The 40,655-nt window shown below is 38.8% G+C and carries 38 protein-coding genes and 2 pseudogenes; 23 read left to right on the top strand and 17 right to left on the bottom strand.

The window, feature by feature from the left end:
- The first annotated feature begins 68 nt into the window (after positions 1-68).
- From I6F48_RS18965 to I6F48_RS18900, 12 genes are all read left to right on the top strand, one after another.
- On the top strand, positions 69-413 hold the full coding sequence (locus I6F48_RS18965; protein WP_165729447.1) for an immunity protein YezG family protein: 345 nt from the start codon (positions 69-71) through the stop codon (positions 411-413).
- Positions 414-614: 201 nt separating this feature from the next.
- Positions 615-2,381: an HNH endonuclease gene (locus tag I6F48_RS21515; RefSeq protein ID WP_331460706.1), complete on the top strand. Its 1,767-nt coding sequence runs from the start codon at positions 615-617 to the stop codon at positions 2,379-2,381.
- 26 nt (positions 2,382-2,407) lie between these two features.
- Positions 2,408-2,875: an SMI1/KNR4 family protein gene (locus I6F48_RS18955; protein ID WP_165729444.1), complete on the top strand. Its 468-nt coding sequence runs from the start codon at positions 2,408-2,410 to the stop codon at positions 2,873-2,875.
- Between the two features lie 2,054 nt (positions 2,876-4,929).
- Positions 4,930-5,673, top strand: coding sequence for an Imm49 family immunity protein (locus tag I6F48_RS18940; protein ID WP_197120073.1), 744 nt, complete (start codon positions 4,930-4,932; stop codon positions 5,671-5,673).
- A gap of 34 nt (positions 5,674-5,707) precedes the next feature.
- The gene (locus tag I6F48_RS18935; RefSeq protein WP_197120072.1) at positions 5,708-6,208 is read left to right on the top strand and encodes a hypothetical protein; all 501 of its coding nucleotides are present in this window, start codon (positions 5,708-5,710) and stop codon (positions 6,206-6,208) included.
- A 32-nt stretch (positions 6,209-6,240) separates the two neighbouring features.
- Positions 6,241-6,588, top strand: a complete 348-nt coding sequence (locus I6F48_RS18930; RefSeq protein ID WP_197120071.1) for an immunity protein YezG family protein — start codon at positions 6,241-6,243, stop codon at positions 6,586-6,588.
- A gap of 292 nt (positions 6,589-6,880) precedes the next feature.
- A complete protein-coding gene (locus tag I6F48_RS18925; protein WP_231615267.1) occupies positions 6,881-7,552 on the top strand; it encodes a hypothetical protein in 672 nt (223 codons plus the stop codon).
- Between the two features lie 12 nt (positions 7,553-7,564).
- Complete coding sequence (locus I6F48_RS18920) at positions 7,565-8,425, top strand: immunity 49 family protein (protein ID WP_197120070.1); 861 nt, start codon at positions 7,565-7,567, stop codon at positions 8,423-8,425.
- A 363-nt stretch (positions 8,426-8,788) separates the two neighbouring features.
- Positions 8,789-10,192: an HNH/ENDO VII family nuclease gene (locus I6F48_RS18915; RefSeq protein WP_331460705.1), complete on the top strand. Its 1,404-nt coding sequence runs from the start codon at positions 8,789-8,791 to the stop codon at positions 10,190-10,192.
- A 10-nt stretch (positions 10,193-10,202) separates the two neighbouring features.
- The gene (locus tag I6F48_RS18910) at positions 10,203-10,655 is read left to right on the top strand and encodes an SMI1/KNR4 family protein (protein ID WP_197120069.1); all 453 of its coding nucleotides are present in this window, start codon (positions 10,203-10,205) and stop codon (positions 10,653-10,655) included.
- 38 nt (positions 10,656-10,693) lie between these two features.
- Positions 10,694-11,026, top strand: coding sequence for a DUF600 domain-containing protein (locus I6F48_RS18905; RefSeq protein ID WP_197120068.1), 333 nt, complete (start codon positions 10,694-10,696; stop codon positions 11,024-11,026).
- A gap of 219 nt (positions 11,027-11,245) precedes the next feature.
- On the top strand, positions 11,246-11,590 hold the full coding sequence (locus I6F48_RS18900; protein ID WP_007586203.1) for a PEGA domain-containing protein: 345 nt from the start codon (positions 11,246-11,248) through the stop codon (positions 11,588-11,590).
- Between the two features lie 55 nt (positions 11,591-11,645).
- On the opposite strand, the gene I6F48_RS18895 is transcribed toward I6F48_RS18900, so the two are convergent.
- Positions 11,646-12,038, bottom strand: coding sequence for a DUF1294 domain-containing protein (locus tag I6F48_RS18895; protein WP_165729441.1), 393 nt, complete (start codon positions 12,036-12,038; stop codon positions 11,646-11,648).
- Between the two features lie 52 nt (positions 12,039-12,090).
- Between I6F48_RS18895 and I6F48_RS18890 the strand changes: the two genes are divergently transcribed.
- Complete coding sequence (locus I6F48_RS18890; protein ID WP_165729440.1) at positions 12,091-12,621, top strand: hypothetical protein; 531 nt, start codon at positions 12,091-12,093, stop codon at positions 12,619-12,621.
- 61 nt (positions 12,622-12,682) lie between these two features.
- Here I6F48_RS18890 and I6F48_RS18885 read toward each other — a convergent pair whose 3' ends face one another.
- Complete coding sequence (locus I6F48_RS18885) at positions 12,683-13,225, bottom strand: carboxymuconolactone decarboxylase family protein (protein WP_007586212.1); 543 nt, start codon at positions 13,223-13,225, stop codon at positions 12,683-12,685.
- Positions 13,226-13,337: 112 nt separating this feature from the next.
- On the opposite strand from I6F48_RS18885, the gene I6F48_RS18880 reads away from it, so the two are divergent.
- Positions 13,338-13,925 (top strand): TetR/AcrR family transcriptional regulator, encoded by a 588-nt coding sequence (locus I6F48_RS18880; protein ID WP_010553549.1) that lies wholly within the window; start codon positions 13,338-13,340, stop codon positions 13,923-13,925.
- 103 nt (positions 13,926-14,028) lie between these two features.
- Here the strand turns inward: I6F48_RS18880 and I6F48_RS18875 are convergent, their stop codons facing one another.
- The 5 genes from I6F48_RS18875 to I6F48_RS18855 all read right to left on the bottom strand — a co-directional run bounded on the left by I6F48_RS18875 (position 14,029) and on the right by I6F48_RS18855 (position 19,498).
- Positions 14,029-16,149, bottom strand: a complete 2,121-nt coding sequence (locus I6F48_RS18875; protein WP_197120067.1) for a methyl-accepting chemotaxis protein — start codon at positions 16,147-16,149, stop codon at positions 14,029-14,031.
- Positions 16,150-16,256: 107 nt separating this feature from the next.
- Positions 16,257-17,474, bottom strand: coding sequence for an organoarsenical effux MFS transporter ArsJ (gene arsJ / locus I6F48_RS18870; protein ID WP_101163124.1), 1,218 nt, complete (start codon positions 17,472-17,474; stop codon positions 16,257-16,259).
- 24 nt (positions 17,475-17,498) lie between these two features.
- Positions 17,499-18,509, bottom strand: coding sequence for an ArsJ-associated glyceraldehyde-3-phosphate dehydrogenase (locus tag I6F48_RS18865; protein ID WP_197120066.1), 1,011 nt, complete (start codon positions 18,507-18,509; stop codon positions 17,499-17,501).
- A gap of 40 nt (positions 18,510-18,549) precedes the next feature.
- Positions 18,550-18,903, bottom strand: coding sequence for a metalloregulator ArsR/SmtB family transcription factor (locus I6F48_RS18860; RefSeq protein WP_165729438.1), 354 nt, complete (start codon positions 18,901-18,903; stop codon positions 18,550-18,552).
- A gap of 166 nt (positions 18,904-19,069) precedes the next feature.
- On the bottom strand, positions 19,070-19,498 hold the full coding sequence (locus I6F48_RS18855; RefSeq protein ID WP_165729437.1) for an organic hydroperoxide resistance protein: 429 nt from the start codon (positions 19,496-19,498) through the stop codon (positions 19,070-19,072).
- Positions 19,499-19,627: 129 nt separating this feature from the next.
- On the opposite strand from I6F48_RS18855, the gene I6F48_RS18850 reads away from it, so the two are divergent.
- The 3 genes from I6F48_RS18850 to astB all read left to right on the top strand — a co-directional run bounded on the left by I6F48_RS18850 (position 19,628) and on the right by astB (position 23,199).
- On the top strand, positions 19,628-20,062 hold the full coding sequence (locus tag I6F48_RS18850) for a MarR family winged helix-turn-helix transcriptional regulator (RefSeq protein WP_197120074.1): 435 nt from the start codon (positions 19,628-19,630) through the stop codon (positions 20,060-20,062).
- Between the two features lie 47 nt (positions 20,063-20,109).
- Complete coding sequence (locus tag I6F48_RS18845) at positions 20,110-21,216, top strand: L-dopachrome tautomerase-related protein (protein ID WP_197120065.1); 1,107 nt, start codon at positions 20,110-20,112, stop codon at positions 21,214-21,216.
- A 636-nt stretch (positions 21,217-21,852) separates the two neighbouring features.
- Complete coding sequence (astB, locus tag I6F48_RS18840; protein WP_197120064.1) at positions 21,853-23,199, top strand: N-succinylarginine dihydrolase; 1,347 nt, start codon at positions 21,853-21,855, stop codon at positions 23,197-23,199.
- An 81-nt stretch (positions 23,200-23,280) separates the two neighbouring features.
- On the opposite strand, the gene I6F48_RS18835 is transcribed toward astB, so the two are convergent.
- Positions 23,281-24,135: a mechanosensitive ion channel family protein gene (locus I6F48_RS18835; protein WP_197120063.1), complete on the bottom strand. Its 855-nt coding sequence runs from the start codon at positions 24,133-24,135 to the stop codon at positions 23,281-23,283.
- Between the two features lie 276 nt (positions 24,136-24,411).
- On the opposite strand from I6F48_RS18835, the gene I6F48_RS18830 reads away from it, so the two are divergent.
- Positions 24,412-25,092: an SDR family oxidoreductase gene (locus I6F48_RS18830; protein WP_165741038.1), complete on the top strand. Its 681-nt coding sequence runs from the start codon at positions 24,412-24,414 to the stop codon at positions 25,090-25,092.
- A 131-nt stretch (positions 25,093-25,223) separates the two neighbouring features.
- Here I6F48_RS18830 and I6F48_RS18825 read toward each other — a convergent pair whose 3' ends face one another.
- Positions 25,224-25,562, bottom strand: coding sequence for a carbon starvation protein CstA (locus I6F48_RS18825; protein WP_166377497.1), 339 nt, complete (start codon positions 25,560-25,562; stop codon positions 25,224-25,226).
- A 133-nt stretch (positions 25,563-25,695) separates the two neighbouring features.
- On the opposite strand from I6F48_RS18825, the pseudogene I6F48_RS18820 reads away from it, so the two are divergent.
- A pseudogene (locus I6F48_RS18820) lies at positions 25,696-25,833 on the top strand (short-chain dehydrogenase); the annotation flags it as partial.
- Positions 25,834-25,988: 155 nt separating this feature from the next.
- On the opposite strand, the gene I6F48_RS18815 reads toward I6F48_RS18820, so the two are convergent.
- On the bottom strand, positions 25,989-26,225 hold the full coding sequence (locus I6F48_RS18815; protein WP_197120062.1) for a hypothetical protein: 237 nt from the start codon (positions 26,223-26,225) through the stop codon (positions 25,989-25,991).
- 93 nt (positions 26,226-26,318) lie between these two features.
- The gene (locus tag I6F48_RS18810) at positions 26,319-27,164 is read right to left on the bottom strand and encodes a hypothetical protein (protein ID WP_197120061.1); all 846 of its coding nucleotides are present in this window, start codon (positions 27,162-27,164) and stop codon (positions 26,319-26,321) included.
- A gap of 403 nt (positions 27,165-27,567) precedes the next feature.
- Between I6F48_RS18810 and I6F48_RS18805 the strand changes: the two genes are divergently transcribed.
- Positions 27,568-28,887 carry a M20/M25/M40 family metallo-hydrolase gene (locus I6F48_RS18805; RefSeq protein ID WP_197120060.1) on the top strand — a complete coding sequence of 440 codons (1,320 nt, stop codon included), beginning with the start codon at positions 27,568-27,570 and terminating at the stop codon, positions 28,885-28,887.
- A gap of 61 nt (positions 28,888-28,948) precedes the next feature.
- Here I6F48_RS18805 and I6F48_RS18800 read toward each other — a convergent pair whose 3' ends face one another.
- The 5 genes and pseudogenes from I6F48_RS18800 to I6F48_RS18785 all read right to left on the bottom strand — a co-directional run bounded on the left by I6F48_RS18800 (position 28,949) and on the right by I6F48_RS18785 (position 32,952).
- Positions 28,949-29,746 carry a response regulator gene (locus tag I6F48_RS18800; protein WP_197120059.1) on the bottom strand — a complete coding sequence of 266 codons (798 nt, stop codon included), beginning with the start codon at positions 29,744-29,746 and terminating at the stop codon, positions 28,949-28,951.
- A 152-nt stretch (positions 29,747-29,898) separates the two neighbouring features.
- A complete protein-coding gene (locus I6F48_RS18795; RefSeq protein ID WP_197120058.1) occupies positions 29,899-30,615 on the bottom strand; it encodes an SIR2 family NAD-dependent protein deacylase in 717 nt (238 codons plus the stop codon).
- On the bottom strand, positions 30,612-31,628 hold the full coding sequence (locus I6F48_RS18790) for a Kelch repeat-containing protein (RefSeq protein ID WP_197120057.1): 1,017 nt from the start codon (positions 31,626-31,628) through the stop codon (positions 30,612-30,614). The genes I6F48_RS18795 and I6F48_RS18790 overlap by 4 nt, the downstream gene beginning before the upstream one ends.
- A 108-nt stretch (positions 31,629-31,736) precedes the next feature.
- Positions 31,737-31,895: pseudogene (locus I6F48_RS21565) on the bottom strand (epimerase); the annotation flags it as partial.
- Positions 31,896-31,965: 70 nt separating this feature from the next.
- Positions 31,966-32,952 carry a sensor domain-containing diguanylate cyclase gene (locus I6F48_RS18785; RefSeq protein ID WP_231615266.1) on the bottom strand — a complete coding sequence of 329 codons (987 nt, stop codon included), beginning with the start codon at positions 32,950-32,952 and terminating at the stop codon, positions 31,966-31,968.
- A 475-nt stretch (positions 32,953-33,427) separates the two neighbouring features.
- On the opposite strand from I6F48_RS18785, the gene I6F48_RS18780 reads away from it, so the two are divergent.
- From I6F48_RS18780 to I6F48_RS18770, 3 genes are read left to right on the top strand one after another with little or no spacing between them, the layout of a single operon-like run.
- Positions 33,428-35,488, top strand: coding sequence for a TonB-dependent receptor plug domain-containing protein (locus tag I6F48_RS18780; protein WP_197120056.1), 2,061 nt, complete (start codon positions 33,428-33,430; stop codon positions 35,486-35,488).
- Between the two features lie 9 nt (positions 35,489-35,497).
- Positions 35,498-36,025, top strand: a complete 528-nt coding sequence (locus tag I6F48_RS18775; RefSeq protein WP_166421902.1) for a YfiR family protein — start codon at positions 35,498-35,500, stop codon at positions 36,023-36,025.
- A gap of 4 nt (positions 36,026-36,029) precedes the next feature.
- Complete coding sequence (locus tag I6F48_RS18770) at positions 36,030-38,048, top strand: EAL domain-containing protein (RefSeq protein ID WP_197120055.1); 2,019 nt, start codon at positions 36,030-36,032, stop codon at positions 38,046-38,048.
- Between the two features lie 94 nt (positions 38,049-38,142).
- Here the strand turns inward: I6F48_RS18770 and I6F48_RS18765 are convergent, their stop codons facing one another.
- Positions 38,143-38,778: a methyltransferase family protein gene (locus I6F48_RS18765; protein ID WP_197120054.1), complete on the bottom strand. Its 636-nt coding sequence runs from the start codon at positions 38,776-38,778 to the stop codon at positions 38,143-38,145.
- Positions 38,779-40,655 lie beyond the last annotated feature (1,877 nt).

Below are 40,655 nucleotides of genomic sequence, written 5' to 3'. Positions count from 1 at the left end.
TCATCTCGTTATTTTAAAAATGTCGCTGAGCGAGTCGTTGTTCAATAACTAAACGCTAAGGAAAGCCAATGCAACCTAATATTAAAAACATCCCGCAACACCTAGGTCAGTACCTTTATCAGCAAATAGATGCGCCATGGCATGAAGCTCAGCTTATTTTAGATTGCGAAAACAACAATATACTTAAATGCAAAGCACTCTTTATTAAACCAGATGACGATACACAGCATGCAATTGCTGTATATGAAAATATCACTGCGTTGTTTAAAACGTTATTTGACCACGCCATTAAAAATGAAGTGGAAGATTGGCAACGCGCTATTTTTACAATTACGCGTAAAGGCCAATTTAACTTAAACTTTGAACGCGATAATAATGACGAAGAATTAATATCCGCTGTTAAAACATATTAAGTATTAATGTAACCCGCTCATTAACAACATGGATGTTGTAAAGCTAGGCGCTGCAGCCTTTTAATATTAGCACCTTAGCCTGTATTTCAAATTGAGCCCCTCATTTACTTCTCATTCTTTCCTCTTGGTGCAAAAAATATTTTAAGTGAATTATTCACAAAGAGGTTAAGAGGCGCTGCGCTTAAAGAGTAAAAGCTTAATGTGCCTACTGGCTCTACGTTTTTACAAACAAACAATAATATAAGCATTACGGGCTCAGGTAATGGCGATTTAATTATTCACAACGCAGGCGGCGAGATAAAACTCGACAGCCAAGGTAATGTTGATATTACCGCCACTAACGTACTCACACTCGATGGCACATTTATAACCTTTGATGGCCCGGTTGATTACGACATAACTAGCCCACAAACAGCGCGGGCACCAAGCACCGCAAGCCCTGTCGATATTAGCCAAGTGACTGCGTTTGATTTGGGTGACAATACGCTATCCGCAGGTTCACTCGCTCAGCTTGAACTTGAATATCTTTATGATGATGGTTCGCCCGTTGATGGTATTGACTATATTGTTATCGATAATGAGGGCATTGAACATACCGGCTCACTGGCAAACGGTGTAGCCACCTTGGCTAATTTACCGCAAGGTAAAAGTGATGTTTTGCTGCGCGCAACCACTCAAGCTGATGAGCAACAACTCATCCAACTGCGTAACGACTTTAAACAACACCTCACCTCCATGCTTAATGAAATACGCAAACAAGCAGCTATTGGCGATGCTATTTTTGAGCAAGAGGACTTTTTTACCCAATGGATGATTGAAACCGGTGCACGCGCAACGGGCCTATATCAAGGCGCAAAATCCCTTGTAACGGGTATCGCTGATTTAATCGTATTGGGTATAGATATCAATATCAGTGTGTATTCTGCCTGCTTTAGGATGATTGATGCTGTTGCCAGTGGTGATAAGCACGCAGTTAAGCACGAACTTGAAACAATTTTAGCCTTTAGCCAAAAAACAACCAGTGCATTATCAGATGCCTTTGAATTATTACTCGCCTTAATGGACGATGAAGACACCCGCGATACACTCGCGCGCTTCCCGTATGACTATATTGAAGCCCACTCGTACGTAGATAAACAGCGCATAACTGGTGTAATGGCCTTTGAAATATTATTAGCGATATTAACCGGCGGGGTTGGTGTGGCCGCTTCTGCAGCAAGTAAATCAAAACACCTTGCCAGCGCCAATCGCGCACTGGTTAATATCGCCGATATACTTAAGCGCAAACAGCTAGATAAAACAATATCGCACACAGTATCGCCTGAGCAGCCTAAGTTAATTGAGCGCATTGACAAACCTGATGCGAGATTACAAGAGAATCAAAAACATGCTCACAGCTTTGTAAATGCAAAACCAATTGAGTTAAATACTAAAGGGCAGTTCAGGGATATAAATGGCTTATTAAGAACAAATGCAGGACCAAACGCTCCTGAGTTTAAAAAATGGCTCGAAAATGGGGGAACGGTTCGATACGATGAACTCACTGATACCATCCTTTATGGTAGGCCAAATATGGAAACATCTTCTTTAGGGCAAGTTGATATTGAAATACCCTATATATCAGGCCCACCTGACGGCGCTCGTTATCCTGATTTTAATGAATATTCAATTGCTAATGTAAAAATCGAAAATATGACAGGTGTCAAAGAAAGGTATATTGAATTACCTGAAGTTGGTGATTTTTCAAAAGCATGGGAGAAGATGTCAGGCCAAAAAGGTGATCTGTATTTGACGGAAAGGTTTGGAATAAAAAGACGAATAAAGGGGGACAGAGTTGGGCAATGGCCAGATAAATCCCCATTAGATTTCACATGGCATCATCATGGAGATCAATCATCGATGTTATTAATTGATCAAGAGATACATGATATTTTTACACATAAAGGTGGGGCATCGGCTTCACGATAGAAGGGCTATTTATAATGAGCTTAATTATGACGCTATCAGAGAAAAACATTTCAGTGGAAGATGTAAATAATGCTGAGGAAAAGCTCGCTCTCAAGCTACCTGAACTCTATAAACTTTTTCTACTGCAAAATAATGGAGGAGTTCCAGAAAAGTATGCAATAGACTTTCAAGCAAAAAAACTAAGACTCCAAGGTGATGACATTAAAATTTTTTTTAGTATAGGAGGAAAAGTTACAAATGATATTACATTTAAAAATAAGCCAATAAATAACTCATTGCCACAAGGTTTAATTTATATTGCTAATACGCATTCGAGTAACTTTATTATACTCTCAACTAGAGAAGATTCTTATGGGCAAGTATTTTATAAAGATCACGAATTTGAAGACAAATCTCCTTTTGATCCAATAAATAATCAATTACCTGAAAGCATCGTAAAAATTGCTGATGATTTCGATGAATTTATTGCAAAGCTTTACGACCCAGATGAATAACTCTATTTACTAAAATTAACTACTTCAGTATATACCGCTCTTTAACAACATGGATGTTGTGAGGTTAGGCGCTAAAAATTAGCGCCCTAACCTTTCATATAATGGCTGCTTTTTATGGTTAACGCCCTCATTTACTTCTCATTCTTTTCTCTATGTGCGAACAATATTTAAGTGAATTATTTACAAAGAGATTAAGAGGCGCAGCGCTTAAAGAGTAAAAGTTTAATGTGCCTAATGGCTCTACGTTTTTACAAACAATAATATAAGTATTACGGGCTCAGGTAATGGCGATTTAATTATTCACAATGCGGGCGGCGAGATAAAACTTGACAGCCAAGGTAATGTTGATATTACCGCCACTAACGTACTCACACTCGATGGCACATTTATAACCTTTGATGGCCCGGTAGATTACGACATAACCAGCCCACAAACAGCCAGTAGCCCAAGCACCGCAAGCCCTGTCGATATTAGCCAAGTGACTGCGTTTGATTTGGGTGACAATACGCTATCCGCAGGTTCACTCGCTCAGCTTGAACTTGAATATCTTTATGATGATGGTTCGCCCGTTGATGGTATTGACTATATTGTTATAGATAATGAGGGCATTGAACACACCGGCTCACTGGCAAACGGTGTAGCCACCTTGGCTAATTTACCGCAAGGTAAAAGCAATGTTTTGCTGCATGCAACCACTCAAGCTGATGAGCAACAACTCATCCAACTGCGTAACGACTTTAAACANGCAACCACTCAAGCTGATGAGCAACAACTCATCCAACTGCGTAACGACTTTAAACAACACCTCACCTCCATGCTTAATGAAATACGCAAACAAGCAGCTATTGGCGATGCTATTTTTGAGCAAGAAGACTTTTTTACCCAGTGGATGATTGAAACCGGTGCACGCGCAACGGGCCTATATCAAGGCGCAAAATCCCTTGTAACGGGTATCGCTGATTTAATCGTATTGGGTATAGATATCAATATCAGTGTGTATTCTGCCTGCTTTAGGATGATTGATGCTGTTGCCAGTGGTGATAAACACGCGGTTAAGCACGAACTTGAAACAATTTTAGCCTTTAGCCAAAAAACAACCAGTGCATTATCAGATGCCTTTGAATTATTACTCGCCTTAATGGACGATGAAGACACCCGCAATACACTCGCGCGCTTCCCGTATGACTATATTGAAGCCCACTCGTACGTAGATAAACAACGTATAACCGGTGTAATGGCCTTTGAAATATTATTAGCGATACTAACAGGCGGGGTGGGTGTTGCCGCTTCTGCAGCGAGTAAATCAAAACACCTTGCCAGCGCCAATCGCGCACTGGTTAATATCGCCGATATACTTAAACGCAAACAGCTAGATAAAACAATATCGCACACAGTATCGCCTGAGCAGCCTAAGTTAATTGAGCGCATTGACAAACCTGATGCGAGATTACAACCAGGTACCAATCGAGGCGTAACAACGCAAGTGTCAGCACTTAAGTTAGTAAGAAACCCTGCTCTTGATGCCCATTACAAAAACCTAGCGGACTATGAAACGGCATATAAGAAAAAACTAGCCAAAGCTATTAATGATAAAGATTCTAGTAGCCGCATTGGCGCATTTAAAGCGAAGCTGACCGAGGTTAAAGGAGAACGTGCTGCAAGTGCATATATGGCAAAACACTTTTCTAAGCCACCGCCACCTGCGAAAATGGAATTAGGTTTTGGTCCTGGGCCCGGTTTTGACCAAGTTTGGGCTAAGCGTGATAAAGACGGCAACGTGCTAGAATACTTTATTGTAGAAGCTAAAGGACCTGGTGCCAAACTTACTAAAGGAGCCAAAAAGGGAGATCAAATGACTGATAAATGGATTGATAACACTCTGGCTAGCATGAAAAAATCTAAAAAATACCAAGCTCAGAATCAATTAGGTGAAAATTTATTCGATGCTATTGAAGATGGCGATCCAAAAATAAGTAAATTAGTTATCGAAGCTGTTGAAGATAACGGCAAAATAATTGGTGGAAAATTACAACCTTTACCGTAGAGAAATTTTAATGTTAAATTTAAATAAATGTGAAATTGACTTTGAGCGACTATTTAAACGTGCTCCTATTGTTTTAACTAAGCGAACACCTCAAATACTAGACAATTCTGTTTATATGGAAGTGAGGCAGCAAGCCACCTTTGTGGTAGCTAATAAATATATTGAATTAGCATATGCATACTATGTATTAGAAAATTTCCCTGAAACTAAATCATACTTCGAAAAAGCAGCACCTTTTGCATTTTTACGAGGTTTTGACCCTGAGTTAAAAACAAGTCATAACGATTGGACTATTCAACAAGATCTCAATATTGTTCTTCTTTTTGCTGAGCAGGAAGTTTTAGAAAAACTTAAACACAGTGAAATAAAACTATCGAGTGTTCAACATCAAGCCAAACTCCAATATGTTGAATTATTAAAAAATATTGGTACAGGTGGCACACCTGAGCAAAGCGATATTGATGCCGCCTTACTTGAAACCAAAAACACCAAGGATAAAGATGTATTACAGTATATCCTCCCGTTAATCGAAGCGATTTCTGCTTTAACATCAGCCGATATAACACTTTGGCAAGCCAGTATTGATAAAGCCATAAAATGGCATGCTGATGAGTGTAAATTTGGTGATTACAAAGATATGGAAGAAGGCTTTATCTGTTTAAATGCGCTTACTATGGCTAAATTAGGCAAAGACCTGCACGGCTGGCAATGCCAAACCAATTCACTTTATCTACCTTTATTTTTAATTGATTAGTTTCAAATAACTCCGCAACAAGAGCACATAAACTATGAGCAGTTTAATTCACTTATCACTTATTGATGAGAACAGTTACCCCACTACGCTTAACGGTGATGATGAAAGCAAATACCAACAGTTACTGGAAATTACTGAAGAAGAAGCCATTCATTGGCAGTCAATCGAAATAAACCTGCGCGGCTTTGAGCCAGCACTGCAATTGTGGGATGCCATCGCTGGTAATAGCCGCTTATTACTCATTGCTAGTTTTAACTTTTTCCCTCATAAGCTGCTACCACCTGACGCTGATATTAGCGGTACTTTCGGATTTTTCCCTGCTGATATGGTCAAAGATTTATATACCATAATGGAAGAAAAATACGACTTCGATATTAACAATTTAGAAGGACAGCAAATTATTGCTGAAATTGAGCAGAGTGGTGTCGACGAAGTAAATCCCGAAGCGTATGAGCTAGTTCGAGACAAGTACTTTGTAACCTTTAGAGATGCGGCTGAGCAAGGTAAATCAATCGTCGTACTCATTGAGCAATGATTAATAATATAAAATAACGCTAAGGACAGCACATGCAACCCGATATTAAAAACATCCCCCAACACCTAGGTCAGTACCTTTATCAACAAATTAATGCTCCGTGGATTGAAGCTCATCTTATTTTAGATTGCGAAAACAACAATATACTTGAATGCAAGGCTCACTTTATTAAACCAGATGACGAAACACAGCATGCAATTGCTGTATCTGAAAATATGACAGCATTATTCAAAACGTTATTTGACCACGCCATTAAAAATGAAGTTGAGGATTGGCAGCGCGCTATTTTTACAATTACGCGTAAAGGCCAATTTAACTTAAACTTTGAACGCGATAATAATGATGAAGAAGAAGTAATCACTGCTGTTCAAGCTCATTAAGTATTAATTTAACCCGCTCTTTAACAACACGGATGTTGTGAAGCTAGGCGCTAAAAATGAGCGCCTAGCCTTTCAAATAAAAGCTGCTTTTTATGGTTAACACCCTCATTTACTTCTCATTCTTTTCTCTTTGTGCAAAAAGGTAGTTAAGTGAGTTATTCACAAAGATATTAAGAGACGCTGCGCTTAAAGAGTAAAAATAAAACTTAATCACTAACGCCCAATTTAATGCTCTGTACAGCGCATAGATGGTAGTAAGCCACCAAAACTGCGTTATGAAAATGGCGCGTTAGTGGCCGTATCTGACCAAATCGATGTGTTTAATACCCTGTCACAAAAATTAAAAATTAAACACAGCAATTTAAACTCAGCCGCAAGAGCCCGTTTAAAAACACTCGAAACGGCGCGAAATAGCGCCGTGGCACAACGTGACGCCGCACTATTAGCAGGAGACGCTAAAGCATTAAAAGATGCACAAAAAGCCATGCGACTGGCCAGTGAAGACTTAGGTGAAGAAGCCGCCCGCATTTATGTACAACAAAACTACCCCAACGCCAATCCATTAAACACCAAATTACCCGGTAACGGCAAACAAGGTGAGTTTGACCAAGTGTATACTATCGACGATGGCAAAGTGCTTATCATGGAAGCCAAAGGCGGTAATGCAACGTGGGGCAGCAGAATGGCAGGAACAGACCGTGCCCAGCAAGGCTCTCCAGAGTACATGGATTCTGTGATTAATAATTACACAACCAAACTAGATACACTCACAAAAGACCCTCGCTATGGTAAAGTCGGCGAAGAAGCGTTTACTAAGCAGGTTGAGGGGATTGAAGATATGCTGGATGAGTTAGAAATTGCAAAAGAAAACAAAGCCCTAAAATATATTGGCATTCAACAAAAAGCCAACGACACTGGATTAATTGAAGTCATTGATGTGTCTATTTTTGATATCGGATTTTAAGGAGTTATTAAGATGATTAAAAGCCATTACAGCTTTGCACAAAGAAGCTATGACAGAGCAATCAAGTTATACAATAGGTTGCAAGAGGGGGGACTTGGGCGCATTCAAGAAGATCCTAGCCATGGGCTACATAATCATTTTAAGCGTAATCTAATAGACACCTTCCCCATGGAAGCCATTGAAAACCCCAATAGCTACCACGCTTGGTTATACCTATTACGCGCATCACAATTAGGGCACGGTATTTTTCAAAGTAACGCCAATGATGGTCAAGCCTTTGCATTTTTTTATGATGGCGAATACCTAGAAGTAATAGGTAAAGCCGATGACTATGGCACTAAACACGCAACGTGGTTAGAAGCATTATATGCCGCGATTATAGTGCGTAATCAAGACGCTATTGATTTTTTAATCACCATCGACAATGACGTATTTCATCAAGCGCGATTGGGTGACCAACGCAAACCGTTTGATTACGCCTTAGCTGATTTACTCAAAGGGCTATTCAATTCAAACGCCGATTTAGCACACTTACTTGAGCAAGCATATGTCACCTCAAATCCGGATGATTACCCAGATGATGAGATATATTTACTAGTCAGCCGCCTCAAATGGCCGTTAGTGTCTGTTATCGAAGCCATCTTCACAGAAGACGGTGAGCAGGCCTACAATAGCGCCATGGAAAAGGCTTTATTACTGCACCAAGAGTATTACAGCGATGAGGAGCAATTAGGCGCCAATGAAGGTGCTATCCCTTTAGCGTTAACCGCGATGGCCGTTATCGCTAAAGAAGTCAAAGGCTATCAACTTACTATTGAAAATGAGTATATTCCTGATTGGTTAATTAATGTTAACCCACCAAAACCAGAATAAACAAACGTATAAATAATTACCCGCTCTTTAACAACACGGATGTTGGTTAGGCGCTAAAAATGAGCGCCTAGCCTTTCACATAATGGCTGCTTTTTATGGTTAACGCCCTCATTTACTTCTCATAATAATATAAGCATTGCAGGCGGCGAGATAAAACTCGACAGCCAAGGTAATGTTGATATTACCGCCACTAACGTACTCACACTCGATGGCACATTTATTACTTTTGATGGCCCAGTTGATTACAACATAACCAGCCCACAAACAGCCAGTAGCCCAAGCACCGCAAGCCCTGCCAATATTAGCCGTATTAGTGATATAACCATTAATGACTCAGGTATTGCTGCAACAACGTCAAGCGTAGTGGATTTGCTTTATGTCTATCAAGATGGCAGCCCTGTAAAAAACGCACCTTATACAATTAAATTTGATGATGGAACACAAAGCACAGGCCAGCTAGATGAAGACGGTATAGCACAATTAACTGACGTACCAAATGGTCAGTTTACTATTCAATACGGGGAGGATACGCGTGAGTATGAACCTCTAGATAACACGACGCCAAACCCACTTTATAAAAGAATAACCCCCGCCTCTGCAATACAAATGAGCAGAGCTGGGCAAACAGCAACACTTGATGAAGCAAGCAACATAGCCAGCCAAGCAGGTGATTGGTTATGGGGAGCACTGCAAGGCGATTTTAACAAAGACCCTACAACGGCGCAGATTGTGGTAGGCAGTATTATTTCAATGATACCGGTTATTGACCAAGTCATGGACGTGCGGGATATTTTAGCCAATGTAATGCTACTGACTGATGACGATAAAGCCAACGACAGTGATGGCTGGATTGCCTTTACGCTCACCGCGATAGGTTTAGTGCCTGTGCTCGGCTCCGCGGTAAAAGGCGTCGGTAAAGTGGTGATTAAAAACAGCGGCGACACAATAGAAGCCGCAATTGCAGTCCTTCGTAAGTTGGGTAAAGGCGACCCCGTTCAGTATTTACGTAAAATAAATTGGCAAGACCTAGGTAAACAAGCAGCCAGCGAAGTAAAAGCCTTTATAAAAGGCCTGCGCGATACACTTCACGAAATATCAACAAGTTGGCAGTATGATGTGCTATTGCCACAGCTTGCCATAGACGGCATGCAAGCCACCATTAAACAGCTTGATGAAATAGCACCTAAAATAGACCAAGGCGTTAAAGGCGCAGCCAGTGAAATTGGCAATCGCGTAAACAAAGCCCTTGATGAATTCGAACCACCGAAAAGCACCGGTATTGTGGGTAAACCTAAAAAGAGCGTTGCGAATGAACTAGATGCGCCGAAAGGGAATGATTTAAAGGGGGCTGAGAGTAAAAAACTATCTAACTCAGTCAACAAAAAATATAGCTCAAATTTAGTTAATAATCGCAAGATGTATAAAACCGATCTTGACTTTATGTCAGGAATACCAACACATGTTGATTCAAGTGTCCATAAAAGTATTAGAGCTAAAATTGAAGGTGGTTGGTCAAACCTTGATTTAATGAAAAATGGTAATGCCCCTATAGGCAAAGACGGTAAGCAAATAAACTTACATCACATTTTGGGACAAGAGCCAAGCCCAATGGTTGAGCTTTTATCTTCGACTCATAAAAAACATCATAAAGCTTTACACGGTCTAATCGAAGATGGTAAAAGTTTTAGGAATAACCCTTCGCTCCAATATCAGTATGAAAAATTTAAAAAAGAATACTGGAAACTTAGAGCACAAGATTTTGAGTAGGTAAATCTGTATGAATAAATATAGTGAGTTAATAAAACAACTTGATTTGAGTGAACACGAAACCTTTTGGCAAGGTTCGGCTGACTTGAAAGAAATTGCACTTCTTGAACAGCTAATTTCGATAAAACTCCCATATTCATTAGTTAATTTTTTAAAAGAATGTGGTGGAGGAGGAACAATCGATGCCGAGTTATCTGGTATTGAAGATAATAATGCTACTTTGAAGCTTGGAGGAACGATATTAGGTGACACACTTGATTGCAGGGAAACATTTGAATTACCCCCACATTTAATTGTGATTTTTTATAAAGAAAATGAAATTTGTTGGTGCTTAGATTCTAGTACCCAAGAAAAAGAATACCCACTAGTTAATTATAATTTATTTAAAAAACAAGTTGACGGAGTAATAGCTGACTCCTTCCTCTCATTCTTTTGTGAGTATGTTGAGCTTAGAACCTCGTAGAATCTATATAAGCTAATTAAATACGCTAAGGAAAGCCAATGCAACCTAATATTAAAAACATCCCGCAACACCTAGGTCAGTACCTTTATCAACAAATAGATGCGCCATGGCATGAAGCTCAGCTTATTTTAGATTGCGAAAACAACAATATACTTGAGTGCAAAGCCTACTTTATTAAAGCAGATGACGAAACACAGCATGCAATTGCTGTATCTGAAAACATAACAGCGTTGTTTAAAACGTTATTTAACCATGCTATTAAAAATGAAGTGGAAAATTGGCAACGCGCTATTTTTACCATAACTCGACAAGGTCAATTCAACTTAAACTTTGAGCGTGGTAATGATGATGAAGACACTTTATTACTTTAAATAAGCAGTACAAGCATAGCGTTCAATTTATTTAATACTTCATAAATTAATAACAATAATTGAACCTGAGCTGGATACATATTAAACTGTATGCCAATTTGTTTTTTAAACAAACGAAAGTCAAGGAAGACGAGTTAGGTACCCCAACTTATTAATACTCCTCCATGATATTTCGTGACATTTAACATTTATTATTTAAAATAATTTTACGGAGTACCTATGAAAAAATTAAGCGCACTTTTGGGTTTACTGTTATTAAGCGGTTGTTCTACACCTCCTCCAGCCCAAGAAACTGAGCAAGTAGTTTTAGAACCTATTGCAGAGATTAACGAAGTAGCTGCACCAATTTCATTAACTGTTATTACTAACCCTGCTGATGCTCGCGTTCGTATTATGAATATCAACCCTGTTTACAAAGCTGGTATTGAGCTTAAAGAAGGTAAATACGATATTGAAGTAAGCAAAGCAGGATACCTTACTTACAGAAAATGGGTTTCAGTTGATAAAAAAACAATACTAACTGTTGAACTCGATACAATGGAAGCAAGCCAATCGGCTCAGTAAGCTTCTCAGTACGTTTTAGTTTATATGCCTTAGCCTGGTTAATTTAATAACTGGCCTAAGGCATATTAAACCCTTCATAAAGCCACAAATATCCTACTGCGAAATAACTACCAACATTCACTAAAATACATAACCACAACACAATAATAAAACGTCGCTTTTGCGATTTATGACGAAGTAATTGTTGAGCAAGTAATGCCCCCGGCCATCCTCCAAATAATGTAAGTAGCTGCAGTGTACGCTCTGGCGTGCGGTTTACTTTTGTATGTGAAGAGCGCTTAGCTTGTCGCTTATCCCACGCGTACATTAAAAAAGTTATAGCACTTAATACACTTATATAACCAGGTACATATATTGGTATATAAACAGGTAAGTATTGCAGCGGGTAAGCTAACCAAATGGCAGCTAAATAAAGCAATGAGAATGTGATTAATATTTTCTTTATCAATTAATTATCACCTATACTGGGCTTATAAGAGCCTAACAACGAGAGCCAAATTATGACATATTTTAAATCGCTATTCTTAGCATTATGTTTATGCACATTTAGTAGCTTTGCTAATGAAACTGCCAGTAACCTTGATAAAGAGCTAGAAGTGTTTAAACCTTACTTAGGAACGTGGCAAACAGACTTTAAAGTACCAGAAGGCGCTAAAAAAATACAAGATGTTGGCCGTTGGGAACGCGCTTTAAACGGTAAAGCTATTCGTACCATGCACTCGATTAACGAGGGTGAGTATGGCGGTGAGTCGATGATTTTTTATGATAGCAAAAAGAAGTCACTCGTATTTTATTATTTCACTACGGCAGGATTTTACACTAAAGGCACAATAACGGTATTAAGCCCTACTCAGTTTGTAGCCTATGAGGAAGTCACAGGCAGTAAAGAGGGAGTGACTAAGGTTAAATCTACTAGTGATTTAAAAGACGATAAGTTTATTGTATCGACCTCTTATCTTAAAAAGGGTGAATGGACTAAGCCCGAAAGCAGAAGTTATACACGCAGTACAAAAACGGTTAAATTTAAATAGCCGCGATTTATAAACACAAAAAGGCAGCCTAGGCTGCCTTTTGTCATTTATAAAATCGTATTTATTTTACGTATTTTTTAAATGCAGCGTCTACTGGTGTATCAGCAAGGTGATTAGTGTAGTTGCTCATTACTTTTTGAGACAAGCCTACAATAATTTCAAGTAGTTGTTGCTTACCGTAACCTGCTGCAAAGAATTTTTCGATTTGCTCATCGCTGATCACGCCACGTTCACGTGTCATTGCGAGTGTAGTTTCACGAAGAGTTTCTAGCTTAGGGTTTTCAAGTGGTGTTTTGTTTACAAGTGCATCAACAACACCTTGATCAACTTTCATTGCCGCTGCAATACCACTGTGAGCAGGAACACAGTAATGACATGCGTGCTCAACGTTAATTGATTGCCATACTACTGTTAGCTCTTCTGCATTGAATGATGTTTTTTGAAACAGCTCATGCAGTACTTGGTAACCTTTAAGTAATGTTGGTGCTTCAGCCATTACTGCATGTAAGTTAGGAAGCATACCAAATGCTGCTACTGAATCAGCTAGTAACGGTTTTGCTTCTTCTGGTGCGTTTTCTTGAGTGTATAAAGTAAATTCGGCCATGGTTAGCTCCTAATAATTAATAGTTTTAAGTAACTTCGAGACACATAGTATTTGATTTTGAGCGACTGTTCAAGTTAAAATTGAGCAAATGTTCAAATTGATTGAGAATGATATGGCTAATAAGGTTAAATTTGAACGCGATAATGTAGTTCGCGTTGCAAGCCAGCTATTTTGGCAAAAAGGTTTTCATGCAACCTCAACGCGTGACTTACAAGAAGCCGTTAATATGCGCCCGGGTAGTATTTACTCTGCGTTTGGCTCTAAAGAAGGGCTATACTGCGAATCGCTGAAAGATTACACAGTACAAATGAAAACCCAAATAGAGGGGTTTTTATCAAGTGCCGATACAGTACTTGGTGGATTACGTGCGTTTGTTGAAAACGTGGTAATTAAAACAAAAGATTGCAGCCCAAGCGCTATTTGTATGCTGGTTAAAGCAAACAGCGAGTTTGCAGAAAAAGACTCAAACCTATATGAGCTAAGCTTAGATTTAACCGCTCAATTTGAAGCTTATTTAACGCAGTTGTTTACACAAGCAATAAACAAAGGTGAGTTAAGTAATACGTTGACCGCTGTTGAATATGCGCGCTTTTTTCAGGTGCAATTTACAGGTTTACGCGGTTATTTTAATCGTCCTAATGTAGAGCAATTTGCTGAGCCAATGATCAACCAAATGTTTATGTTGATTAAAAAGTTATAAATAGCAGTTATCGCGCATTCTCAACAAGTTATACTTATTTTACTAAATAAAAATGGCCAGTATTAACTGGCCATTTTTTTGTGCTTAAAACTTAATTTATAAGTTACGTTTTAAGCTTATTTAGCTCATTATCTTGCTGGGCAACAAGTGCATTAAGCGCTTCGCTGCTATCCCCTGCTTGTGTAGATAAGTCAGCAAGTTGCGATGCGGCATCAGATATAAGCGTTAAATTACGGTTTATTTCTTCAGTCACTAAGCTTTGCTCTTCGGCAGCGGTGGCAATATGTGTAATTTGATTGGTTATTTCATCAACTTTAACGACAACACTGTGCAGAGCATCAAAAGCTACTGATGTTTCATCAACGGCATTTTGTGCACGTACTACGCCTTTTTCAATAACGGTAGATGCGTTACCTACTTCAGATAATAAACTATCAATTAACTGGCTTATGTCATCTGTTGATGAACGCGTTTTAGAAGCAAGTGCACGTACTTCATCAGCAACAACGGCAAAGCCTCGCCCATGCTCACCTGCGCGCGCAGCTTCAATGGCTGCGTTAAGTGCAAGTAAGTTTGTTTGTTCTGAAATAGTACGAATTACATCTAATATTTGCGTAATGTCTTTACTACGCGAAGCTACTTTTTCAACTGCTTGGTTAGCTTCTTTAATTTCTTCAGACATCGTTTTAACTTGTGTCATCGCTGACGATAAGCTCGACTCACTGCTTACTACCAAGCTATTTATTTCATCGGCTTGTTGGGCTGATTGCTCTGATGCTCTGGCGACTTCGAGTGCTGTTGCGCTCATTTCGTTCATAGCCGTTACCACACTTTCAATTTCTTGAAATTGAGATTGAACATTATGCTTAGTATCAATAGCGATGTGTTGTGCTATTTCGCCTTGCTGTTTAGTTTGCTCAGACACCGCTTTTAGTTCAGAAATTAAATCACGTAGTTTTGCTAAAAATCGATTAAACCCACCAGCTAATGCAATAAGTTCTGCGTGGCTATCAACATGCAATGTATGCGTTAAATCACCCTCAGAACTTGCGAGGTTATCAACCCGCTGTTGAATTTGTTGTAGCGGCGCTATTACACCTGCAATTACTAATTTCATAATAACAAAAGCAACCACAGCAATTATTAAGCCTGTAATTAAAATAATAAACCCGAGTGATGCTGCTGTTTCTTGCATGTTTTTTTCTAGCGCTTCAGGCCCTGCAAGTGCTAGATCTGTAGGTACTTCTATGATTAATGACCACTGAGTGTTTGCTAGTTTTATATCAATTGGATAATTTACTAAATATTCACTATTTGTTTTAAAAATACCGCTTTGCCCTTTAGACTTTTCAATATCATTAAATATAGTAGAACTAACAGCCTCTTTAATTGGACGCCCTAATTTAGATTTATAATGACTGCTGCCTACAACTAAACCTAAATCACTTAATAAGGTTACTTTAGCTTGACCATTGTAAAGCTGCTTAGAAAGCTGCTCAGTCATTACTTGAAAGGTTGGTAGAGTTAAATCAACGCCTGCTAAACCAATAAACTGGCCTGACTTTAAAATAGGCACGGTTAACGAAGTTAGCATTACCGAATCGCCCGATGGGATTTCGTATAAATACGGTTCCATAATACAAGGCTTAAGTGTGTCTTTTGCGCACAAATACCACTGCGCTTCGCGAATACCAAACTCATTAAGCGTTGTTATGTATTTATCGGCGGCATTCGCTACTTTTTGTTGTTCAATTATGCCTTTTTGATCGCGAGTTATGTATACCTCTAACGTACCAGCACTATCTACTGAATGCTTATACCCTTGTTGATATTGAGAGTCTTGCCCATCAAAAGCGTTTGGTTCAAATTGAGAATAAATAGATGATAAGAGAGTGTTTTGTTCTAAAACCGCTTTATTTATACTGACAACTGTATCTCGGTCTAAAGTGCTTTGTTTTGCTGCATCGCCGAGTAGTGCCGCTAATGAATAAGGAACACGGTAAGCTTCATTAATAAAGCCAGCAATTTTTTCTCCGTATCCAGCCGCATGAGCATTAAGCTTTTCTTCTACTTCTACAATAATGTACTCTTCGGATTTGGTCGCTAACTGCTTATTACTTGATGATAACTGCCACCACAAAATGCCTGATAGCACTAGTACAGTTATAAATATACTACCGACACTTAGCCAGAGTAACTTTTTTGCTAACGATATTTCTCGCATTCATCACACCCTTTAAATTAAAACTACTGATACAGTTTAGTAGATCTAACCAACGAAGCTATGAATATCGTTAAACAAATTGAATTTAATACAATACGTTGAGTTTTTTAAAGTTTAGCCAAACGTGCCGTTGTAATTGAGGCTGCAATTAATAAACATACACTTACCCATAAACACGCACTAAGCCCATATACTTGAAAAACCCAGCCAGAAAGCACCGTACCAAGCAAACGCCCTATCGCATTGGCCATATAATAAAAGCCAACGTCGAGCGACACCCCATCGTTTTTAGCAAAACTTACTATTAAGTAACTATGCAGCGATGAATTTACAGCAAATACACCACCAAAAATAAGTAAGCCGATTACAAGCGTAAAATGTACCGCTACATCAAATTGCATCAACAACGCTAAAATGCCAGTTACGCCACTTAATAGAGCAACCCACCAATACGCTTTTTTGACTGAATGTGAGTTTGAATCACTTTGCCCTGTTATACGCGGTGCTTGCGACTGCACCAATCCATAAGCAATTACCCACAAAGCCATAAAGCCGCTTACCCACCAGTGATCCCAGTTAAACTGAGCGGCTAAGTAAACCGGCAATGCAACCACAAACCATACATCGCGCGCCGCAAACAAGCATAAACGCGCTGCACTAAGTAAGTTGATTGCCCGCGATTTAGAAAATAATTCTTTAAACTTAGGTTTGTTTTTAGCTTTACCAATATCGCCTTTTAAAAAAATTAAACTAATAACCCACGCAACACTAAGTAAAGCAATTAGGCTTATTAATGCCCCCACAAAACCAAATACGGTAAGTAGCAAGCCACCTAAAAAAAAGCCCACTCCTTTTAACGCATTTTTAGAGCCTGTAAGTATGGCAATCCATTTATATAATTGGCTTTGCCCTGCATCGTCTTGTGGTACTAAATACTTAATGGCGCTCTTTGCGCTCATTTTATTTAAGTCTTTAGCTATGCCACTCAGTGCTTGCGCTGCCATAACATAGGCAACGGTTAGCCAATCCCCAGGCACGCAAAGCATAGCTAAAGCTACAAGCTGCAGCCCAAGCCCTACATTCATGGTTTTGTTTAACCCTAAATGTGCTCCTAGCCATCCACCTACTAAATTGGTGATTACGCCAAAAATTTCATAAAACAAAAACAACATGGCTATTGCAAATGCACCATAACCCAACTGATGAAAATACAGCACCACCAGCATCCTTAGTGCGCCATCAGTAAGGGTAAATGCCCAGTAATTACCGGTAATTATTAAATATTGTTTTATAGAACTTGGTAAATTAGCTAACTGCGCAAGCATGAATTTAAACCTTTTTAAACGAGATTAAACCACATCACTTTGTGCAACTTTAAGCATTAGCTCAGCCGTACGGTTTGCATAACCCCACTCGTTATCATACCAAGCGTATAATTTAAGCTGAGTATTGTTAATTACCATAGTTGAAAGCGCATCTATGGTGCAACTACGTGGATCTGTTTTGTAATCTATAGATACAAGCGGTCTTTCTTCGTAGCCTAAAATGTCTTTTAGCTCGTTATTTGCAGCATTTTTAAACCAGGTGTTTACTTCATCTTGTGTAACACCGCGCTCAAGCTCAAAAACACAATCGGTAATTGACGCGTTAGTAAGAGGTACACGCACAGCATGGCCGTTTAATTTCCCCTTAAGCTCAGGAAAAATATGCGTAATGGCTGTTGCACTGCCTGTTGTTGTTGGTATTAAACTAGTACCGCACGAACGTGCACGGCGTAGGTCTTTGTGGGGTGCATCTATAATCGTTTGGGTATTAGTAATGTCGTGAATAGTGGTCATTGAGCCGTGCTTAATGCCTACTTTTTCTTGCAGCACTTTTACAATGGGCGCTAAGCAGTTAGTTGTACACGAGGCGGCTGTAACAATTTTATGCTCACTTGGGTTATAAAGGTTATCGTTTACACCCATTACTATATTTAAAATCCCGTCTTCTTTCACAGGAGCCGTTACTACAACACGCTTAACACCTTGTTCTAAATATTGCTTTAGCAATTCAGTGGTTTTCATTTTTCCGCTGGCTTCTATTACTACATCGCAATCTGACCAATCAGTTTCATTTATAGTTTTATTATTCGTCACTAAAATAGTGTGTTTACCTACACTAAAGCTATTATCATCACTAGTAACCTGCTGCGCTAAGCGTCCGTGTACTGAGTCAAACTCAATTAAATGTGCGTGTGTTTTAGCATCGCCCGCTACATCATTTACTTTAATAAACTCTATTTCTGGCCAATCAACTGCTGCACGCAGTGTTAAACGTCCCATACGGCCAAAACCGTTAATACCTACTTTAATAGTCATAATTAAATACCTTTAATAAGTTAATTTATTTACTAATTAGTTAACAACAGCTAGCTGCTCGTTCAGGGCGATTACCCATAGTATTTAACCGCGTTAAATCGTTTTCATAAAATGAAGGGTTTGCAGTCAGGGTTTGCGTTAATACATTTTTAGCCCATTCAGGCAGGGCTTTATTAATACTGTAATAAACCCATTGATTTTGCTTACGGTCGCTCAGTAATCCGCATTGTCTTAATTGTGCTAAATGGCGCGACACTTTAGGCTGGCTTAATTCAAGTGCAGCAACAAGTTCGCACACGCACAGCTCTTCTTGGTCGCTAATTAATAGCATTGCTTTTAAACGCGTATCGTCCGCTAAGCATTTATAAAATTGAAGTGGGTTGAATTGTTCCATAGTGTCCTCGCAGTGTTAGTGCATATACAATAAAACAAAAACTAAACATATGAAATAGTGAATATACGATTATTTGTATATTTAAATTATTTTGCTTTAAAACGCAAAAAAGCACACAACGACTAGTTGTCGTTGTGTGCTTTTATAACTTTTCTTTATTTAGTTATTAAATAACAGAAAGCTCTATTTCAATATTGCCACGTGTTGCGTTTGAATAAGGGCATACTTGATGCGCTTTATCTACAAGCTCTTGCGCAGCTGCTTTATCCATATCACCTAGTGATACAGCCAATTTTACTGCAATACCAAAACCGCCTTCAATAGCACCAATAGACACTTGTGAATTAATATGTGTGTCGCTTGGTAAATCTATTTTTTCGCTACCTGCTACAAATTTAAGTGCGCCAATAAAACATGCTGCATAACCTGCAGCAAATAATTGCTCTGGGTTAGTGCCTTGTCCGTCATCGCCGCCTAAACCTTTAGGTGTTGATAAATTTACATCTAAACGACCATCATCAGATTTAGCTACGCCTTCACGGCCGCCAGTTGCAGTTGCTTTTGCTGTGTAAGCTACGTTTTGTAATACATTCATAATGAACTCCAAAGTTTTAAAATATCAATCAATTTAGTTTGTGTGCAAAATAATAGAGCAAGTAATTAGAGATTGCAAATACTTTGTATGCAAATTAAAATAGCATGTATTGAAATAAAGGATAACGTTATGCCGTTTGAGCAATTAAAGTTAAAAAATCAGTTATGCCACCGGTTATATATGGCATCTAACAGCATTGCGCGTGCGTATCGCGAGCCTTTAAACGAGCTAAATTTAACTTACCCGCAATACGTAGTAATGATGGCGCTGTGGGAGCAAGACGAAATAACAATTGCAGGGCTAATAGATAAAACCGCGATAGACGGCGGTGCAATGACCCAAATACTCAAAAAAATGACAGACAAATCACTACTTGCTGTTATTAAAGACGAGCGCGATAAGCGTAAACGACTCGTGCAACTTACCCAACATGGTCAATCACTTAAGTTAAAAGCGGCTGATATACCTAAAAACATTCAATGTAAATTCGACAGTATTAATACGGCTCAAGCACAGCAGTTAATGCAACTGCTCGATTTAGTAGTAAACGACTTAGCCAATTAGGCACTTTATAGTTAACCAATCAATTTACTTTAAAAGGTATAAATTAAATGACTCATATAAAAAAATTACTCTTAGCAGCGGCATGTAGCACTGCACTTTTAGGCAGCAACGCCGTACTTGCTAATACCGCTAATCAAAATGCTGATTTAAAAACAGTAGCCACTTTTGATGCGCAGCACCCACCGGGTAACATTGCTATTACCCCATCGGGCAGAAAGTTTTTATCTGTGCACGGTTTTTTTGGCCAAAAGCAAAAAATTATGGAGCTTTTAAGCGATGGTACAACTAAGCCCTACCCTAATGAAGAATGGGCATACGCTTACAATAACGGTAAAGGTTTTTACGATGTGCTTGGCATAAACGTATCAAGCGATGGCGTTTTATGGATGCTCGACACTTCAGGGCCAGATCGCGCTGGGCGCTTAGTGGGTTGGGATACAAATAAAGAGCAACTGCATAAAATTATTTATCTGGCTAAACCTACCATTACCGACACCTCATTTTTAAACGATTTAGTCATCGATAATAAGCATGGCGTTGTATACATTGCCGACACAGCCCAAGGCAGCCAAGCCGCTATTATTACGGTAAACCTTAAAACAGGTGTAGCACGCAGAGTGCTACAAAATAGCCATTACACCACAGCCGAAAATATCGATATGGTTATTGATGGGCGCACAATGAGCCTTGGCGGGCAACCTGCGCGCTTAGGTGTTAACCCAATTACGCTTGACCCTAACGAAGACTGGCTTTACTTTGGATCTATGTCGGGCACGTCGGTTTACCGTATTGCCACCAGCGATATAAATAACGAGAGCCTTTCGGCTAAAGCACTTGAGGATAAAGTTACGCGTTACGGCACTAAGCCAATTTCAGACGGTATTATTGTTGATGGCGGCGGTAACGTATACGTAACCGACATAACCAACGGTGCAATTGGCGTAATTAAACCTACTGGCGACTACGAAGTATTATTTAAAGACGATCGTCTTAGCTGGCCAGATGGTTTTAGCTACGGAGCTGATGATAAAATATACTTTACCGTTGATGATTTACATAATTCGCCTGTACTTAATAATGGCAAAAATCAAAGCCACGGTAAGTTTAAAGTAATGTCGTTCGAGCCTTTAGTAAAAGGAAAAGTAGGCCGCTAATTTACTTTTTAAGTGACTGTATTTTTTAAAAAGCCTTGCACATTTAAGTGACCCAATAGTTGCAGGGCTTTTTGTTAAAAACACACCACACTGGTGCATATTTTAAAAATACTTCACCTCTTTGGTGCTAATTCTTTAGTACATATTTACACTTAAATACTAAACACCTGATTTCTATTCATAAAATATTCAAGTTAATGTTGGCATACTTCTTCCTATAAACTGATGTGTTCAGTGAAAATACCAAGGAAAAACCATGTTCAATTTATACCATACTCTTTACCTTTTATGGCGTTTAGACATTAGCGTTTGGCAAGTTAATGATCCAACAAATACCCGCACTACTGCTGATAAAGAACGCGCCTATGTTAAGTAGCATCGTATTGTGTAAAGGCTTGGCATAAAGCTTAAATGTATAAACCTACTTTAGGCTAAGCTTTTGCACACTATGAAATTTATGAATAAACCTTATTTAATTACTTATTAGCCACCTGATATAAAAACGAAGCTCCCTGCAAAAAATCACACATATAAAAACATCGAAAAATTAGTAAAAACACTGCGTTTATAACTTTGCAAGCAGCCCTATTGCGTTGTATTGTTGCACCCTATTGAAAATTTTTAGTTGGAACGTGTATGCACGCTTTGGAAGTTAATTTTGATGGCTTAGTTGGCCCTACTCACAACTACGCTGGTTTATCGTATGGTAATGTTGCCTCGTTAAATAACGCAGCAAGCTTTTCAAATCCTCAAGAGGCTGTGCTTCAAGGCCTTGAAAAAATGAAAGCCATGCACGACAAAGGCCTAACTCAAGGTGTATTTGCCCCTCATGCGCGCCCCGACTTAAACGTACTACGCCGCTTAGGCTTTACCGGTAACGATGCGCAAGTTATTCATAAAGCGTTTAAAGCCGATCCTATTTTATTACGTGCGTGTTACTCAGCGTCTGCAATGTGGACAGCCAATGCCGCTACGGTATCGCCATCTCCTGATACAACCGACGGCAAAGTACATTTTACTTCAGCTAATTTAAATAATAAGTTTCATCGTTCATTAGAGCCTGCAACCACTACGCGCTTATTAAAAGCCATGTTTAATAACGATAAGTACTTTGCACACCATACCCATTTGCCTGACCAAGGCTTTTTTGGCGACGAAGGTGCAGCAAACCATACTCGTTTTTGTGACAGCCACGGCGAGCAAGGTCTTGAAATGTTTGTATTTGGTGCCAGCGCGTTTAACAGCCAATTACCAAAACCCGCTAAGTTTCCTGCAAGGCAAACACTTGAAGCCTCAGAAGCAATTTGTCGCTTACATAACTTAAAAGATTCAAGCCAAATTTTACTACAGCAAAATCCAGACGTAATAGACCAAGGCGTGTTTCATAACGATGTAATTGCAGTAGGTAACGCCAACGTATTACTGTGCCACCAGCAAGCATTTTTAAACCAAGCTTTGGCACTGCAAGATATTCGCGAAGCGTATGTGGGCAATAAAGAATTTTATATTATTGAAGTACCTACCGATAAAGTAAGCATTACCGACGCTGTAAGTAGCTATTTATTTAACAGCCAGCTAGTGAGCCTTGAAGATGGTTCAATGCTGTTAGTGGCACCACAAGAGTGTAAACGCAACAGCGCGGTTAACGCCTACATTGAAGAAATGATTATGGCTGATAACCCAGTAAACCAAGTGCAGTTTTTTGATTTACGCCAAAGTATGCAAAATGGCGGCGGCCCAGCTTGCTTGCGTTTACGTGTAGCTCTTAATGAGCAAGAACTTGCTGCAGTAAACCCAGAGGTTATTTTAACTGATACTAAATACACACAACTGTGTGACTGGGCAAAACGTAACTACCGCGACAAATTAGGCGCAAGTGACTTTGCAGACTCAGCCCTATTAACTGAAAGCTACCAAGCACTTGATGAGCTTACACAACTACTTAATTTAGGCTCAGTGTACGACTTTCAATTAGAGCGTTAATACCTCAGTCAATACAAAAATAGCGAGCCAAGGCTCGCTATTTTTATTTATGTTTATGTTTATTTTTATGCTAATACGTATTTAAGCATCTTTTTTAACAGTTATTGTCGATGCCATCGACTCAGATATATGCAGCGTACGCTGCGGAAACGGAATACTCAGCCCAGCACCTTCAATAGCTTCTTTAACGCGTTTATTTAGATCCCACACGGTTTGCCAATAATCACCATTTACAGTCCATGCGCGTAATTGAATGTTTACCGCGCTTTCACCTATTGATGTCACCATTACTTTAGGTGCAGGCTCTGCGAGTAATCGGCTCTCTGATGCGGCTAATTCTTTAAGCACATTTAAACCAACGTCAATCGAGTCGCCATACGAAATACCCACCACTATGTCCATTCGTCTTTTGCCATTACGGGTAAAGTTTTTAATATTGCCACCCCACACTTTACTGTTAGGGGATGCAATATAAAGACCGTCGGTGGTTTTAAAAATAGTAGTAAATAAATGTATTTCACTCACCGTGCCAAGCGTGCCACTGGCATCAACAAAGTCGCCTATTTTAAAAGGTCTGAGTATTAATAGCATAATTCCAGCGGCAATATTGCTCAGCGTATTTTTAAGAGCTAAACCAATCGCTAAACCAGCAGCGCCCATTAGCGCAATTAAGCTTGCCGTATTAACGCCAAAAATATCTAAAATAAATAGCCCGCCAATTATATAAACTAAATAACCAGCAATACTCGATAAAAGAGGAAGCAGCGTACTATCCACTCTTTTTAATGGCGATTTAGAGTTTTTAATCGCTTTTTTAACCGAACGTGCAATAAGCGCGCTCGCAACTAAAATCGCCAATGCTAAAACCACTTTGTAACCTAAAGTGATGATTGCTTCTGAATGGCTTTGCCAAAACGCTAAAAGTTTATCTTTCATGTTTGTTCCGATAAATGTGGCTGAAACTCAGCAAAATAATGGTTAAATTTAATAAAAACCGACTTCAAAAGAAGTGGCGCGAGTATATAGAATAAAAAATTTTAACCTATCTTTTTTAATCACTTATTTCAATTTTAAAAACAACATTAAAACCATGATTTTTGAGACGCAAAGCCCGCCTATTTACGGCGAATTTATAGCGACTATTCAATGTAGGTTAATCGTTTATTGGTATGGTCGGTTTAAGTTTTTTTACGTTTATTAAAGAGGTTATTCATGGCAAAAGAGAAAATAGTACTCATAACCGGCGCTTCAAGTGGTATTGGCGAAGCAACCGCAAAAACCCTTGTTAATAATGGTCATAAAGTAATACTTACCGCTAGACGCGAAGATAAGTTAACTGAGTTAGTAGAGTCATTAGGCTCAAATAATGCACTGGGCGTAGCTGCGGATGCAACCGACTTTACCGCGCTTGAAAACGTAGTTGCCAAAGGTATTGAGAAGTTTGGCCGATTAGATGTTGCCTTTGCTAATGCAGGCATGGGTGTTTCAACCGCTGGCACCGAAAAAGGTGATCCCGATGAGTGGTCAACTATGATCGACATAAACATTAAAGCCCTACTGTGGACTGCAAAATTAACACTGCCGCATTTACGCCAAAACAAAGGTCACTTTATATTAACCAGCTCTGCCGCTGGCCGTAAGCCAATTGGCGGCTCTATTTACGGTGCAACTAAATGGTTTGCTTATGGCTTTGGACAAAACTTAGCTGAGGAAATGAGCGAATGGAACGGCCGCTGCACAACCATAGCACCAGGGATGGTAAACACCCCGTTTTTTGATGACGCTAAACCCGACAAACTCGACCCACAAGATGTAGCCGACGCCGTACTGTTTGCTATTGAAGCAAACCAGCGCAACAGCGTACGCGAGATTTATTTAATGCCGACTAATTAACGTTGATTGGTTGAGTTCGGGCTGTCAGGTTTAATGCTAATGGTGTTAAACCTGATGGTTCTTAGTACTTAGTTTGGGTTAGGTGTTAGTAGGTAAGAATGAATTAAAGGTATTACGCATTTAAAGTCTTATTAATTGCCAATGCTGCCCTTAAACCATATGTAAGCAAAATATAAGACAACGGCAATATATCCAAAAGAAATAATTAGGTTTACTTTCCAAAGGTTTAGCCAAAAATTGCCTCTGAAATAAGTGCGTTCTCTTACTTCATGGTTGAACAATGCTACTGAAGAGGGCACTAATATTAACGCAGACCAACCAAGTATAGGTAACACCATAAACATAATGCCTATGCCTGTACCTCCTGCTGAAGCGTCGGATGCTTCACCATCAATTGGGGCTAGCATCACGTAGCCTAAAATAAACCCGGCAATCGCAAGTATAAAACCTAAAAGCTGAAGTGTTCGCATAATTATCCTTGGCAACTAACGAGACTGTAAAATAACGCCAACAGCCAAATTCAATTAAAAACAAGATCCTGTAATTAACTCTAAGCGTTTTTAAAGCATTACAAAATTTAGGTTGGGTGTCACTGTAATTCACATAGTAAACACTCCGTTTTTTGATGAAGCTAAACCCGATAAACTCGACCCACAAGATGTAGCAGACGCCGTATTATTTGCCATAGAAGCAAACCAGCGCAACAGCGTACGCGAAATCTATTTAATGCCGACTAATTAACGTTGGCTCGTTAAGTTAGGGCCATCAGGTTTAATGCCTATAGCGTTAAACCTGATGGTTGTTAATATCGAATACATTTTTAATGCACACTGAAAAAATGAAATAAGAGCATTGGTCGTCTAAAGTTTTTGTACACGTACTGAGAACTTAAAAAATTACTTTAATTCACCATAAATGTAGTTATTTCCATGATCCCAAAGTTCTATTTTTTTCCCTTTTAAATCACCGTATATGTAGTTGTTCTCGTGATCCCATAATTCAAACTTAGTGCCTTTTAATTCACCATAAATATAATTATTTCTATGATCCCACAATTCGATTTTATTATTAGGCTTCAATTCACCAAATATGTAGTTACTACTGTGATCCCATAATTCAATTTTAGAATTCATACTATCTCCATGTACATATAACGCCCGAGGCACGCGTGGCTTTGTAATGAAGACGAAGCCTCAACGGAAAAGCCATCGCTGTGACTGAGCTTGTTAAATTCCTAGCACTCGGACTTGCAATATTGTGGAGTAAAGCCACAAAATCAGTTGAGCGCTGCGTTTCTCTGTATTAAAGCTAACTTCACTACCGTGAAGAATTTTATTTCTCGTTTTAGGAATAGTTTCTTCCGAGTCGCCTGCAACAAGCTCGTATGTCTTAATTTTTGAATAGTATGATTGCAGTTGATCTTGTCGAGTTATTGCGTGTTCAAGCTTAGGCACTAAACCCGTTAAATTAGATTTATTGTTAACAGAACCGTCTTCTTTGACTGGGTTTGTTTTCCTTTGATTTATAATGATGTAATTAGCTTTCTCAAATGATTCCGTGAGAACACCTTCAATCTGTCCATAGAGCAAGCAAATACTACCAGCATAGTGACCACTGTTATGTAATTCCAAAGCTTCTTTTATTAAAGGCAATCGATTTTCATCTAGTGTCAAATTGGAATAAAAATTAATAAGTGAGGATTGAAAAGCTTCGCCAGATATTACATCAAGAAGAGAAATTGCACTGGGGTCTTGTTGAAGATCTATAGTTTCAAAAATATGTGCTAATTCAACAACGTCATTCGCAATTTCAAAGTCAGGATCATTTAACCCATAAGTGATGTTATTTATGTAAGGCTCAAGTTGAGGATAAACCTCAGCGAATTGAATCCATAACTCAATACTTTCTCTATGCTCTTCGATAAACTTAGATAACGCTTTGTTCACAGCCACCGCAATTTGCTGCCATTGCTTAATGTGTGGCTCCAGAGCTTTACGAGTAGCAATCAATCCTGGGCCAAAGTCCTCTTTCCACCAAGTCAAAAAATCCTTATGTTCTGGTTGATTACTCACTATACCCTCCTCTGGAATTTGACAATTTAGCCTACAACATTTGTCGTTTTACAAACCGATAAGTGTACCTGTATTACAATGATTTTATCCTAGCTATAAAATAAACAACTGTAAACAGATAGTTAGCTTAGCCTTATCTTTTCTAAATACAGCAAAACCACCAAATTGGTGGAGATCAGTAATATCAGACAAATCGTTGTTTAGTTATACAGCTTGATTATTAGTTAAAAGGTTATATTTTAAATATCTGTGTTTAAACCAATAACGCGTACACCCCATAATTATTAAACTTGTAACTCGTTATTACTTATAAAATTAGTTAAAAATCACAATCTACTCCTATTGAATCCTGTGTATTTTTACTTCATATTAAATACTCTTATTTCTCACTTATTATGCTGTTATGTCATTTTTAAAATTTAGCCATGCACTTATCCTCACACTTGCTAGTACCTTACCGCTTACAAGCCATGCGGCGCTTGATAAAAACGAGCGTGAAATAATAAAACAGGTCGATAAAAACATTCCCCAAGCACTTAAAGAAATAGAGCAAGCTGTAAATATTAATAGCGGTTCGCTTAATATTGAAGGTGTAAAAAAAGTAGGTGCGCTGACAAGCGAGCAACTTAAAGCCATAGGTTTTAAAGTAGAATGGCTTGATGGCAGTGCGTTTAACCGTGCAGGGCATGTATTAGCAACCCATGAGAGTAATGATCCCGATGCAATAAAAATACTGATGATCGGCCATCTAGATACGGTATTTGCCAAAAACGATGACTTTACCACTTATAAAAAGCTTGATGCCAATACAGCCAGTGGCCCAGGCGTTGCCGACATGAAAGGCGGTAACACGATAATAATTACCGCACTTAAAAGCTTACAAGCCCTTAATTTACTCGAAAATGTAAGCATAAAAGTATTATTGACTGGTGATGAAGAAAGCAGCGGTCGCCCACTTAGCTTATCTAAACAAGCTATTGTTGATGCGGCAATTTGGGCTGACGTAGCGCTTGGCTATGAAAATGGCGATAACAATATTAAAACTGCTATGGCGGCGCGCCGTGGTTATACAGGCTGGACGCTAAACGTAACCGCCGATGCTGCACATTCGTCACAAATATTTAGCGAAAGCGTTGGTTATGGCGCTATTTACGAGGCATCGCGTATTTTAAATGACTTTAGAGAGCAACTTGCCACGCAACCTAATTTAACGTTTAATCCAGGGCTTATTGTGGGCGGTACCAATGCCGACTACGACAGTACTAACTCGTCAGCAACGGCGTTTGGTAAAAGTAACGTAATAGCACAAACCGTGCATGTTGCAGGTGATTTACGCGCACTTTCGCCAAAACAATTCGAAAACGCAAAAAGGTCAATGCAACTCATTGCTAGCAACAGTTTAAACGGTAGCAAAGCTGAGCTTATTTTTGAAGATGGTTACCCGCCAATGGCATTAACTGATGGCAATAAAAAGCTATTAGAACTTTACAGCGATGCAAGCCACGATTTAGGCTTCAACAAAGTAGTAGCAGCAAACCCACGTAATGCAGGCGCTGCAGATATTTCGTTTGCGGCAAGCCATGTTGATATGGCACTTGATGGTTTGGGCTTAATGGGCAGCGGCGCGCACACTAAAAACGAAACAGCTGACTTAACCAGCCTTGATAAAAATATCAAAAAAACCGCATTACTTATTTATAGATTAGGGCAGCTACAAGAGTAGGTTTTTTTACAAGTAAGCGAGGGCCAAATAAACTCAGTCCTACGCTTACTTACCGTTACTTTTAAGACATTATTTTAAACAATAAGTCTTTTACTGTTGCAGGCTCAAACGGTTTATCACAAATTGCATCTACCCCTGCTTGGGCTATGTTTGCTAGGTGCGTTTCGTTGGCTTCTGAGCTCACCATTAAAATAGGAATATGCGAGTAGCTATTTGAGCTTCTAACGGCTTCGGTTAGTTCGCGTCCGTCCATTTCGGGCATGTTGTAGTCGGTTACTATTAAATCAAACGATTGATTATTTAAGTGCTCAATAGCTTCTTTGCCGTTTTCAGCTTCTACTGGTGCAGGTATTCCCATACCGGCAAGTACGCGAATAATGTGCTTGCGTGCAAAGCGACTGTCATCTACAACGAGCACCCGTAGTAATGTTACATCGAAATGTTCAAGCTCTACTTCTTCTTCACTAATTATGTCTAGCGTGGCTTTAAGTGCCCGTGTAATAGCGGTTGCACTAAAAGGCTTTGGTAAAATGGCTAATACACCCGATTGACGAAGTTGCTCTAAATACTTTTTATTTCGCTCGCTTGATACAAGCATAAACGGTTGATGCTCGGTGCTTGGGTTTGATCTGATTTTTTGCAATAAGGTGTCGGCTGTTCCATCGGCCAAATACATGGCGCTTATTACTAAATCTGGTTGGTATTTAATAAGCAGTGCTAATGTTTGCTCTTGTGTGGTTGCCGTTTCTACTTGTTTAACGCCACTATCTAATAACGATTTTATAATTATTTTTTGTTGAACGTCTGAAGGTTCTACTAAAAGTATTGATAAATTGGCTATTGCGGTTAAATCACTCATTTATGTCTCTTGTATATTATTATGTTTTTATAAAGCGATTGCTTTTGCTAATTAATATTATAGAACAACATGTATAACTGGAGAGATAAAAACTTTGCAAAATTGTAAATAACATTAAAGATTGCGCGTTAAATACTCATAACGCGCTTACTTTAGTTGTTTTGAATGTACTCCAGTGCCGTCATTTTTTTATAGCTTACATTCGGGTGTAAAATATGAGCCGGCTCGGGGTCTACAACTTCAATGGGAATGTTGTAATCGCGGGCTATTTCTATTGCCATTTGTGTAATATTAACGCTAAACGAGGTACCCATAAATACGATTTTATCGGCGTTGCTCATACGCTTTTGCGCTTCGCTAATTCTATAAAGCTCGGTGTAGTACTCATCAAACAATAAAACATAAGGTTTAAAGGAGCAATTAAGCTCAGGTGCTTGGTTTTTAATATTAAACACTTCAAATAATGAGTTGTGCAAGCAGCTTTCATCAACGTTTTCCCACGGAGCGGTAAATGGCGTTACATCGTCGCCTTGCTCATGAAACAAGGTCATTTGATCGAGCCTGCCGTGTATAGCTATGTAATTTTGATTACCTGCTTTACCATCAAGCCCATCTATGTTTTGAGTGATTAAGTTTTTATTACTCAACCAATGGTGCACGTCGTTTGGGCCATGGTTACGATACGTCGCAAAGCGATGGTAATACCATGCTAAAAACTCTTTAGGAGCGTTTTGGTACATTGCGCGTGTTGCCATTTCCATAGGCGTATAATTTTTACTGCCTATGGTCCAGTAGCCATCCTCACCTCGAAATGTGGGAATACCACTGGCTGCGCTGACTCCCGCCCCGGTAATGTAAAGGGTGTTCATTTTTGAACCTCGTAACCGAGTACGTTAGCACTTACTTGCTGGTTATTATCAATACCGCCAATTCGGTATAAAACACCGTTGTGCTCAAGTAAACCACGGTGATCCATACTTTTTACGTCAACCGGTGATAAAACCTGCCATTCGTTTTTATCAACACTAAAGCGCCAAACATGATTGCTTGCTGGTGCAGGTTTACCGTCGTAGCCTATTGCACTGTAGTTATATGGGTTATTAGAGCCTGCCAGCATATAAATATTGCCGTTATAGCTGGTGGCTGCCATTCGGTAGTGAGCAGTACCCGTTGGGTGTGGCAGCGTGCGCCAATCTATTTTTTGTGGATTAGTTGAATCTATAGAGCCTTTTAAGCACTGTGCTACGCCTGCAAACGAGCGACGCGAATCAGGATTAGCTTGTGTTTTAACACCATCACAAATAACAATGGTATTGCCGCTAATTGCAGCGGCTTGGCCAAATACGGGTTCACCGAGAAATGGCGAGGCTTGTTGCCATGTATTATTTTGTGTGTCGTACACTTGTACTAAATTTACGTTGCCGTCGTTATGCCAGCCGCTAATTAAGTAAATGTAACGCGCTTTATAACTTAGCGCTACGCTGTCGTCTACGGGTACTGGCATGCTCGCAAGGTGGGTGTAAGTATCTTTTATTACGTCGTACTTATATACGTCTGGGCTTGAAACTTCAGTATGATCCTCTGCTACCGTATAGCCGCCAAACACATAGGCGTACTCACCTAAACCCACTGCGGTACTAGCTAAGCGCCCTTTTAGTGGCAAACTTGAAGGCACGCCAGTTTTAGATTGCCACTGTGAATCGCCAATTTTAAGCGCCCACACTTTGTTATGCACTGACGAGTGCTGTTTATCGCGGCCCAGCCCCATAAAGCTTAAAAAATAGGTTTGGTTTTGTGCTGTTACTTTAGCTACCGCATTATTAGCAACAGGCTCTGGTAAAGCGGGAAGACTTGCTAACGCAAGGGAAAAAATAAGGCTCATAAGGCAAATAATTTAATAAAGATTAATATACCCAGATTAAATTATTTTAGCCTTATGAGCCAGTATTGTTATATCTAAATAATCAAACGCTTTTAATTGATAATTAGGCTAGTAGGCAATACTAATATGCTGATTTACATGCGCCGCATTTTGCGCTTCATCAACCATTGCAGTTGCATAATCAGTGACCGATACCTTGCTTTCGCCTGCATCATTCGTAAAAAATGTATTACTGCCGATACGGTAATCGCCTTCATTATCATCTGGACATAATTTGTGGGCAGCCTATTTATCAAGGAACTACCAACAAACTGTTGTAAGAGCATTTATAGATTTTTTAGCGCAGCACTGGCAAACCGATATTAAAAAATATGTCGGCAAGTAAGGCATTGTAGTTAAGGACGCTGTGACTATTGTTTAACCTAAGGTGATAGTTCAGCTTAGTTATTGAGGTAAATAGGTTACCGTTATCTAAGCCTCGTTGTTTATTTTTGTACATAGCTTGATCAGCATACTTTATGAGTTCGTGATCTGTTTGGCCGTGCTCGGGGTAGTTTGCAATTCCTATACTGGGTGAAATATTTAGTAGTACGTCATCTAACTTAAAGACGGCTTTAAACTCAGTGAGGACTTTATTTTTTATTCTGACGGTTTCGTGGCTAGAACTTAAGTTATCTAAAATAATTAAAAATTCGTCTCCGCCTAAACGCCCTACTGTGTCGTAATGCCTTACTGACGCTGAAAGCCTTTTTGCTATAGCGCATAAAAGCTTATCGCCAATTTCATGTCCGTGAGTATCGTTTACTGCTTTAAAGCCATTTATGTCTATAAACAGTAAAGAAAAAAACGTGTTGTCTCTGGTTGCACTAATAATTACTTTTTCTAATCGATTCATTAATAAAGAACGATTTGGTAGGCCAGTTAACACATCGTGCCGTGCCATATAATGGAGTTGATCTTCCATTACTTTACGTTCAGTTATATCGTGCGCGACAGCGATTCTTACTTGATGTTGCTCTGACCAACGAACAGACCATAATATATGAACTACTTGACCATCTTTTCTCATCCAACGGTTTTCAAAGCGAGGGTTCACCATTCCGCCAGACAACAGCGAAGTTACGGCATTATGCGTTTTATAATGATCACCTTCGTAAACATAGTTAATCATTTTTTTGCCTACAACTTCGTCGGCCGTATAACCAAAAATTTGCTCAAATGCTGCGCTTACAAAAACAAATGTGCCTTGTTTATCTACCACGCATACCGCATCAAGCATTAAATCGAGTACTTCTTCTACATTAATTAATTCATTTTTTTCCATACTTTGGTGCCTTCAAAGCAAAACCAAGCGAATTTAAGTATTCTATATACCTTTAATAAAAGCAAAGAGAATTAAGTACTCAACAATAGTTAATTTAACGTTACACTATAATTTTATTTTTATGCCACTCTCTCTACCTTTATAAAAACATGGTCTAAAATATTAATGACCTAAAAGTGCTTTTAAATCCCTCTAAAATAGACTAACTTTTAACTTATATAACTGATAGCTATGAGTAACTTCCTCTTTGCTTACTCTGCTGAAAATATTTATATGAAGGCTGTATACTTTATTTCCAGATTTTTTTTACAATTCGTAACGTGTAATAAAAATTTAATAACTACAAAATTGATTTGTTTGATTTAATCGTAATTATACTTTTACATTGCTAATATATGTTAACATTGTGTGATATCACATGTTTTACAAAAACAATGACTGTTTTTGATTTTTTGATTGCGCTGGAGACTTTTGGGTGAAAATATCACAACGTTTATTTTGGCCGTTACTTTTTGTTTGCCCACTTTTAGCGGCTGAGCCGTTTGAAGACGAAGACCTTGATCTTGATGCTTTAATGGGTATGGATGTGCAAGCAACCTCTGCAATGAAAAGAGCGCAATCAGCATTTGATACCGCTTCATCTATTTACGTTTTAAGTAAAGAGCAAATAACAAAATCTGGAGCAACCTCTGTTCCCGAAGCACTCAAAATGGTGCCTGGTTTAATTGTACGTCAGCTCGATAATAATCAATGGGCTATTTCATCAAGAGGCATTGCCTCTCGCTTTTCAAGCAAACTGTTAGTAATGATTGATGGGCAAAGCTTGTATACCCCAAAATTTGCGGCAGTTTACTGGGAAACCCTAAACGTGCCTTTGTACGATATTGAACGCATTGAGGTAATACGCGGACAAGGCGGGTTACTTTGGGGTAGCAACGCAAATAATGGTGTAATTAACATTATTACTAAAAATAGTATTGATACTCGCGGTGGATACGCAAATATAACCACTGGTAACCAAATAAATGCTGATGCAAACCTTCGCTACGGTGGTGATATAAGTAACAAAGGAAGTTACCGAGTTTACGGCCACTTAAAAGATGCCAATGAGTCAAAAAAAGGAATTTCACTCACTCCAAGCGATACAACCAAGCAAAATTCTTTAGGTTTTAGGGCTGACTTTACCCCTAGTGATGAGTGGTCAGCACTACTTCAAGGCGATATAACTCACTCAAAACTTGGCCAAAACTATCGAGGCGTTATAGATGAAACCAACGCAAACATTGCATTTTCGGATGATTTAAAACGAACAGACTCACGCATAATGGCAAGGTTAGAAAATAGAATGTCGCCAGATGCAAACCAGATGCTACAAGTTTCTTGGCTTAAACAAAATGGCTCTCAAAATTATATTAAAGAAGACTTTCAATCGATAGATATTGATTATCAGATGAACTTTATATATCAATCTCTACAACTAGATTGGGGCTTAAACTACCGATACAATTCTATATCTTTCGCAGAAAGCGTATTTTTAGATAGTGATAAAGACTTCGATAACCTCACACAATATGGTGCACTTGTCCAAGCTCAGTACAATGTGATTCCTGATACCCTTGACTTTATTATTGGTACTAAACTTGACCATAACGATTTAACTGGGTGGGAAAATCAACCATCAGCAAGACTTATTTATAAGCCAGCCGACAACAACATTGTATGGGGTGCTGTATCACGAAGTGTTCGAACTCCTACTCTAATTGAGTTTAACGATAACTTTAAAGTTAATGGTACAAAAGTAATAAACCTAGCGGGTATCAGTTCAGGCTTTGAACAAATAGACAACTATAGAATTCCAACATACCTAAATGGTAATGACAATGTTGAATCGGAAAACTACTTATCTTATGAGCTAGGCTACCGATTTACAACTAACGACTGGTCGTTAGATTTATCGTCTTATTATACTGATGCTAAAAATGTAGCGGTTATTGATATGAATACTCATGCTGAGCAATTCATTCCTATACTCGATTTATTTCTAGCAGGGAGAATTCCAGAAGTCTTTCAAGCACTAACAATGACTCGCTTAGATTTAGACTTTGCATCTGTAGCAGACACAACCACTAAAGGGTTCGACCTAGTTGTATCATGGCAACCAGTTGATAACCTCAATACTGAGTTTGGCTATAGCTATACTGACTATAATTACGACTTACCTCCAAGAGTAGAACCGGCTATCGGCTATGACTCTAAAAACAGGCAGTTATTTGTAAAAGCCGATTATACATTCTTAGATGACCATAATGTATTTGCGACATTACGATCAGTAAACTCCAATGCATATAACACCGATAATTACACAACGTTAGATATTAGTTGGAATTGGCAGGCTACTCCAGTGTGGTCTACTGCAATTTCAGGTAAAAACCTATTTTCAGGTTCACATATTGAGTACAACAATACGCGCGAAACCTATACATTACCGAACTATATTGATGAATGTATTACATTCACTATTTCAGCAAATTTCTAAGTTAATTAGATGATTAAGTTAAGAAGTATAATTCACAGTAGCTTAATAACATTGACACTTTTTAGTGCCAGCGTTAGCGCTGTTGAAAAAGAATACATGTTAAAAGCAGGCTTCTTATATAACTTTGCACGTTTTGGACACTGGGATTATCAATTAGAATCCCTTAATGAATTTACTATTTGTAGCCCTGATAAATACTTTATTAATGTGGCTAATACCGCTTTAAAAAATCGCACGATAAAAAACTTACCTCTATACAACAAATTAATTACTCTTGATGAAGTCTCAACTTCTGCGTGTAACATGCTATTTATTACCTCGGATACATTTGCTCAATGGCAAAACATAACTCCTTTAGATCTAAAAAATATTATGGTCATTGGTGAAACAGACTCATTTATTGAAAATGGCGGCCATATCAAATTCTTTCTTTCCAGTGGTAAAATTCGCTTTGAAATTGCACCACAACAGCTTAAAGATGCAGGCATTACTATGAGTTCAAAAGTACTACGCCTAGCCCGCGTTGTAGAAAGGTAATGTAATGAAAAAACTATTTTCACTCAATACAATAAGTAAAAAATTATTATTCATCTTAATGAGTGTAGCGCTCGTATCTACCGCAATAGTGACGATTGTATTTAGTGCTTATGAGATCAGCAGCGCTAAAGAGGAGCAAATAGAAAGCTTAGGTTCTCTGTCAAAAATGCTTTCACCCAATATAACTACCGCACTTATGTTTGACGATATAGACGCAGTACAAGAACTTATAAACCCAATACTGATGCGAGCAGATGTCATTAGTATAATGGTAATGAGTACGACTGGTGAACAATTAGCTATTGCACACTCCGAAGATACACAAACAGAACAAAGCATTGAAGTTAATACTTTGCTTCAACTTGATATGTATAATTATGGTGTATTAAAGATACGTGCTAACGACAGCTACATTAAAGAAAGAATCACTTTTTATACCAAGTTTATAATGATCCTGATGGTATTTACCTTTGCGGTTAGCCTTATTTTGTCTCTTTTACTAAGGCGCCGCTTTTTAAACCCAATTTTATATTTAGCACAAACAGCCAGTAAAATAACAACATCACATGACTATAGTTTACGCGCAGAACAACTATCACAAGATGAAGTCGGACAGTTAACATCTTGTTTTAACGATATGTTATATAATATCGAAAAAAGAGAAAACTCATTAGAAAATCAAGTAAGGCTCCGTACTAATGAACTTGAAAATGCAAATATTCAGTTGCAACAATATGCCTACCAGGACGGATTAACCGATTTACCAAATAGACGGTATTTTTACGAGAAACTACAAAGCTTAGTAAGTGTTGAAGGAATGAAATTCGCACTTATATTTATAGATTTAGATGGTTTTAAAGAAGTAAACGATAGCCTTGGCCACGACTACGGGGATTTATTATTACACCAAGTAGGAGCCAGGCTTCAAAGCTGTATAACAAGTAAAGATACAGTAGCTCGTTTAGGCGGAGACGAATTTACATTAATTTTAGAGGGTGTAAACAGTCCAGATGAAGCATCAAAAATTGCCGAAGCTATAAAAAACAGCTTAATGCAGAGCATTAAAATAAAAAAAGAAACGGTATTTGTTACTGCAAGCATAGGTTTAACGTTTTTTCCTACTGATGGTTCAACAGTAGAAGAACTCGTTAAACGTGCGGATCAAGCGATGTACTTGTCTAAAAATAAAGGTCGAAATCGCTACGAGTTTTTCTCGTATACTATTGAAGAAAAAGCCACAGAAAAACGTCGCCTAATAGAAGAAATACGCATAGCAATAACTCATAATCAATTTGAATTATATTACCAACCTATATTTTCAATTGATGGACAATCTGTGCCAAAAGCTGAAGCCCTTATTCGTTGGAATCATCCTGACAGAGGCCTAATAGGACCCAATGAATTTATACCCGTCGCTGAAAAAAATGGGTTAATAAACGACATCGGTCAATGGGTAAAATCTCAAGCGATTCAAGATACCGTTCAATTTAACGTTTTGAGTAAAAAAACAATTCAAATAAGTGTAAATACATCACCGCTTGAAATTGATCGTGCTGGTTGCTGGGTAGATGATTGGATTGCAGCAAGTAAGGAATATCAGCTGCCTGCAAAAACTATATTAATTGAAGTAACTGAAAACACACTAATGGATCCAGACTCGTCAATACAGCGACAATTAAAACGGTTGAGCGCCATTGATATAGATATAGCTATTGATGACTTTGGTGTTGGATACTCTTCTCTTGCGTATTTACAGCGTTTAGACATCGATATTTTAAAAATAGATCGCTCGTTTATCAATGACCTTGAATCTAATGATAATAGTATCGCTCTCGTTAAAGCAATTATTACTATGGCACATAATTTAGATGTTATGGTTGTTGCTGAAGGCGTAGAAACACAAAAACAATACGATCTATTAAAGCAGCTTGCTTGCGATTATATCCAAGGCTACATTTTTTCAAAGGCAGTTTCTAAAAAAGAGTTTATTAAAAAATATATAGAACAAAAAGAAGTTATCTAGCTTATGCCTGTTATGCTGAAATTTATTAATCCAACATGGAGCAACCCACTAACTCTTTAATTTAAATCCTATATATTTAGAGTTTAATCCCAAGCTATAACCAACGAGGCACAAGTTGTTTATACTCTTTGTATTGTGTAGAAAAACGATGAGCTAAATGAGCCTCTTCAACTAACGTTTGTCTATAAATAGCTGCAAAACCAATAACTAAACAGATCAAACTAAATATACTAGGTAAGGCTAAAAAGAAACCCACCTGCGCTGCTACAACACCTAAATACATCGGATTCCTAGAGTATTCATATAGTCCTGATGTTTTAAGCTCATGCGGTCCCTTGGGATCAATTCCTGAGCGCCAAAGTGCTGCCATATGAAAATGTACAAACATCGTTAAAATAAAGCCTGCGGTCAATAATACATCACCGAATAATACACCTGGCCAGCCATTCAGAATTGGGAATAATCCAAGATAACTATCTAACTCAGGTACAAACACCCTAATTACACATACAAACCAAATAGCAGCTCTGAAAAATTTAAAAACCATATGGTTCCACCAACTAGTACAGTATTTATCACCGGGATAAATAACGCCTGATGGTGTATCTCGATTTTTATAAATAATTCTAAATGTATAAAACCCCGCAACAAAAGTATAAAAAATAGCTAAGTAAATACGTGTAAATTCAACTAGCGAAGTAGAGTCATCTAAAAATGTTTCATAGGGCATCTAGTTACAGCTCACAATCATTATTGGTAGTAATTTTAAAACAACTAACTCAATAAATTTTAGTTATAAGGTCATGAAATTATATTAGTATTCATTGCCTTCATAAACAAGTTAAGTCAGAGGTTTGTTAACGAGTAATCATTAACTAATACCATTAATTTAAAATAACTTTGATTTATGAGGATCTCATACTTTTTATATAATACCAATCTGCTTATATATTTGAATTGATATTATTCACTCATATTTTTACATTCTATATATGCAAAAAACGACTATTTCGGTTAGGACTTTCTTTAATTTGAAGCTTTGTACAGTGCAATAGTGCCCTCAGCGTTAGGAATTCACAGTGAAAGACTACACTCGCATCGGCGATGCCACTTTAACTAGTTAAATTAAGTAGATTATTCACTGAGAGACGCTTCGCTCTAGAGAAATACCTAAATCATTTTTCTGCAAATGTAAAAAAGCCCAGATCGTTAGGTTCGGGAGTTCTACAACTTAAAGCTTGTATGATGTCATGATACCTACAGCGGGGCAGAGTCACAGTGAAATGCTGCGAACTAATTGCTGAGCGGTGAATTTTATGATTTTAGCGTCGGGAGTCGCTTCGCTCGCCCGACCTACGCGTTGGGTGTTGAATGAGTGTACATTAATTGTGCGCATTTTACTTTTCTGCAGACGTAAAAAAGCCCGACTATTTGAAGCCTGGTAATGTCGTGGTGCCCACAGCGGTAGAAAGTCACGTAGCAAATGCTACTTTATTGGCCGACTGAGATATTGAGGGATTTTATTGTGATTTTGGTGTGATTTTAAGCGTCGGGAGTAGTTACGCTCGCCCGACCTACGTGCTAGGTGCTGAATGAGTGTGCATTAATTACGCAGATTTCACTTTTCTGCAGACGTAAAAAAGCCCGAATCGTTAGATCCGGGCTTTCTACAATATGAGGTCGGTGCGCTACGTAGTAGGATGTCGGAGTGCCTACAGCGGTAGAAAGTCACAGTGAAATGCTACTTCATTGGCCGACTGAGATATTGAGGGGTTTTGTTGTGATTCTAGCGTCGGGAGTCGCTACGCCCGACCTACGTCGTGGGTGTTGATGAGTGTGTATTAATTGCGCATATTTCACTTTTCTGCAGACGTAAAAAAGCCTGAATCTTTAGATTCGGGCTTTCTACTATTTGAGGTCGGTGCGCTACGCAGTAGGATGTCGTAGTGCCCACAGCGGTAGAGAGCCACAGTGAAATGCTACACTATCTTTGTGTCGGGGCGGCCTTCCGCGGGGCTCGCCTTCGAGCTGTTTTGTTTCACTACTGAGTTCGGTAAGCGCTCTTGGCTATTTATTAAATCCCAGACAGTAAAAAACCCGTCACATTGCTGTAACGGATTTCTACAATTTGAAGCCTGGTAATGTCGTAGTGCCCACAGCGGTTGAGAGCCCCATAGCAAATGCTACACTATCTTTGTGTCGAGGCGGGCTCGCCTTCGAGCTGTTTTGTTTCACTACTGAGTTCGCTATGCGCTCTTGGCTATTTATTAAATCTCAGACAGCAAAAAGCCCGTTACATTGCTGTAACGGGTTTCTACAATTTGAAGCCTGGTAATGTCGTGGTGCCCACAGCGGTAGAAAGTCACATAGCAAATGCTGCGAACTCATTGCTGAGCGGTGAATTTTATGATTTTAGCGTCGGGAGTCGCTGCGCTCGCCCGACCTACGTGATGGTTGTTGCTGTGAGTGGATGTTAATTACGCAACTTTTACTTTTCTGCAGACGTAAAAAAGCCCGAATCGTTAGATTCGGGCTTTCTACAATTTGAAGCCTGGTAATGTCCTACTTTCACATAGCAAATGCTACACTATCATCGGCGCTGTTTCG

Source organism: Pseudoalteromonas sp. SWYJ118 (assembly GCF_015864505.1).
In the GTDB taxonomy this organism is placed as follows: domain Bacteria; phylum Pseudomonadota; class Gammaproteobacteria; order Enterobacterales; family Alteromonadaceae; genus Pseudoalteromonas; species Pseudoalteromonas arctica.
The sequence above is the reverse complement of the archived record's forward strand: the minus strand, read 5'-3'. Positions and strand labels throughout refer to the sequence as shown.

Coding starts and splice junctions, on each gene's coding strand:
- I6F48_RS18965 (WP_165729447.1), top strand. CDS start 69: ATGCAACCTAATATTAAAAACATCCCGCAACACCTAGGTCAGTACCTT.
- I6F48_RS18955 (WP_165729444.1), top strand. CDS start 2,408: ATGACGCTATCAGAGAAAAACATTTCAGTGGAAGATGTAAATAATGCT.
- I6F48_RS18940 (WP_197120073.1), top strand. CDS start 4,930: ATGTTAAATTTAAATAAATGTGAAATTGACTTTGAGCGACTATTTAAA.
- I6F48_RS18935 (WP_197120072.1), top strand. CDS start 5,708: ATGAGCAGTTTAATTCACTTATCACTTATTGATGAGAACAGTTACCCC.
- I6F48_RS18930 (WP_197120071.1), top strand. CDS start 6,241: ATGCAACCCGATATTAAAAACATCCCCCAACACCTAGGTCAGTACCTT.
- I6F48_RS18920 (WP_197120070.1), top strand. CDS start 7,565: ATGATTAAAAGCCATTACAGCTTTGCACAAAGAAGCTATGACAGAGCA.
- I6F48_RS18910 (WP_197120069.1), top strand. CDS start 10,203: ATGAATAAATATAGTGAGTTAATAAAACAACTTGATTTGAGTGAACAC.
- I6F48_RS18905 (WP_197120068.1), top strand. CDS start 10,694: ATGCAACCTAATATTAAAAACATCCCGCAACACCTAGGTCAGTACCTT.
- I6F48_RS18900 (WP_007586203.1), top strand. CDS start 11,246: ATGAAAAAATTAAGCGCACTTTTGGGTTTACTGTTATTAAGCGGTTGT.
- I6F48_RS18890 (WP_165729440.1), top strand. CDS start 12,091: ATGACATATTTTAAATCGCTATTCTTAGCATTATGTTTATGCACATTT.
- I6F48_RS18885 (WP_007586212.1), bottom strand. CDS start 13,225: ATGGCCGAATTTACTTTATACACTCAAGAAAACGCACCAGAAGAAGCA.
- I6F48_RS18880 (WP_010553549.1), top strand. CDS start 13,338: ATGGCTAATAAGGTTAAATTTGAACGCGATAATGTAGTTCGCGTTGCA.
- I6F48_RS18875 (WP_197120067.1), bottom strand. CDS start 16,149: ATGCGAGAAATATCGTTAGCAAAAAAGTTACTCTGGCTAAGTGTCGGT.
- arsJ (WP_101163124.1), bottom strand. CDS start 17,474: ATGCTTGCGCAGTTAGCTAATTTACCAAGTTCTATAAAACAATATTTA.
- I6F48_RS18865 (WP_197120066.1), bottom strand. CDS start 18,509: ATGACTATTAAAGTAGGTATTAACGGTTTTGGCCGTATGGGACGTTTA.
- I6F48_RS18860 (WP_165729438.1), bottom strand. CDS start 18,903: ATGGAACAATTCAACCCACTTCAATTTTATAAATGCTTAGCGGACGAT.
- I6F48_RS18855 (WP_165729437.1), bottom strand. CDS start 19,498: ATGAATGTATTACAAAACGTAGCTTACACAGCAAAAGCAACTGCAACT.
- I6F48_RS18850 (WP_197120074.1), top strand. CDS start 19,628: ATGCCGTTTGAGCAATTAAAGTTAAAAAATCAGTTATGCCACCGGTTA.
- I6F48_RS18845 (WP_197120065.1), top strand. CDS start 20,110: ATGACTCATATAAAAAAATTACTCTTAGCAGCGGCATGTAGCACTGCA.
- astB (WP_197120064.1), top strand. CDS start 21,853: ATGCACGCTTTGGAAGTTAATTTTGATGGCTTAGTTGGCCCTACTCAC.
- I6F48_RS18835 (WP_197120063.1), bottom strand. CDS start 24,135: ATGAAAGATAAACTTTTAGCGTTTTGGCAAAGCCATTCAGAAGCAATC.
- I6F48_RS18830 (WP_165741038.1), top strand. CDS start 24,412: ATGGCAAAAGAGAAAATAGTACTCATAACCGGCGCTTCAAGTGGTATT.
- I6F48_RS18825 (WP_166377497.1), bottom strand. CDS start 25,562: ATGCGAACACTTCAGCTTTTAGGTTTTATACTTGCGATTGCCGGGTTT.
- I6F48_RS18815 (WP_197120062.1), bottom strand. CDS start 26,225: ATGAATTCTAAAATTGAATTATGGGATCACAGTAGTAACTACATATTT.
- I6F48_RS18805 (WP_197120060.1), top strand. CDS start 27,568: ATGTCATTTTTAAAATTTAGCCATGCACTTATCCTCACACTTGCTAGT.
- I6F48_RS18800 (WP_197120059.1), bottom strand. CDS start 29,746: ATGAGTGATTTAACCGCAATAGCCAATTTATCAATACTTTTAGTAGAA.
- I6F48_RS18795 (WP_197120058.1), bottom strand. CDS start 30,615: ATGAACACCCTTTACATTACCGGGGCGGGAGTCAGCGCAGCCAGTGGT.
- I6F48_RS18790 (WP_197120057.1), bottom strand. CDS start 31,628: ATGAGCCTTATTTTTTCCCTTGCGTTAGCAAGTCTTCCCGCTTTACCA.
- I6F48_RS18785 (WP_231615266.1), bottom strand. CDS start 32,952: ATGGAAAAAAATGAATTAATTAATGTAGAAGAAGTACTCGATTTAATG.
- I6F48_RS18775 (WP_166421902.1), top strand. CDS start 35,498: ATGATTAAGTTAAGAAGTATAATTCACAGTAGCTTAATAACATTGACA.
- I6F48_RS18770 (WP_197120055.1), top strand. CDS start 36,030: ATGAAAAAACTATTTTCACTCAATACAATAAGTAAAAAATTATTATTC.
- I6F48_RS18765 (WP_197120054.1), bottom strand. CDS start 38,778: ATGCCCTATGAAACATTTTTAGATGACTCTACTTCGCTAGTTGAATTT.